At 68.1% G+C, this 53,163-nt stretch carries 54 protein-coding genes, 1 pseudogene and 1 riboswitch; of the genes and pseudogenes, 25 read left to right on the plus strand and 30 right to left on the minus strand.

What is annotated here, in order from left to right; all coding sequences use genetic code 11:
• A partial coding sequence (locus FHR04_RS16620; protein ID WP_249039171.1) for an ATP-dependent metallopeptidase FtsH/Yme1/Tma family protein occupies positions 1 to 752 on the plus strand: 752 nt, incomplete at its 5' end.
• A gap of 65 nt (positions 753 to 817) precedes the next feature.
• On the opposite strand, the gene FHR04_RS16625 is transcribed toward FHR04_RS16620, so the two are convergent.
• Positions 818 to 1,999 (minus strand): mechanosensitive ion channel family protein, encoded by a 1,182-nt coding sequence (locus tag FHR04_RS16625; RefSeq protein WP_139404380.1) that lies wholly within the window; start codon positions 1,997 to 1,999, stop codon positions 818 to 820.
• 137 nt (positions 2,000 to 2,136) lie between these two features.
• Between FHR04_RS16625 and FHR04_RS16630 the strand changes: the two genes are divergently transcribed.
• Positions 2,137 to 2,478: a hypothetical protein gene (locus FHR04_RS16630; RefSeq protein ID WP_139404381.1), complete on the plus strand. Its 342-nt coding sequence runs from the start codon at positions 2,137 to 2,139 to the stop codon at positions 2,476 to 2,478.
• A gap of 51 nt (positions 2,479 to 2,529) precedes the next feature.
• On the opposite strand, the gene FHR04_RS16635 is transcribed toward FHR04_RS16630, so the two are convergent.
• The gene (locus FHR04_RS16635) at positions 2,530 to 3,186 is read right to left on the minus strand and encodes a glycosyltransferase family 2 protein (protein WP_139404382.1); all 657 of its coding nucleotides are present in this window, start codon (positions 3,184 to 3,186) and stop codon (positions 2,530 to 2,532) included.
• Between the two features lie 84 nt (positions 3,187 to 3,270).
• Between FHR04_RS16635 and FHR04_RS16640 the strand changes: the two genes are divergently transcribed.
• The gene (locus FHR04_RS16640; protein ID WP_139404383.1) at positions 3,271 to 5,100 is read left to right on the plus strand and encodes an arginine--tRNA ligase; all 1,830 of its coding nucleotides are present in this window, start codon (positions 3,271 to 3,273) and stop codon (positions 5,098 to 5,100) included.
• 52 nt (positions 5,101 to 5,152) lie between these two features.
• Here the strand turns inward: FHR04_RS16640 and FHR04_RS16645 are convergent, their stop codons facing one another.
• The 3 genes from FHR04_RS16645 to FHR04_RS16655 all read right to left on the minus strand — a co-directional run bounded on the left by FHR04_RS16645 (position 5,153) and on the right by FHR04_RS16655 (position 8,519).
• Positions 5,153 to 6,016 carry an alpha/beta hydrolase family protein gene (locus FHR04_RS16645; protein ID WP_039682310.1) on the minus strand — a complete coding sequence of 288 codons (864 nt, stop codon included), beginning with the start codon at positions 6,014 to 6,016 and terminating at the stop codon, positions 5,153 to 5,155.
• Between the two features lie 94 nt (positions 6,017 to 6,110).
• Positions 6,111 to 7,280, minus strand: a complete 1,170-nt coding sequence (locus FHR04_RS16650; protein ID WP_081994856.1) for an acyltransferase — start codon at positions 7,278 to 7,280, stop codon at positions 6,111 to 6,113.
• Between the two features lie 120 nt (positions 7,281 to 7,400).
• The gene (locus tag FHR04_RS16655) at positions 7,401 to 8,519 is read right to left on the minus strand and encodes a prephenate dehydrogenase (protein WP_139404384.1); all 1,119 of its coding nucleotides are present in this window, start codon (positions 8,517 to 8,519) and stop codon (positions 7,401 to 7,403) included.
• Positions 8,520 to 9,065: 546 nt separating this feature from the next.
• On the opposite strand from FHR04_RS16655, the gene FHR04_RS16660 reads away from it, so the two are divergent.
• Positions 9,066 to 10,031, plus strand: a complete 966-nt coding sequence (locus FHR04_RS16660) for an ABC transporter ATP-binding protein (RefSeq protein WP_139404385.1) — start codon at positions 9,066 to 9,068, stop codon at positions 10,029 to 10,031.
• Positions 10,024 to 10,896, plus strand: coding sequence for an ABC transporter permease (locus FHR04_RS16665; RefSeq protein ID WP_039682316.1), 873 nt, complete (start codon positions 10,024 to 10,026; stop codon positions 10,894 to 10,896). Before FHR04_RS16660 ends, FHR04_RS16665 begins: the two co-directional genes overlap by 8 nt.
• Positions 10,897 to 11,002: 106 nt before the next feature.
• Here the strand turns inward: FHR04_RS16665 and FHR04_RS16670 are convergent, their stop codons facing one another.
• From FHR04_RS16670 to FHR04_RS16695, 6 genes are all read right to left on the minus strand, one after another.
• Positions 11,003 to 11,944, minus strand: a complete 942-nt coding sequence (locus FHR04_RS16670) for a metal ABC transporter permease (protein WP_139404386.1) — start codon at positions 11,942 to 11,944, stop codon at positions 11,003 to 11,005.
• Entirely contained in the window at positions 11,941 to 12,705 is a 765-nt protein-coding gene (locus FHR04_RS16675; protein ID WP_139404387.1) for a metal ABC transporter ATP-binding protein, read from the minus strand. Before FHR04_RS16675 ends, FHR04_RS16670 begins: the two co-directional genes overlap by 4 nt.
• A complete protein-coding gene (locus FHR04_RS16680; RefSeq protein WP_139404388.1) occupies positions 12,702 to 13,607 on the minus strand; it encodes a metal ABC transporter substrate-binding protein in 906 nt (301 codons plus the stop codon). Before FHR04_RS16680 ends, FHR04_RS16675 begins: the two co-directional genes overlap by 4 nt.
• 72 nt (positions 13,608 to 13,679) lie before the next feature.
• Complete coding sequence (locus FHR04_RS16685; protein ID WP_249039172.1) at positions 13,680 to 14,948, minus strand: vWA domain-containing protein; 1,269 nt, start codon at positions 14,946 to 14,948, stop codon at positions 13,680 to 13,682.
• Entirely contained in the window at positions 14,945 to 15,832 is an 888-nt protein-coding gene (locus FHR04_RS16690) for an AAA family ATPase (RefSeq protein ID WP_249039173.1), read from the minus strand. The genes FHR04_RS16685 and FHR04_RS16690 overlap by 4 nt, the downstream gene beginning before the upstream one ends.
• A 139-nt stretch (positions 15,833 to 15,971) precedes the next feature.
• Entirely contained in the window at positions 15,972 to 17,186 is a 1,215-nt protein-coding gene (locus tag FHR04_RS16695) for a saccharopine dehydrogenase family protein (RefSeq protein WP_139404389.1), read from the minus strand.
• A 58-nt stretch (positions 17,187 to 17,244) separates the two neighbouring features.
• On the opposite strand from FHR04_RS16695, the gene FHR04_RS16700 reads away from it, so the two are divergent.
• Positions 17,245 to 17,631 carry a hypothetical protein gene (locus FHR04_RS16700; RefSeq protein WP_052195226.1) on the plus strand — a complete coding sequence of 129 codons (387 nt, stop codon included), beginning with the start codon at positions 17,245 to 17,247 and terminating at the stop codon, positions 17,629 to 17,631.
• Positions 17,632 to 17,636: 5 nt separating this feature from the next.
• Here FHR04_RS16700 and FHR04_RS16705 read toward each other — a convergent pair whose 3' ends face one another.
• The 4 genes from FHR04_RS16705 to FHR04_RS16720 all read right to left on the minus strand — a co-directional run bounded on the left by FHR04_RS16705 (position 17,637) and on the right by FHR04_RS16720 (position 20,532).
• Entirely contained in the window at positions 17,637 to 18,407 is a 771-nt protein-coding gene (locus FHR04_RS16705; RefSeq protein WP_249039174.1) for a CDP-alcohol phosphatidyltransferase family protein, read from the minus strand.
• Positions 18,408 to 18,457: 50 nt separating this feature from the next.
• Positions 18,458 to 18,826 (minus strand): hypothetical protein, encoded by a 369-nt coding sequence (locus FHR04_RS16710; RefSeq protein ID WP_139404390.1) that lies wholly within the window; start codon positions 18,824 to 18,826, stop codon positions 18,458 to 18,460.
• Positions 18,823 to 19,704, minus strand: a complete 882-nt coding sequence (locus FHR04_RS16715) for a hypothetical protein (protein ID WP_139404391.1) — start codon at positions 19,702 to 19,704, stop codon at positions 18,823 to 18,825. The genes FHR04_RS16710 and FHR04_RS16715 overlap by 4 nt, the downstream gene beginning before the upstream one ends.
• Before the next feature lie 111 nt (positions 19,705 to 19,815).
• A complete protein-coding gene (locus FHR04_RS16720; protein ID WP_081994862.1) occupies positions 19,816 to 20,532 on the minus strand; it encodes a YqhA family protein in 717 nt (238 codons plus the stop codon).
• 55 nt (positions 20,533 to 20,587) lie between these two features.
• On the opposite strand from FHR04_RS16720, the gene FHR04_RS16725 reads away from it, so the two are divergent.
• The 7 genes from FHR04_RS16725 to FHR04_RS16755 all read left to right on the plus strand — a co-directional run bounded on the left by FHR04_RS16725 (position 20,588) and on the right by FHR04_RS16755 (position 27,158).
• Positions 20,588 to 21,379: an APH(3') family aminoglycoside O-phosphotransferase gene (locus tag FHR04_RS16725; RefSeq protein ID WP_139404392.1), complete on the plus strand. Its 792-nt coding sequence runs from the start codon at positions 20,588 to 20,590 to the stop codon at positions 21,377 to 21,379.
• Positions 21,380 to 21,601: 222 nt separating this feature from the next.
• Positions 21,602 to 23,065, plus strand: a complete 1,464-nt coding sequence (locus FHR04_RS16730; protein WP_139404393.1) for an MBL fold metallo-hydrolase RNA specificity domain-containing protein — start codon at positions 21,602 to 21,604, stop codon at positions 23,063 to 23,065.
• Positions 23,066 to 23,099: 34 nt separating this feature from the next.
• Entirely contained in the window at positions 23,100 to 23,600 is a 501-nt protein-coding gene (locus tag FHR04_RS16735; protein ID WP_039682332.1) for a DUF3105 domain-containing protein, read from the plus strand.
• Positions 23,601 to 23,967: 367 nt separating this feature from the next.
• Positions 23,968 to 24,828, plus strand: coding sequence for an ABC transporter substrate-binding protein (locus FHR04_RS16740; protein ID WP_139404394.1), 861 nt, complete (start codon positions 23,968 to 23,970; stop codon positions 24,826 to 24,828).
• 58 nt (positions 24,829 to 24,886) lie between these two features.
• Entirely contained in the window at positions 24,887 to 25,948 is a 1,062-nt protein-coding gene (locus FHR04_RS16745; protein WP_139404395.1) for a FecCD family ABC transporter permease, read from the plus strand.
• Between the two features lie 56 nt (positions 25,949 to 26,004).
• Positions 26,005 to 26,814 (plus strand): ABC transporter ATP-binding protein, encoded by an 810-nt coding sequence (locus FHR04_RS16750; protein ID WP_249039175.1) that lies wholly within the window; start codon positions 26,005 to 26,007, stop codon positions 26,812 to 26,814.
• A gap of 5 nt (positions 26,815 to 26,819) precedes the next feature.
• Complete coding sequence (locus tag FHR04_RS16755) at positions 26,820 to 27,158, plus strand: (2Fe-2S) ferredoxin domain-containing protein (protein ID WP_139404397.1); 339 nt, start codon at positions 26,820 to 26,822, stop codon at positions 27,156 to 27,158.
• Between the two features lie 57 nt (positions 27,159 to 27,215).
• On the opposite strand, the pseudogene FHR04_RS21700 reads toward FHR04_RS16755, so the two are convergent.
• Positions 27,216 to 27,485, minus strand: a pseudogene (locus tag FHR04_RS21700) (META domain-containing protein); the annotation flags it as partial.
• A 58-nt stretch (positions 27,486 to 27,543) separates the two neighbouring features.
• Positions 27,544 to 29,181 carry a peptide chain release factor 3 gene (locus tag FHR04_RS16765; protein WP_052195227.1) on the minus strand — a complete coding sequence of 546 codons (1,638 nt, stop codon included), beginning with the start codon at positions 29,179 to 29,181 and terminating at the stop codon, positions 27,544 to 27,546.
• Between the two features lie 351 nt (positions 29,182 to 29,532).
• Here FHR04_RS16765 and FHR04_RS16770 point away from each other — a divergent pair, with 351 nt between their 5' ends.
• Positions 29,533 to 30,450 carry a DUF4032 domain-containing protein gene (locus FHR04_RS16770; RefSeq protein WP_039682339.1) on the plus strand — a complete coding sequence of 306 codons (918 nt, stop codon included), beginning with the start codon at positions 29,533 to 29,535 and terminating at the stop codon, positions 30,448 to 30,450.
• A 13-nt stretch (positions 30,451 to 30,463) separates the two neighbouring features.
• Here the strand turns inward: FHR04_RS16770 and FHR04_RS16775 are convergent, their stop codons facing one another.
• Positions 30,464 to 31,246, minus strand: coding sequence for a GNAT family N-acetyltransferase (locus FHR04_RS16775; protein ID WP_139404398.1), 783 nt, complete (start codon positions 31,244 to 31,246; stop codon positions 30,464 to 30,466).
• Positions 31,247 to 31,286: 40 nt separating this feature from the next.
• On the minus strand, positions 31,287 to 32,630 hold the full coding sequence (locus tag FHR04_RS16780; RefSeq protein ID WP_139404399.1) for a M17 family metallopeptidase: 1,344 nt from the start codon (positions 32,628 to 32,630) through the stop codon (positions 31,287 to 31,289).
• A gap of 169 nt (positions 32,631 to 32,799) precedes the next feature.
• On the opposite strand from FHR04_RS16780, the gene FHR04_RS16785 reads away from it, so the two are divergent.
• The 5 genes from FHR04_RS16785 to FHR04_RS16800 all read left to right on the plus strand — a co-directional run bounded on the left by FHR04_RS16785 (position 32,800) and on the right by FHR04_RS16800 (position 36,235).
• The gene (locus tag FHR04_RS16785) at positions 32,800 to 33,237 is read left to right on the plus strand and encodes a CBS domain-containing protein (protein WP_039682345.1); all 438 of its coding nucleotides are present in this window, start codon (positions 32,800 to 32,802) and stop codon (positions 33,235 to 33,237) included.
• A complete protein-coding gene (locus tag FHR04_RS21035; RefSeq protein ID WP_156122987.1) occupies positions 33,234 to 33,410 on the plus strand; it encodes a hypothetical protein in 177 nt (58 codons plus the stop codon). Before FHR04_RS16785 ends, FHR04_RS21035 begins: the two co-directional genes overlap by 4 nt.
• On the plus strand, positions 33,411 to 33,956 hold the full coding sequence (locus tag FHR04_RS16790; protein WP_052195228.1) for a cytochrome c oxidase subunit II: 546 nt from the start codon (positions 33,411 to 33,413) through the stop codon (positions 33,954 to 33,956).
• Between the two features lie 62 nt (positions 33,957 to 34,018).
• Positions 34,019 to 35,752, plus strand: a complete 1,734-nt coding sequence (locus FHR04_RS16795; protein WP_139404400.1) for a b(o/a)3-type cytochrome-c oxidase subunit 1 — start codon at positions 34,019 to 34,021, stop codon at positions 35,750 to 35,752.
• Between the two features lie 48 nt (positions 35,753 to 35,800).
• Positions 35,801 to 36,235: a c-type cytochrome gene (locus tag FHR04_RS16800; protein WP_139404401.1), complete on the plus strand. Its 435-nt coding sequence runs from the start codon at positions 35,801 to 35,803 to the stop codon at positions 36,233 to 36,235.
• Positions 36,236 to 36,345: 110 nt separating this feature from the next.
• Here FHR04_RS16800 and FHR04_RS16805 read toward each other — a convergent pair whose 3' ends face one another.
• The 5 genes from FHR04_RS16805 to FHR04_RS16825 all read right to left on the minus strand — a co-directional run bounded on the left by FHR04_RS16805 (position 36,346) and on the right by FHR04_RS16825 (position 41,294).
• Positions 36,346 to 37,365: an alpha/beta fold hydrolase gene (locus tag FHR04_RS16805; protein ID WP_170213996.1), complete on the minus strand. Its 1,020-nt coding sequence runs from the start codon at positions 37,363 to 37,365 to the stop codon at positions 36,346 to 36,348.
• Positions 37,362 to 38,720: an O-acetylhomoserine aminocarboxypropyltransferase/cysteine synthase family protein gene (locus FHR04_RS16810; protein WP_139404402.1), complete on the minus strand. Its 1,359-nt coding sequence runs from the start codon at positions 38,718 to 38,720 to the stop codon at positions 37,362 to 37,364. Before FHR04_RS16810 ends, FHR04_RS16805 begins: the two co-directional genes overlap by 4 nt.
• Positions 38,721 to 38,850: 130 nt before the next feature.
• Positions 38,851 to 38,964: riboswitch (SAM riboswitch) on the minus strand.
• Positions 38,965 to 39,066: 102 nt separating this feature from the next.
• Positions 39,067 to 39,450 (minus strand): Fur family transcriptional regulator, encoded by a 384-nt coding sequence (locus FHR04_RS16815; RefSeq protein ID WP_139404403.1) that lies wholly within the window; start codon positions 39,448 to 39,450, stop codon positions 39,067 to 39,069.
• A gap of 111 nt (positions 39,451 to 39,561) precedes the next feature.
• The gene (locus FHR04_RS16820) at positions 39,562 to 40,308 is read right to left on the minus strand and encodes a hypothetical protein (RefSeq protein ID WP_139404404.1); all 747 of its coding nucleotides are present in this window, start codon (positions 40,306 to 40,308) and stop codon (positions 39,562 to 39,564) included.
• Complete coding sequence (locus tag FHR04_RS16825; RefSeq protein ID WP_139404405.1) at positions 40,308 to 41,294, minus strand: phage holin family protein; 987 nt, start codon at positions 41,292 to 41,294, stop codon at positions 40,308 to 40,310. Before FHR04_RS16825 ends, FHR04_RS16820 begins: the two co-directional genes overlap by 1 nt.
• A 70-nt stretch (positions 41,295 to 41,364) precedes the next feature.
• Between FHR04_RS16825 and FHR04_RS16830 the strand changes: the two genes are divergently transcribed.
• Complete coding sequence (locus tag FHR04_RS16830; protein WP_139404406.1) at positions 41,365 to 42,102, plus strand: class I SAM-dependent methyltransferase; 738 nt, start codon at positions 41,365 to 41,367, stop codon at positions 42,100 to 42,102.
• A gap of 114 nt (positions 42,103 to 42,216) precedes the next feature.
• Positions 42,217 to 43,116 (plus strand): phytoene/squalene synthase family protein, encoded by a 900-nt coding sequence (locus FHR04_RS16835; protein WP_039682363.1) that lies wholly within the window; start codon positions 42,217 to 42,219, stop codon positions 43,114 to 43,116.
• Between the two features lie 222 nt (positions 43,117 to 43,338).
• Here the strand turns inward: FHR04_RS16835 and FHR04_RS16840 are convergent, their stop codons facing one another.
• Both FHR04_RS16840 and FHR04_RS16845 read right to left on the minus strand, forming a co-directional pair.
• Positions 43,339 to 44,901 carry a bifunctional metallophosphatase/5'-nucleotidase gene (locus tag FHR04_RS16840; RefSeq protein WP_039682365.1) on the minus strand — a complete coding sequence of 521 codons (1,563 nt, stop codon included), beginning with the start codon at positions 44,899 to 44,901 and terminating at the stop codon, positions 43,339 to 43,341.
• Positions 44,902 to 45,038: 137 nt separating this feature from the next.
• The gene (locus tag FHR04_RS16845) at positions 45,039 to 45,443 is read right to left on the minus strand and encodes an Hsp20/alpha crystallin family protein (protein WP_039682367.1); all 405 of its coding nucleotides are present in this window, start codon (positions 45,441 to 45,443) and stop codon (positions 45,039 to 45,041) included.
• Positions 45,444 to 45,498: 55 nt separating this feature from the next.
• On the opposite strand from FHR04_RS16845, the gene miaA reads away from it, so the two are divergent.
• Positions 45,499 to 46,434 (plus strand): tRNA (adenosine(37)-N6)-dimethylallyltransferase MiaA, encoded by a 936-nt coding sequence (gene miaA, locus FHR04_RS16850; protein ID WP_139404407.1) that lies wholly within the window; start codon positions 45,499 to 45,501, stop codon positions 46,432 to 46,434.
• 133 nt (positions 46,435 to 46,567) lie between these two features.
• Positions 46,568 to 47,809: a glucose-1-phosphate adenylyltransferase gene (glgC, locus tag FHR04_RS16855; RefSeq protein WP_039682372.1), complete on the plus strand. Its 1,242-nt coding sequence runs from the start codon at positions 46,568 to 46,570 to the stop codon at positions 47,807 to 47,809.
• A gap of 232 nt (positions 47,810 to 48,041) precedes the next feature.
• On the opposite strand, the gene FHR04_RS16860 is transcribed toward glgC, so the two are convergent.
• The 3 genes from FHR04_RS16860 to FHR04_RS16870 all read right to left on the minus strand — a co-directional run bounded on the left by FHR04_RS16860 (position 48,042) and on the right by FHR04_RS16870 (position 50,539).
• Positions 48,042 to 48,716 (minus strand): thymidine kinase, encoded by a 675-nt coding sequence (locus tag FHR04_RS16860; protein WP_139404408.1) that lies wholly within the window; start codon positions 48,714 to 48,716, stop codon positions 48,042 to 48,044.
• A 91-nt stretch (positions 48,717 to 48,807) separates the two neighbouring features.
• The gene (rpmE, locus tag FHR04_RS16865; RefSeq protein WP_039682373.1) at positions 48,808 to 49,029 is read right to left on the minus strand and encodes a 50S ribosomal protein L31; all 222 of its coding nucleotides are present in this window, start codon (positions 49,027 to 49,029) and stop codon (positions 48,808 to 48,810) included.
• Positions 49,030 to 49,132: 103 nt separating this feature from the next.
• Positions 49,133 to 50,539: a TrkH family potassium uptake protein gene (locus tag FHR04_RS16870; protein ID WP_139404409.1), complete on the minus strand. Its 1,407-nt coding sequence runs from the start codon at positions 50,537 to 50,539 to the stop codon at positions 49,133 to 49,135.
• A gap of 103 nt (positions 50,540 to 50,642) precedes the next feature.
• Here FHR04_RS16870 and FHR04_RS16875 point away from each other — a divergent pair, with 103 nt between their 5' ends.
• Together FHR04_RS16875 and FHR04_RS16880 are read left to right on the plus strand one after the other, a co-directional pair.
• Positions 50,643 to 51,722, plus strand: coding sequence for a methyltransferase domain-containing protein (locus FHR04_RS16875; protein ID WP_139404410.1), 1,080 nt, complete (start codon positions 50,643 to 50,645; stop codon positions 51,720 to 51,722).
• Between the two features lie 46 nt (positions 51,723 to 51,768).
• Positions 51,769 to 52,770, plus strand: a complete 1,002-nt coding sequence (locus tag FHR04_RS16880; RefSeq protein ID WP_139404411.1) for a Gfo/Idh/MocA family protein — start codon at positions 51,769 to 51,771, stop codon at positions 52,768 to 52,770.
• Here the strand turns inward: FHR04_RS16880 and FHR04_RS16885 are convergent.
• Positions 52,767 to 53,051, minus strand: a complete 285-nt coding sequence (locus FHR04_RS16885) for a DUF5063 domain-containing protein (protein WP_139404412.1) — start codon at positions 53,049 to 53,051, stop codon at positions 52,767 to 52,769. The two genes, FHR04_RS16880 and FHR04_RS16885, sit on opposite strands and share 4 nt — an antisense overlap.
• Positions 53,052 to 53,163: the final 112 nt, after the last annotated feature.

Here is a 53,163-nt window from a genome sequence, read left to right on the forward strand (position 1 = left end):
AGAACCTGCTGAACGAGGCGGCGCTGCAGGCGGCGCGCGAGGGGCGCAACCGGATCACCGGGCGGGATGTGGACGAGGCCCGGGACCGGGTGCTGATGGGGCCTGAGCGGCGCAGCATGGTGGTGCGTGAGGCAGACCGCAAGGTCACGGCCTACCACGAGGTCGGCCACGCCCTGGCCGCCCAACTGCTGCCCCACGCCAACCGCGTCAACAAACTGACGGTGGTGCCGCGTGGCCGGGCGGCGGGCTTCATGATGCCGGACGCCGACGACCGCCTGCACGTCACCCGCCCCGCGCTGGAGGACATGATCGCCGTGGCGCTGGCGGGCCGCGCTGCCGAGGAGGTCATCTACGGCGAGGTCACCACAGGCGCGCAGAACGATTTCCAGCAGGCCACCAACATCGCCCGCCGCATGGTCACCGAGTGGGGCATGAGTGACCGCATCGGCAAGGTGGCGCTGGCCTCTGACCAGTCCGGCTTCCTGGGCGGCGGCTCGCAGATGCAGCCCATGTCCGAGGCCACCGCCCAGGAAATCGACGAGGAGGTGCGCGCTTTAATCGACGCCGCGTATGGCCGGGTGCTGACGCTGGTGCGCGAGCATCTGGCCGCCGTCCACGAGATCGTGCGCGTGTTGCTGACCCGCGAAACCCTGTACGGCGAGGAGTTCTCCACCCTGCTGGCCGGCGGTCAGCTGGCCGAGCCCGCGCCGGTCAGCTTGAGCAAGATGAGCAAGACCGCCAGCCTGGCCTGAACCCGGCAGACCGGAGGCGGGCTCTGTCGGTTCTCTGCATCCCGTCTCTGGCTGGCCCCACTGCGTCAATCCTCGTCCTCCGGGTCACGGGTCTCGCTGGGCTTGATGGGAGAGCGGGTGCGGTCCTGATCTGTTGGCCCTGACTCGCCGCCGTCGTCACGGGTCAGCCGGATCTCAATGGGTGCGCCGCCGAAATTCAGGCTGCGCTGTGGGAAGGGAATCTCGATGCCCGCCTGATCCATGGCGATCTTGATGCGGCGGTTGAACTCGCGGCCAATCGCGTACTGGCTCTTGGGCAGCACCTTGAACAGGGCGCGCAGCGTCACGCCGTCGGGGGCCAGCTGGGTCACGCCCTGAATCTCGGGCTCCTCCAGGAAGTAGCGCCGCCACTCGCCGTCCGCGTAGATCTCGTCGCTTACGGCCTTGAGCACGCGCAGGGCCTCGTTGATGTTGGCCTGATAGGTCACGTCGACGGTGGCCACCACCCGGCTCCAGTCCTTGCTGCTGACGCTGACCGTGTTGATCTGACCGTTGGGGACGATATGTACGGTGCCGTCCAGGGCGCGCAGGGCGGTCACGCGCAGGTTCAGGCGCTCCACGTTGCCGCTCAGCAGACCGCTGTTGACCGTGATCACGTCGCCCACGCCGTACTGGTCTTCGAGCAGGATAAAAAAGCCCGTGAACACGTCCTTGATCAGGCTCTGCGCGCCGAAGCCCACCGCCAGCCCCAGCACCGAGACCCCCGCCAGCAGGCTGGTGGCGTTCACGCCCAGCGCCTGCAGGCCCGCGATCAGGCTGATGATGATGATGATGACCTTGAGGGTGCTTTCGACCACGCCCTTGAGGGTCTGCACGCGCACGTTGCGGCGGTTGAATTCGTCGTTGCCTGGCACGATGCGCTCGCTGAAGGTGCCCACCATCCGCCACGCGATCAGTGCCAGCGCCACGATCACCACGGCCTGCCCGGCGGTGTTGCGGAAGCCCTCGGCGATGTTCTGGCCCAGCGCGAACAGCACCGGAATGTTGGGCAGGTAGATCTTGTAGGTGGCGTAGGCGACGTAGCCCACCACCACCACCAGCAACCACAGCCACCTCAAGGCTTTCAACATGCGGGGGTCGATCTGGCCCCTCAGGGCGCGCAGCAGCAGGCGGCCAAAACGGTGAACGGCGTAGGAGATGACCAGCGCAATGGCCAGCCACAGCCACACGCTGGGTTTAGACAGTTGAACGAGCAGGATTTCCAGCATAGCGGGCCAGTCTCTCACAAAGGCACTAACTCTGGAATGACAGCCGCATAAGAGAGCAGGGCCTGGGTGGCCTGTCAGTTCCGGCACATGGGCGGTCCACGGCGCCCACGTCTTCCAGGCCCACTAGACTGCCGGGCATGTCCCCCGAATCCAGCAAGCCCGCCAGCAAGGCAGACACCAGCAAGCCCATTGCCCCCGATGACCGCGCCCGGCTGGACCCGGTGTTCATGCAGGTGGTGCTGGACGTGCAGGCGCAGGTGCAGCAGACCCAGCCCACGCAAAGCGGCAATCTGGCCGCCATGTTTCACAAGGAGACGGTGGGCGACGCCCTGCAGGGGCTGGCCATGCTGATCGCGGGCTGGAACCAGAACCGTATCGACGGCGCGGGGCTGGGCCGCACGGTCAAGGCTCTGCGGGCGCTGGACCTGCCGGAACTGGCAGGGCGCATGGAAAAGCTGCGGCAGATCGACGAGGGCTGAGGCGCCTGTACTGGGCGCCGGGGGCTGAAAGCGGGCGTCTGGACGCCAGGGTCAGGGTTTCTTGCGCCGCGCCCGGAAGGTCAGCAGGTCGGCGTACATGCGGGTTCTGGCCCACGCGCCGTTCCAGAAGCCTCGTTTCTTTTCCTTCAATACCTGCCCCACCTGCGGCAGCTCGACATAATCCCAGCGTGCCCCGGTGCTTTTCAGGTGGCGGGTGATGGCCGGTTCGGGCCAGCGTTCCTCGCCCAGATGCGGCACCGAGCGCAGCCAGTCGCGGCGGCAGACCCGCTGCCCGCTCAGGTGCGGGGTCAGCTTGTTGCCCCAGTCGGTCACGAAGCCGCCGCCCTCGAAGACGCCGATGCTCATGTCCAGTTCGCCGCTGGTCACCGGGCGCAGCATCCGCCTCAGGTGGTCCAGGGTCAGCCCCGTGAGATCGGCGTCCAGCATCACGATGAACTCGGCGTCGGTGGCGTCCAGCGCTGCGGACAGGGCCGCCCCCTTGCCCCCGTTCTCGGCCAGTTCCACCACCCGCGCCCCGGCCGCGCGGGCCACCGCCGCCGTGTCGTCGTCGCTGCCGTCGGAGGCCACCACCACCTGCGGCGTCAGGCCCAGGCCCACGCGCACCACGTCCGCCACCGTGTCGGCCTCGTTGTAGGCCGGAATGACCACCGCCACCGACAGGGCCTGGGGAGAGTGCGGGTCCGGCATGGTCCGTATGCTACGGGAAGGCGGGTCTGCCCTGGCGCATCACGCCGGAGTGTGAAGGCCCCATCTGCCCTAAACTTCCATGTTATGGACCTCAAGACACAACTCAAGGCCGCCGTGGAAGACGCGGCCCAGCGGCTCGGCGCGCCCATCGACGCCGCCATCCAGGAAACCCCGGCGGGCAAGGCGGGCGACTACGGCACCCCCGCCGCCTTTCTGATCGCCAAGGCGGTGGGCGGCAACCCGGCGCAGATCGCCGCGCAGCTCGCGCAGACCGTGGACCTGCCGGCGGGCATCAAGCGGGTGGAGGCGGCGGGGCCGTTCCTGAACTTCTTCGTGGACGTGGCCGGTTTCGTGCGCGGCGTCGTGGAGCGCCCCTTCGAGATGCCCCGGCTGAGCGGCAAGGTGGTGATCGAGCACACCTCGGTCAACCCCAACAAGGAACTGCACGTGGGCCACCTGCGCAACGTGGTGCTGGGCGACAGCATGGCCCGCATCTTCCGCGCCGCCGGGCAGACCGTGGAAGTGCAGAACTACATCGACGACACCGGACGTCAGGCCGCCGAGTCCATCTTTGCCGTGAACCACTACGGCCTGACGTGGGACGGCGTGCAGAAGTACGACCACTGGCTGGGCGAGGGCTACGTGCGCCTGAACGCCGACCCGGCAAAAGGTGAGTTGGAACCCGGCATCCGCGCGATCATGCACCGCCTGGAAGCCGGGGAGCTGCGTTCAGAGGTGGAGAAGGTCGTGCATGCCCACCTGGACACCTGCTTTCGCCTGGGCGCCCGCTACGACCTGCTGGCCTGGGAGTCCGACGTGGTCGGCAGCGGGTTTCTGGGCCATGGCCTGAACATTCTGGAAGGCAGCCCCTACACCAGCCATCCCACTTCGGGCAAGTTTGCGGACGCCTTCGTGATGGACGTGTCGTCGTTCCTGCCGAACCTGGAAGAGCCCAACGTCGTGCTGCGCCGCAGCGACGGCACGGCCATGTACGTCGCCAAGGATGTGGGCTACCAGTTCTGGAAGTTCGGGCTGTTTGAGGGCATGCGCTTTAAGCCCTTTACTCAGGACCCTGAAGGCCACACCGTCTGGACGAGCGCGCCGGACGGCCAGCCGGACACCGAGAGGCGTTTCGGCCACGCCGACGAGGTGATCAACGTGATCGACTCGCGCCAGGAGCACCCGCAGAAGATTGTCAAAGCGGCCCTGGGCGTCGCTGAGCAGCCGGAAAAGGAGGCGCGCAGCATCCACCTGTCCTACGCCTTCGTGACGCTGGAAGGACAGACCATCAGCGGACGCAAGGGCGTGACGGTCAGCGCGGACGCGGCGATGGACGAGGCGCAGAAACGGGCGCTGGACGAACTCGCGAAGGTCAACCCCGAACTCGCGGGGCGGGAGGACGCCGGGGAAATCGCCCGCCGCATCGGCCTGGGTGCGATCCGCTTTGCTATGCTCAAGGCCGAGCCGACGCGCAAGATCGACTTCCGCTGGGAGCAGGCGCTGGCGCTGAACGGCGACACCGCGCCGTATGTCCAGTACGCCGCCGTCCGCGCCGCCAACATTCTGCGTAAGGGGCAGGAGGCGGGCTTTGCCACCGACGGCAGCGGGGCCGACTGGGACGCCCTGCCGGACATCGACCTGACCCTCGCCAAACAGGTGGCCAGGCTGCCCGAGGTCGTCGCCCAGAGCGTGCGCGTCCACTCGCCGCATGTGGTGGCGCAGTACGCGCTGGATCTCGCCACGTCGTTCAACGCCTGGTACAACGCCAAGGACAAACGGGGCAAGCCGGCCACCAACGTCCTGCAATCTGAAGAGGGCCTGCGCGAGGCGCGGCTGGCGCTGGTCGCCCGCTTGCGTCAGGCTTTCGAGGAGACGCTGGACCTGATTGGCATCGAGGTTCCGGCGGCGATGTGAGATCGGTGGGGAAGGCCGGCAGACTGGCCTTCCCCATCTTCTCTGCCGCGCGCTACTTCACCGCCTTGACCGGATCCCGCCCTTCGAGCCGCTTGTAAAAGCCCACGAGGCGCTGCGCCATGTCCGGCGTGAAGCGGTTGCCGCCCAGGTGGGGACCGCTCAGGGACACGAATTCGCTGCTTCCCAGGGCGGCGTGCGGGTACAGACGCTCGCCGTTGGTCAGCGCCGGCACCGTGCCGTCGCTCACGCTGGCGGCCACGAACAGCGGCAGGTACGGGGCCTTGAAGGTCTGCATCAGGGGGTCCACGCTCGGCGGCGGCTCGTTCTGCGTGCCGTAGGCGGCGCTGATCTCCTTGCGGCGGGCCGGGGAAGCGTTCCAGGCCACCCGCAGGTCCGTCCAGGCGTCGATCAGCGCCACGCCGCCCACCCGGTAGGGGCTGCCGGGCAGCGCACTTCTCAGGGCCATCAGGCCGCCCATGCTCAGGCCCAGGGCGTAGGTGTGGCCGTTCCAGGCAAAGCGTTTGAGGGCCGCGGCGTGCACCTGCCCCACCTCCTTCATGGCGCGCGGGCTGCCCCAGGTGGCGGGACCACCGTCGCCGCTGAGCAGCACGGCAAAGTGCGACTCCAGCAGGGCGCCGATCAGCACCTGAAAGGTGGCGCTGTCGCGCAGGCGGGCCGCACTCTGGTTGCGCGGGTGCGACACGACGACCAGCGGGCAGGGCAGGTAGGTGCAACTGTCGGGAATCCGCAGCAGCGATTCGCGCCCCGGCTGTCCCAGCGGCAGCCAGTCCACCGGCTGGGCCAGCGCGCCGGTCTCGGAGGTGCCGGGTGCAGGGGCGCGCGGCGGGGCGGCGGCCCCCGCAACGGGGGGAACGGTCAGGGCCAGCACCGCGATCAGGGAAAGGAACCGGTTCACAACGTTCCAGACTGTAGCGCGCCCGGCCTCACGCCGGGCTGACATCCTGGGGCCGTCCCGGCTGGGCCGCCGCTTCCGGCGTGCGCGCCCATCCTCAGCGGCCGAAGATGAATTTGCTCAGGCGGGTGTCCACCAGCAGCAGTGCCAGCATGGCCGGCAGCAGCAGGGCCAGCAGGAAGTACCCCAAGGTGGTAAGCGCGAAGACCAGCGGATCCCCCCCTGGCGAGTGCAGACGTTCCAGCGTTTGCAAGATGGCCGGGTGGATCAGGTAGATCTGCAGACTGAACATCCCGATGGTGCCCAGGCCCACCCGCCAGCGCCGGCTCAGGCGCTGCAGGCTGTAGGCCACGCCCAGCACGGTCAGCGCCATCAGCGTGGTGTAGGCCCAGCTCAGGCCGGAATACACCATCGGGTTCAGCGGCTCGCCGCGCACGTAGGCCAGCGCCTGCGGCAGGTACAGCGCGTAAGCTGTCGCCGCCGCCGCGATCAGGACGAGGCGATACTTGCGCCACCATGCCGGGAAGTCGTCGAGCCGTGCGCCCACCGCCATGCCCACCGTGATCGGCAGCATGTACCACAAGACGGTGCTGGCCGGGTACGGCACCCGCAGGACCGAGCGGTTCAGCAGGTAGATGCCCAGTTGCAGCGCCGCGCCGAGCAGCAGCGCCAGCACAATCGGGGGCCGGCGCCGGGCCAGCGGCAGCAGCAGCGGAATGACTAGGTAGACCTCCAGCGCCACCAGCAGGAAATACAGGTGGTAGCTGGCCTTGCCGTACTGCAGATAGAACAACCACTTGTCGGGATCGGTCAGGGTGCTGGCCGGACGCTGGCCGGTCCACACGTACCAGCCCATGTACAGCGCGCTCCACAGCAGGTACGGCCACGCCCCGCGCGTCAGCCGCCGCCAGAAGTAGCGTCCGGGGCGGAAATTCTTGAGCAGGCTGCGGGTCAGCACCACCGCCGACAGGAACACGAAGGCGGGCACGGCGAAGTGCAGCGTGCGGTTGATTAATTGCAGCAGCATGAAGCTCAGGGTGTCGGGCACCGCGTAGCGCAGCGCCAGGCCCGAGGTGTGGTGGGCCACCACCTCCAGAATGGTGATGCCCCGGAACAGGTCGATGGCCGTCAACTTGTGGGGCACGCCCCCGGTCGAGGCCGGTTCGGCCTCCGACGGAGGAATCAGACCCTCGGCATCGGCGCTGAAGTCGGGGTCCTCCGGCAGGCGCGGCTGCTCGGCAGGGGGGGGAAAACGGGTCTGGGTCATGGGAAATCACGCGTGCGCTGCGGGCAGTCTAGTGGATTTGCCGGAAGCGGCGGCGTTTGCGGATGTCTCTCCACGGCGTCGGCGCCCAGCAACCCTCGCTGGGCCGTGACGAACTGGCGCTCAGCCCCGCCCGCGGACCTCAAAACCCGCGCCGCGCAGAATGCCGGTCGCCTGAACCACAGCGTCGGCGGATTCCAGGCCCAGTCGCAGCGCCCCGCCTTCCTCGCGGATCGCCAGCACCTCGATGTCCTTGATGTTGACCCCCGCCGCCCCCAGTGTCTGGGTCACGACGCCGATCTGGTTGGGTTTGTCCGGCACCGCCACCACCAGATCGTACTTCTGCGGCAGCAGGCTGCGGCGCACCACCGGCAGGCTGTCGCGGGTGCGCTTGCCCTCGTGGGCGGCGGCCAGCAGTTCCTCGGGTTCCTCCAGGTCGGCCTCCAGACGGTCCAACTGGTACCGGAAGCGCCGGAGCGCCTCACGCAGCGCCGTTTTGTTCTCCACCACCATGTCGCGGCTCATGCGCGGGTCGCCGCTGGCCACGCGGGTCAGGTCGCGGAAGCCCCCGGCGGCCAGCAGGCTCAGGCGCTCGTCGCGGGCCACCATATGGGTCAGCGCCAGACTCGCCAGGTACGGCAGGTGGCTGACCGTCGCCACCAGCGCATCGTGGGCGTCGGGCGGCATCACCACTGGGGCGGCCCCCAGCCCTTCCACCAGCGTGCGGGCGCGGCTCAGGGCGGTCAGCGGCGTCTGATCGGTGGGGGTCAGCACCCACACGGCGTTTTCCAGCAGCGCGGCGTTGGCGTGCGTGACCCCGCCGCGCTCGCTGCCCGCCATCGGGTGCCCGGCCACGAAGTTGCGGACCCCCAGCCGTTCCATCTCGGCGGCGATGCCGCCCTTGACGCTGCCCACGTCGCTGACCAGCGCCGCCGGATTCAGGAAGGGGGCCAGCTCATTGGCCAGCGGGATCAGGGCGCGCATGGGGGCGGCCAGAATCACCAGATCGGCCCCGCGCAGCCATTCGCCCGCCGTGGGGCGGACCTCGTCCACCAACCCCAGCGCCTCGGCCTCGCGCAGCACATCCATGCTGGCGTCCATCCCGATCACGCGCTGGGCCAGAAAGCGCTGGCGCAGGCCCATCGCCACGCTGCCGCCGATCAGCCCCACCCCGGCCACCACCGCCGTCCCGAACAGCGGCGCGGGGGTTACGGGCGTGGCAGAAGGGTCTGGCTCAGACATGAACGGGAGGCTAGCACGGGGGTGGTGGGGTGGTTTTGGACCTGTTCAGGCGCTGCCTGGAGTGGCCCTCCGCTGCGGGGTTGCGCCCGTCCCAATCGTTCCCGCCCCCACTCGCCCTGACGAACGGAATGGGAAGCGGGCAACAGGATTTTTGCTGTCTGGCAGGCGGGAGGGCAGGCTTCGCCTGCCACCCCCACCCAGCCTCTCGCGGGGCGAGCTGTACCAGTCCCCCGCCGGGGAGGAGGAGCCGAAAGCCAGGGCATCTTGCTTTACCTCATGCATAGAATCGCCAACGGAGAAGCAACCGAAGGCCGTCGGGCGCGCAGCGCACGGGCCGCATTGGGCGTCACGGAGCAGGGCATCAGACCCGGATGCCGCCGCCCTCTTCCACTCACAACGCCCACTCCTCCTGCCTAGCGCAGCGCCGCTCCCCCTGCCCCTCTGGGGGAGGGGGCTGGGGGGTGGGGCTGCCCGAACGACACCTCAACCCAGCAACTGCAACCTTCGGCGCACGCCGCACGCCCCCCCGGCCCCTATGCTGACCCCATGAGCGCTTCCCCCCCTCCCATTATCGAAACGCAGGAGCTGCGCAAGGTCTACAAAGACCGCGCGGTGGTGGACGGCCTGAGCCTGCGCGTGCTGCCCGGCGAGGTCTTCGGCTTCCTGGGGCCGAACGGCGCGGGCAAAAGCACCACCGTCAAGATGCTGCTGGGGCTGGTGCTGCCCACCGGCGGCCAGATGCGCGTGCTGGGCGGCTCCCCCGCCGATCCCGCCGTGCGCGCCCGCCTGGGCTTCCTGCCCGAGCAGTTCCGCTTTCAAACGTGGATGACCGCCGAGGAATTCCTGCACTTTCACGGGCGGCTGGCCGGAATGCGGGCCGCCGAACTGCGCGCCCGCGTCCCGCAGGTGCTCAAAACCGTGGGCCTGGGGGGGCGCGGCCAGGAGTCGCTGGGCGGCTACAGCAAGGGCATGTTGCAACGCTGCGGGCTGGCCGGGGCGATCCTGGCGCGGCCCGAACTGGTGTTTCTGGACGAGCCGACGAGCGCCCTCGATCCCATCGGCCGGGTGGAGGTGCGCGAGATCATCGAGGGCCTGCGCGCCGACGGCGTGGCGGTGTTCCTCAACTCGCACCTGCTGTCGGAGGTGGAACAGGTGTGTGACCGGGTGGCCTTCGTCAAGGAGGGCCGGGTCTTGCAGCAGGGCAGCATGCAGGAGCTGATGGGCGGCGTGATCCCGCTGGGCATCCGGGTGGACGCCGTGAAGCCCGGCCTGCTGGACGCGCTGGCCCGGCTGGGCGAGGTGCGCCACACCGATACCCAGACCCCTGGCCGCGCCGAGATCGAGCTGTGGCTGCCGGACGCAGACCGGGTGCCTGCGGTGGCCGACGCCATCCACGCATCTGGCGCTCGTCTGCACGCCCTGATCCCGCGCCGCCCCGATCTGGAAACGATGTTCCTGGAGCTGATCGAGGATCGCCCGGCCCCCACCACCCCGGAGGCCGTCCGTGCGTAATGCCCTTCTCATTGCCGAACTGTCCCTGCGCGAGGCCGTCCGCAAGCGGCTGGTCAGCGTGCTGCTTATTCTCAGCGTGCTGTTTATCGGCTTCTACCTGTACGGCATCTACCGCCTGGAACTGAATCTGAACGAGCGGGCGGTGGACGCTGGCCTGGACGGGCGCAGCACCACGGGGCTGTCGAACCTGCCGGTGATGTACGCGGCCATGTTCGGCATGTACCTGGTGTATTTCCTGGGGGCGCTGATGTCGGTGCTGTCCACCGTGGGCGCGGTCAGCGGCGACATCGAGAACGGCGTGATGCAAAGCGTGATCGCCCGCCCGATCAGCCGCGCGCAGCTGGTACTGGGGCGCTGGATCGGCTTCACAGTGGTGAACGTGGTGTACGTGGCGCTGCTGGGCATCGCCCTGCTCGTCGGCGTGTACGCCATCACCGGCTACCTGCCGCCCGCTCCCGCCCCCGCGCTGGGCCTGATCCTGCTGTCCGTGACGCTGCTGACCGCCCTGACGGTGCTGGGCAGCACGCTGTTCACCACCCTCGCCAACGGCATCGGCGTCTTTGTGCTGTATGGGGCAGGCTTTACCGGCGGCATCCTGAGCGCCATCGGCACCCTGTCGGACACCCAGATCCTGACCACGCTGGGGCGCGTCGCCAACGTGGTCATGCCCACCAACGCGCTGTGGCTGGGGGCCAGTTACCTGCTGCAACCGGACAGCCTGCTGGAGATCAGCCGGCGCACCGGGGGGGCCAATCCCTTCTTCGGCGCTGACCCGATTGCGCCCACGCTGGTCTTATGGGCGGCCGCGCTGGCGGCGCTGGCCGTGATGGCGGCGATGTGGCGCTTCAGCCGGCGCGATCTGTAGCGGCGGGCGATCGTCCAGGCCAGGGGACGGCCCCTCTCCACTGTGAAGAGGGGCCGTCCCTTGTGGCGATATTTCGAGTCGGAATGACCCTCCGCAGGAGAGATGCTCAGTCGGTGGCCTGCTCCTTGCTGGCGTTGCGCACCCGAGTCAGAATCGGGCGGGGCGTGGAGGCGAGGCCACCCTCGCCCAGCTCATCGGCCCGTTCGGCCAGCTGCTGGCGGCGGCGGGCCAGCTGACCGTGCTTGGGCGCGAAGACAAAGGCCAGCAGGAAGAAGAGGCTCTGCACCAGCACGATGCACGCGCCCGTCGCGCCGTCCAGAAAGTAGCTGCCGTAGGTGCCGATCACGGCGGACAGGATGCCGCAGGCCACGGCGATCCACAGCATCTTCGAGAACCTGTCGGTCAGCAGGTAGGCGGTGGCCCCCGGCGTGATCAGCATCGCCACCACCAGAATCACGCCCACGGTTTGCAGCGCGGTCACGATGGTCAGTGCCAGCACGGTGAGCAGCACGTAGTTCAGCACGCCGGTGTTCAGGCCAATCGAGCGGGCGTGGGTGGGGTCAAACACGTACAGCAGCAGGTCTTTTCTGAGCAGCAGGGTCACGGTCAGCGCGATGGCCCCGGCAATCACCGTCTGCCACAGCTCTGAGTCGCCGATGCCCAGCACGTCCCCGAACAGGATGTGGCTCAGGTGGACGTCGCTGGAAATCTTGGAGATCATCACCAGCCCCAGCGCGAACAGCGCCGTGAAGACCACCCCGATCACGGTGTCCTCCTTGACCCGCGAGCGCGACTGGATAAAGCCGATGGCGCTCACGCTGAGCAGCCCGAAGGCGAAGGCCCCGATCACGAAGGGCAGCCCCAGCAGGTACGAGATCACCACGCCGGGCAACACGGCGTGTGAAACGGCGTCGCCCATTAAAGACCAGCCCTTGAGGATCACGAAGCACGACAGCACCGCGCACACGGCGCCCACCAGCGCGCTGACCAGCAGGGCGCGGGTCATGAAGTCGTAGTGCAGGGGGGCCAGCAGCAGTTCCAAATTCATGGGCGGGCCTCCAGTTTGGCCGTGGAAGGAGCGTGCAGCGGCGAGCGGCCCCCGAAGGTGTGGGCCAGATGCTCGGCGGTCAGCACCTCATCGGTGGGGCCGTACAGTAAGACGGTGCGGTCTGCGATCAGGGCCACCTCGTCACAGAAGGTTTCCAGCGTGCCCAGATCGTGGGTGCTGACCAGCATCGAGCGGCCCTCGCGGCGCAGCTCGCCCATCAGCGCAATGATCGCCTCGCTGGTGCCCACGTCCACGCCGCCGAAGGGTTCGTCCAGCAGCAGCAGGCGGCCCTCCTGGGCCAGCGCGCGGGCCAGGAAAGCGCGTTTGCGCTGCCCGCCGCTCAGTTCGCCGATCTGGCGCCCGGCAAAGGCGCTCATCCCCACGCGCTCCAGGCTTTCCTCCACCAGTTGGTGATCGGCAGCCCCCGGACGGCGCAGCCAGCCCATCTGGCCCTGGCGGCCCATCATGACCACCTCGCGCACGCTGACCGGGAAGTTCCAGTCCACGTCCTCGCTCTGCGGCACGTAGGCGATCAGTCCGGCCTTCTGGGCGCGGATGACGGGTTGCTCGAAGACTTGCACGCTGCCGCGCAGCGGAGGCAGGAATCCCATTACGGTCTTGAACAGCGTGCTTTTGCCCGAGCCGTTCATGCCCACCAGCCCGCAGACGCTGCCGCCCCCCACCTGCAAGGTGGCCTGCCGCAGGGCGAGTCGTCCGCCGCCGTAGGCCACGCTCACGTTTTGAACGTCCAGCGCGATCATTTCTGGCCTCCCAGGCCCCTGAGGATGGTGTCGGCGTCCTTTTGCAGCAGGGTCAGGTAGGTGGGCACCGGCCCTCCCGCGTCGGTCAGCGAGTCCACGTACAGCACGCCGCCGAATCTGGCTCCGGCCTCCCGCGCCACCTGCTGCATGCCGCGCGTGGGCACGGTGCTTTCGCAGAACACGGCGGGAATCTTCCCGGCGCGCACGGCGTCGATCACGCCCTTGATCTGCCGGGGCGTGCCCTGCCCTTCCTCGGCGTTGACCGGCCACAGGTAATGCTCGGACAGGCCATAGTCGCGCGTCAGGTAGGAAAAGGCCCCCTCGCAGGTCACCAGCGCCCGCTGATTTTTCGGCAGGCTGGCGAGTTGGGTCTTCAGGCGGGCGTCCACCGCGCGAATCTTGGCGCTGTAGGCCTTCGCGTTGGCGTTGAAGGTCTTTGCCCCGGCGGGATCGAGCTTCACGAACGCCTTGCGGATGTTTTCGACATAGACCAGCGCGTTCTTGGGCGACATCCAGGCGTGCGGGTTGGGCTTGCCCTTGTAAGCATCGGCGCTGATGTTCACCGGCTTGATGCCGTCGGTCAGCGTGACGCTGGGCACCTGGCCCAGTTGCCGCGTGAATTTCTCGAACCACAGCTCCAGGCCCAGCCCGTTGTTCAGGATCAGGCTGGCCCCGCGCGCGTTTACCAGATCGCTGGGCGTGAACTGGTAGCCATGAATCTCGGCGCCGGGCTTGGTGATGGACACGACATTCAGGCGGTCTCCGGCGACGTTCTGTGCCATGTCGGCCAGGATGGTAAAGGTGGTCAGGACGGTCTTTTTTTCGGAGGATGGGGCGGCCTGAGCCACACCCGATGCCGCCATCGCAGCGCAGAGCAACAGGGTTTGAGGCTTCCTGATCATAATTTTAGGTTAGACTAAACACAGACCGAAGTCAATTGCGATTCAGTTTTCGGCCCGCGAATTATCGGGGGTTCAGGGTGGTGGAAGGAGTGCCCGGCCGCCCCGCCGAAGCCGCTGTCCCAGCCGCTGCAAATCTTCCATCCCCCCAGCAGGCAGCAAGGCGTCCAGGTAGGGCAGGGCCGCCTTGATGGCGCGTTGCACCGGCTGGTAGCCCGGCAGCGCGGCCAGCGGCGAGAGCCAGATCAGCCGACCGGCCCGCGCCTTCAGGTCACGCAGGGCGCGTTCCAGCACCTCCGGTTCCCCGGTGTCCAGTCCGTCGCTCAGGATTAAAACCAGCGTGTCGCGGCCCACCCGTTCGCGTTCCTGGCGGGCCAGTTGCAGCAGGTTCTCGCCGATGCGGGTGCCGCCGCCCCAGGCCTCGCCCAGGTCCGGCAGGCTCAGCGGCTGGCCCGGCAGCGCCTGATGCAGATACGGGGTCAGGCGGCGCAGCCCGGTGGAAAAGGCGTAGACCTCCACCCGGCGGGTGCGCAGCGACAGGGCCTGGGCGAATCTGAGCAGCAGCGTGGCGTCGCGGCCCATACTGCGGCTGCCGTCCAGCACCAGCAGGAAGCGCGGCGAGCGGCGCGGGCGGCCCAGCCAGCGCAGCACTGCCGGGTCGCCTGCGGTGCGGGCGGCGGCGCGCAGGGTGCGGCGGGCGTCCAGCTTCGGCCCGCGCAGCAGCGGCTTCAGGCGTCTGGACCGCCCCAGTTCCACGGCCTGAATCAGTGCGGCGGCGGCGCGCAACAGCTCCCGCAACTCTCCCTCTTCGGCGCGCACCTCGCCCCCGGCCCCGGCATTCGGGCTGAGACGGGTCTGAATGGTTTGAACGTCGCCGCCGGAGTCGTCGGGGTTATCCTTCGATTCACTCTGGGGTTGGGCCTGCACGGTGGTCAGTTCAGGTGCCTCGCCCGGTTCGGGTGGAGCCGGGGCGGGGGCCTGCCCCTCACCGTCCTGCTGTTTTTTAGGCGTCGTCTCGGTGTCCTGTTCGGTGCCGGGGGCCTGGGTTTCGGGCAGCAGCGGGGGCAGTTCGGGCGGGGTGGGGCTGCCCCCCGCGCGGAAGAAGGTGTTGAACTCGTGATCGAAGACGCGGGCCTGTTCCGGGCGGGCGATCAGCACGGCGCGCAGGGCGTCGCGCAGTTGCCGCTTGCTCAGCACGTCCACCACCCCGGCGGCCCGCAGGGCGTCGCCCGCCTCCCCCGGACCCACCAGAAAGCCGTGCCTCACGCGCAGCCGGATCACGAAAGAGGTGATTTTTGCGGACAGTTCTGCCGGCAGCGAGGTCTCGGGGAAAGGGGCCGTCACCCCGCCTCCGCCCGGCCCGCCACCCCCCGCAGCGTCGGCGCGGCCAGCAGCTGGTCCTCGCGCAGCTTCAGCACCGCGCCCAGCGTGGCCTCGATGCTCCCGGCGTCCAGATGGTCCTGGTGCAACGCGAGCAGCGCCGCTGCCCAGTCCAGCGTTTCGGCCACCCCTGGCGGTTTGCCCAGAGGGAGTTGACGCAGGGCATGCACGGCGTCGGTGACCTGACGGGCCAGCGCCGCGTCGATGCCCGGCAGCCGCGCCTGCACGATCTCCAGTTCCTGCCGCGCGGTGGGGTATTCCACCCAGTGGTACAGGCAGCGGCGGCGCAGCGCGTCGCTCAGCTCGCGCGAACGGTTGCTGGTCAGAATGGTGTGCGGGCGCGTGCGGGCCTTCAGGGTCCCCAGTTCCGGCACCGTGATCTGCCACTCGGCCAGCAACTCCAGCAAAAAGGCCTCGAAGGCGTCGTCGGCGCGGTCGATCTCGTCGATCAGCAGCACCGGGGCCACGTCCTGCTGAATGGCCTGCAGCAGCGGGCGGGCCATCAGGAAGCGTTCGCCGTACAGTTCGTCGTCGTCCACCCGGCCCCCGCTGATCTCGGCCGAGCGCAGATACAGCAGCTGGCGGGCGTAGTTCCACTCGTACAGCGCGGCCTGCGCGTCCAGCCCCTCGTAGCACTGCAGGCGGATCAACCGGGTGCCCAGCGCCGCGGCCAGCGTCTTGGCCGCCTCGGTCTTGCCCACCCCGGCCGGGCCTTCCAGCAGCAGCGGCTTTTGCAGCGCCGGCACCAGCCGCAGCGCCGTGGCCAGCGCGTCCCCGGCCACGTAGCCCTGTGCCCGGAACGCGGCTTGCAGGGCCGCCGGGTCGGTCAGATCGGCGGCCGAGGTCACGCGCCGCCGCCGGAGACGAGGAATGCAGACGGAACAGGAGGCAGCATGACCCAGTATCGCCCATGCCGGCCGCCGCGTTCTGTCTCAAAAAGAGGATCTTCAGGCGGCGCGTTCAGTGCGGTGGCTCTGGTCTGTCTCTCTACTTCACCAGTTCGATGCCCGCCAGTTCGTCCACCGGCAGGCCCCACTCGTTCATCGCGGCGATGAAGGGATCGGGGTCAAATTCCTCCACGTTGTACACGCCCGCCCGCTTCCACACGCCGGTCAGCATCAGCATCGCGCCGATCATGGCCGGGACGCCGGTGGTGTAGCTCACGCCCTGCGCCTGCACCTCTTTGTAGGTCTTGGCGTGATCGCTGACGTTGTAGACGAAGTGCACCTTGTCCTCGCCGTCCTTGCCCAGCCCCTTGGCCTGCACGCCGATGCAGGTCTGACCGGTGTAGTTGGCTGCCAGCGATTCGGGCGCGGGCAGCACGGCCTTCAGGAACTCGATGGGAGCAATCTGCTGGCCCTTGAAGTCAATCGGCTCAATGCTGGTCATGCCGATGCCTTCCAGCACATTCAGGTGCTTGATGTACGCCTCGCCGAAGGTCATCCAGAACCGCGCACGCTTGATGGTGGGGAAGTTGATGACCAGCGATTCGAGTTCCTCGTGGTACAGCACGAAGCTCTTGCGGGTGGCGACCTTGGGGTAATAGATGTCCTGGCTGATCTCCAGCGGCGCGGTTTCCACCCACTGGCCGTTTTCCCAGTAGCGCCCGTTGGCGGTGATCTCGCGGATGTTGATCTCGGGGTTGAAGTTGGTGGCGAAGGCCTTGCCGTGGTCGCCGTTGTTGCAGTCCACGATGTCCAGATAGTGGATTTCTTTGAAGTGGTGCTTGGCGTGGTACGCCGTGAACACCTGAGTCGCGCCGGGATCGAAGCCGCAGCCCAGCAGGGCCATCAACCCGGCTTTCTCGAAGCGTTCGCGGTAGGCCCACTGCCAGGAGTACTCGAACTTCGCCACGTCCTTCGGCTCGTAGTTGGCGGTGTCCAGGTAATGCACGCCGGTTTCCAGGCAGGCGTCCATGATGGTCAGGTCCTGGTACGGCAGTGCCACGTTGATCACCATCTCGGGGCCGAACTCCCGGATCACTTTCACCAGTTCCGGCACGTTGTCGGCGTCCACCGTCGTGGTGCTGAATTTCGTCTGGCTGTTCGGCAGGTGCTCGTGAATCTCGGCCACGATGGCGTCGGCCTTGCGGACCGTGCGGGTGGCGATCAGGACTTCCGTGAACACGCTGTCGTTCTGCGCGCACTTCTTGGCAACGACGTTGGCCACGCCGCCCGCTCCGATAATGATGACCTTGCTCATGGCCCGGAGTGTAGCGCGGGACTGCTGGCTGGGCTGAGCGGGATAGGCTGGAGGCCAGATGAGCAAGCGCGCCCGCCCTGCCCCACAGCCCGCCCGGAAGTCCATGGTCAAGACGGCCGAACTGCGCGACATCACCCCCGCCGAGCGCGGCAGGGCCATGCGGACCTTCTTCTGGATTCTGCTGGCCTTCGTGGCGGGCATCGGCGTGATTGTCGCCACGCTGGCGGTGCAGGGCAAGGCGGCCCGCGATTACGGCCAGCGCGTGGTGCAGGCGGTGCAGGCCACCAAACCGTCCGAAAATGTCTCGTATGCCCAGAAATGCACGGAGGCGCTGCCGGGACCGCTGCCGCGCGGCATCCTGGGCTGCGACGTGACGGTGGACCGGGGAAAGGTCAGCGTGGTGCTGCAGGCGGAGGGTGACAAACAGTACCGGCTGGGCGAGTAGGAATTTCAGGTGCGGGAAACCGTCTCGCGTTTGACCTGTCCCTCCCGCCAGCGCTGGACGCCCAGCAACAGCGCCGCCTGGACCGGCAGCGAGCGGGTATAGAGCTGGGGCCAGTTGCCCAGCAGGCACAGGCCCAGAAACGCCAGCTGGGTGGTCAGCCCCAGATTGGCCGCTATGGCGGTGACTGGAAGCGGTGTGTAGGCGCGGCGTTCCTCGGGGGAAGGGGAGTCGCCCACCACCTCCCTCAGCCGCACCTCAAACCAACGGCCCAATATCCGCTCCTGCGGCAGAAAGTAAGCGGCGTACACGGCTTTCAGACCGGCCAGCACATGCGGGTTGTCCCCCGCCTGCGCCGCTGCCTCGCGGAAGACCTCACCCCTCGCCGCGCGGTGCTCGCGTTCCCACAGAAAATCGGTGGTCAGGATCAGGCTTTGCAGCACGGTCAGGGGCAGTCCGGCCCGGCCGGCAATCGCCACGTTCAGGGCCAGATCGACCACCAGATCCATCTCGGTGTCCAGGTACCGGCCCGTCTCGGTGGTTTGTCCGGTGGCGCGGGCCAGCTGGCCGTCCAGATTGTCCAGCACGGTCTTGACCTGCAGCAGCAGCGCAGGGGCGAGGCGTGAGCGCCACCACGGGCCGCCGCGCCGGATCAGCCACGCTGCAGCCACGCCCAGCGCCGTATGAACCAGCACCACGTGGGCCGGATTCACGTCGAGGCGGGCCAGCGGGTCCACCAGCCGTTGCGCCAGCGGGCGGTAGATTCGCTCGTTCAGCACCTCGTCGGCTGGCCGCTTCTTGCGCGTCTGCTCCAGGGTGGACCGTTCTGCTATCGCCGTCCCCCGTACTTGGGCGGCCCCTTCTTGACCCCGGCGTAGCGGTTGCGCTCTTTGCGGCGCTGGGCGCTGCTCAGGCCGCTGCCGCCCTTGCTGCCCGGCGTGGCCGCACTGGCCCCCCGGCGCGGCACGAAGGAGTCCACCAGCAGGAAGCGGGCCATCGGCACGTACAGAATCAGGATAAAGATCAGGCTGCCCCACCACGTGTTCAGGTACGGGCGCAGCGGCGTCAGCGCCAGCAGGCTGCTGATCAGCGTGGCCACGGTGGCGAACAGCACCACGCGGATCGCCAGCTTGAGCATCTTGGTCCAGTTGAAACCGGGATCGGGATCGGGGGTGACCAGCCAGCGCCAGAGGTTCATGGGGTCTCCTGAAGAGGCAGTGCACCTGGATTCACGCGGGCCGCGAACGCCTCCAGGCCGTCAAACTGGGTGTGTCCAGCTTGCAGGTCCAGCCGCAGCGTGGGCAGGTGCATCCGCGCGGCAATGCGGTCCAATGCCGCCGCCGTCGCGCCGTCACCGGCAGGGGCGGCCAGCACCACGCCGCGCACCGCGCTCTTGCCCGACAGCAGCGAGGCCGCGCCGAACAGCTCGCGCTCGCCCGCCGGCACCCGCGCGGCATTCTCCATGCGCTCGGCCCGGCGCAGCACGTCGCCCTGGGGCAATTCGGGCGAGAAGACGGGGTACAGGCCCGCCGCTTCCAGCGCGGGGCGCAGGCCGCCCGCCAGCGCGTCCTCGGCCAGCAGCACGCGCGGGCCGATCACGGCCACCGTTGCCAGTCCGGCGCGGCCCAGCGGCGGCATGCTCACGCGGGGTTCGGCGGCCAGCGGGCGCACCTTGGCCAGCGCGCCGCGCACCGCGCCCCCGTTGTGCGAAACGCGCAGGCCCACCTCGGCCGCGTGGCCCTCCAGCTCGGGGCTGCCGCTGTCGGCAACGGCGATCAGCGTGGGCAGTCCGCTGATGCGCCGGGGCAGCAGTTCGGTCAGCGCCTCGCTCCAGGCGTCGCCGGAGACGGCGGACCACTGCGGCACCAGCACGGCGTCCACGGCGTCCAGCGCCAGAATACGGCCCAGCGCCAGCTGCACCGTCGTCGGCTCGCCGGGCAGGCTCTGCTGGCCCAGGGCCAGCGCCTCGGCGTCGCTCAGCGCAGGCGTCACGGTCTGCACGTCCAGTTCTTTCAGGTACGCCGCCCAGTACGCCCGGAGGCGTGAGGCGGGTGAATTCAGCAGGCCAACTCTCATTGCCCGCAGTCTACGCGGCGCGGGCGGTGGGGGCGTCGCGCGCCTCGCTATTGCCCCCCTCTGTTGACGCTGTTGGGCGGGCGCAGGGCGGCGCGGCTCCCGGCCTGCGCGTCAGGCTTCGGCTCCCGCGTCTTCCTCAACCTTGCCCTCCGCCTTGGCTCCAGTGACCTCCTCGGCGCGCTTGATGTCCTCTTCCTCGATGTGCCGCTGCTCGTCGTCGTGCTCGAACAGTTCGCGGCGGGCGCGCAGCTTCGCCTCGGGCTGCTGCAGGTCGCTGCCCTGGCCGTGGTGCACCCGCTGGAAGAAGACCAACGCCCCGCCCGCCAGCGCGAAGGATCCGGCGAAGTACAGCGTTTCCACCGGTTCCTCCCAGCGCACGAAATGCTCCAGGAAGGTGACGCCCAGGATCACCACAATCACCGAGATGATCTTCTGTTCCAGATCCGCCAGGCTTTCCACGCCCAGCGCGCTGGTCAGGTTCAGCGGCGAGATGAACAGCGAGTACAGCCCCACCCCGATCAGGTAGAACACCACCGCCTTGAGCATGGTGGACACGATTTCCAGAAACTCGATGGCCAGGCTGCCGCGCTGGCTCTGGATGCCGTTGGTGAAGGTGTCGTGCCACGAGCCGTACAGCGTGGACAGCGCCAGCACCGTGCCCTGCAGGAACAGGCTGAACGACACCAGCAGCACCGCCACGACGGCGATCAGCACCACGAAACGCGTGCGTCCGATGGCGGCAGAAAACCAGTCGGCGTGGCGCTGCGAGCGCAGCTGTCTGGCACTGGGCGCGGCGTCCTGGCGCCCCTTCCGTCGGGTGGTGGTCACAGATTCATGATGCCCCCTGTGGCACGCCGCAACTGCATGATCTATCCTGCGCCCCGTGTCCGCTGACGCTCACGAAACCTTGATCCTGCCGCCCCCGCTGCGCCGCGTGCTGCCCGCTGCCCGCTGGGAGCGCGTGAACGTAGGAGAGAGCGGCGCGGGCGTGTGGCGGTCACAGCGCTTCGTGGTGAAGGTCCAGGCGCGGGACGGCTTGCAGTTTCCCAGCACCCTGCAACAGGAACGCGAACGCCTGCGCTGGCTGGCCGGGCGCGTCCCGGTGCCGCGCGTGGTGGGCTATGAGCTGGAGGCAGGTCTGGAATACCTCGCCCTGACCCGCGTGCCGGGCCTGGACGCCTCGCACCCCGACGTGCTGTTTCACCCGGAGCGGCTGGTGAACCTGCTGGCCCGTGCGCTGCGCGAACTGCACGCCCTGCCGCTGCGCGAATGTCCCTTCAACATGTCGCTGCCGGTGGCCCTGGCCCGCGCCCGCGAGCGGGTGGCGGCGGGCGTGGTGGACGAGTCGGATTTCGACGATGAGCGCCAGGGCCGCACGGCGGTCAGCGTCTTCAACGAACTGGCCCGCACCCGCCCCGCGCACGAGGATCTGGTGGTCACGCACGGCGACGCCTGCCTGCCCAACTTCATCGTGAACGGCGAATTCATCGACGGCCTGATCGACGTGGGCCGCGCTGGCATCGCGGACCGGCACGCCGATCTGGCCCTGACCCACCGCAGCCTGGGGCGCAACCTCAGCCCCGACTCTGCCGAGGGGTTTCTGGACCTGTACGGGCGCGAATACGTCGATCCGGACAGGCTGGCGTACTACCGGCTGCTGGACGAGCTTTTTTAGGGCAGTTGTCCGAATGACAGCATCAGAAAAGGAGACTTCTGATGCCTCCATGCTCTCCTGCGGAGCTGTATCAGTCCCAACTGCTCGTTGAAACTCACTCCCTCTCTGCGAGCTGTGCCAGTCCGTTCGGTCAAAAGCAAACAGCTCTTTTGACAACTGCTCTAAGACGAGAACGGCGGCATCTGCCCGCCTTCTGCCCTCGGCTCCACGTTAAACTTCCCCATGCGACTCCAGAGTTTCGGCGCGGCCTGCACGGTCACAGGCAGCATGCATCTGCTGACGCTGGACGGCGGACGGCGCATTCTGATCGACTGCGGGCTGTTTCAGGGCAGTGGGGCGCTGGAAGCCCGCAACCACGAGCCCTATCCCTTTGACCCGGCGGACCTGGACGCGGTAATCCTGACCCACGCGCACCTGGACCACGTGGGACGGCTGCCGCTGCTGGTGAACCGCGGCTACCGGGGACCGGTGTACTGCACGCCGCCCACCGCCGCGCTGGCCGAAACGGTGCTGCTGGACTCGGCCCGCCTGCAGCTGGAGGGCTACCGTCAGCACCTGCGCCACGCCCGCCGGCAGGCCCGCGAAGACGAGGTGTTGCCCCCGCTGTACGACGAGGAGGACGTCCACCGCGCCCTGGACCTGCTGCGCCCGGTGCTGGAGTTCGGACAGGCGTCCACCGTGGCGGGCCTGCGCGTGACCCCGTACCGCGCCGGACACATCCTGGGCAGTGCGTACCTGCTGCTGGAAGACGCGGGCGGACGGCTGATCATGAGCGGCGATCTGGGGCACCGTGCGGGGGGGCTGCAGCTCGATTTCACGCCGCCGCCGCAGGCCGACGCCGTGGTGCTGGAAACCACCTACGCCAACCAACGCCACCGCGCGTGGCCTGAAACCCTGGTCGAATTCCGCGACGTTCTGTGCGGGGCGGTGCGCGCCGGCGGCAAGATCCTGGTTCCCAGCTTTGCCATCGAGCGTTCGCAGACGCTCCTGCACACCCTCAAGGCCCTGATGGACTCCGGCGAGGTGCCGCGCATTCCGGTGTTTCTGGACTCTCCGATGGCGGCCCGCGCCACCCGCGCCTACTTCCAATTCGGGGACGAACTGGTTCCGGAGGTGCGGGACGCCCTGCGCTCCGGCGAGGATCCGTTCGCGCCCAGCACGCTGCACGAGGTCCTGACCGGCGACGAGTCGCAGCGCCTCAACCGCTATGACGGCCCGGCGATCATTCTGGCCGGCAACGGCATGATGACCGGCGGGCGCATCCAGCACCACCTGCGCCACCACCTGTGGAAGCCGGGCACCAGGGTGGTGATCGTGTCGTACCAGTCGCCGCTGAGTCTGGGCGGCCAGCTCGTCGCCGGGGCGCAGACCGTGGAGGTCATGGGGGAGGAGGTGGCCGTGCGGGCGCAGATCCAGACCATCGGGGGCTTTTCGGCCCATGCCGATCACGACGATCTGCTGGCGTTTCTGGAGACCGCCGGCTGCCCCCACGTCTGGCTGGTCCACGGCGAGGTGCCGGTGATGCAAGCCTTCCTGCCGGAACTCGCGGCGCGCGGCCTGAAAGGGGACATCGTGCCGGACCGTCAGGACGTGGACCTGCTGGGCAGCGGCTTCAGCGGGGGGCGGCCTCCGGGTCTCGGGCTGGAGCCTGGACCAGAGGGGGTGAAGGTGGCGGCGGACGAGTGAGCACGTTCATCTGGCCCCGCTATGCTGGACGGCAATGACGCGTGCGCTCCTTTCCCTGGTCCTCCTGACCCTGACTGCCTGTGGCGGCAAGAGCAACGATCTGGAGGGCCTCCAGACCTTTACCTACGCGGGCGGCGATCACCGCAGCGGCTCGCTGGTCTACGCTGAGAACCCGCCCGCCGGGGGGCCGCACAATCCGTTGTGGCAGAACTGCGGCGTCTACGATCAGCCGCTGTACAACGAATACGCCGTGCATAGCCTGGAACACGGCGCGGTGTGGCTCACGTACCGTCCCGATCTGGACGCGGCGGCGGTGACGCAGCTCAAAACGCTGGTCGAGGGCCGCCCCTACACGCTGCTCAGTCCCTACCCTGGCCTGGACACCCCCATCGCCGCGAGTGCCTGGGGCGCGCAGCTCAAGGTGGACACACCCGACGACACCCGCCTGAAGACCTTTCTGGACACCTACGAGCAGGGCCCCACCGCCCCCGAACGCGGCGCGGCCTGTACCGGCGGCTACAGCGGCGTGAGGTGAACAGAGCGGCCCATCAGTCTGGGCACGCTTGACTCTCTTGCCCTTTGTCACGGCAGCCTGGCCTATACTGCGGTCGACGGGCGTGGGGAAAGCCGGTGACGGCCTGCGGAGACGAGTCTTCCAGGCCCCCATTCCGGCACTGTCGCGCAACGGTAATCCGCCCCTGCCGGGTCTGGGCGGCGGAAAGTCCGAACACCTGCCCTGTCCGCGTTCCCGCCACCGGGGGCGCGCGGCTGACCTCTCGCGGAAAGGAGGGAACGCCCGTGCGGGGTCTGCTCTGAGTGGCCCGACGTGACGGACGATTCTCATTTCCGCCCCAGCTATCGGGGCGGATTTTCTGTGCGCGGGGCGAGGCCAAGGAGCCTCCATGAAATCAATCCTGACCCTGAGTCTTGCCCTGGCCAGCGTGGCCGGCGCCACCACCTACCCGCTGACCGTGACCGACGACCTGAACCGCAAGGTGACCCTGAAGGCCGAGCCGCAGCGCATCGTGAGCATGCTGCCCAGCGACAGTGAAACGCTGTGCGCGATTGGGGCCTGCGACAAGCTGGTGGGCGTCGACGACTACAGCGACTACCCGCAGAAGGTCACCACCTTGCCGAAAATGGGCGGCCTGTACGATCCCAAGATCGAGTCGATCGTGGCCCTCAAGCCTGATCTGGTGCTGGTCAGCAAGTACGGCAAGATCGTCGAGGCGCTGGCGCAGGCCGGCATCACGGTGGTCGCCGTGAACCCCGAGACCTACGAGGAAGTGTTTTCCAAGACGCTGGTGCTGGGCCGACTCGTCAATCGCGAGCAGGGGGCCAAATTCCTGATCACCAACATGCGCCGCAACATCGCCCGCACCGAGATCCTGACCAAGAACGCGGTGAAGAAGCCCACCGTCTACGTCGAGGTGGACCCCACGCCGTACAGCATCGGCCCCAACTCGTTCATGGGCGTGCTGCTCAGCAAGGCGGGCGCGCGCAACATCATTCCGGCCAGCATGGGCGATTTTCCCAAGGTGGACCCCGAGTTCATCGTGAAGGCCAACCCGCAGCTCATCCTGGGCGTGGACGCGAAGGCGGCGGCGGCCCGGCCCGGCTGGGGCAGCATGACGGCGGTCAAGACCGGCAAGGCGATGGCGCTGCCCAAGGAACTGGACACCATCTTCTCGCGCCCTGGCCCGCGCATGCCGCAGGCGCTGGCGCAGCTGGCCAAGCTGATTCACCCGGAACTGTTCAAGTAGGCCGGGTGCGGTGGAGCGTGGGTCCTGCCCAACCGGGACCAGGGGGAGGGGGGACTAGATGAGCCGTAATCTGCCGCGGGAAGCGCTGACCTCTGGGGAGCGGCGCTCGTCCGGACCCGTTCCCGGACCACGCTGGGTGTGGCCGCGCACCGTGCTGCTGCTCGCCCTGTTGCTGTCGGCCATCGTGTTCGGCACCGGTCTGGGCAGCGTGACCATTGCGCCGGGCGAGGTGCTGGGGGCGCTGTGGCGCGGTCTTGCCAGCCAGTTCAGCGGGGCAGAACTGGTCAGCAACGACGTGATCGTGTGGCAGATCCGCCTGCCGCGCGTGATGATGGGCGTGCTGGTGGGGGCCAGCCTGTCGGTGTGCGGCGGCGCGTTTCAGGGCGTCTTCCGCAACCCGCTGGCCGATCCATATCTGCTGGGGGTGGCCAGCGGCTCGGCGCTGGGGGCCACCCTGGCGATCGTGCTGGACTGGCCGCGCGCCCTGATTCCGGTATCGGCGCTGGTGCTGGCGCTGCTGGCGGTGGCCGCCACGCTGTCGCTGGCGCGTGAGGGCCGCCGCTTTCCGCCCACCCGCCTGATTCTGGCCGGGGTGGTGGTGGGCAGCGTCCTGAGTGCGGCCACCACCGCCCTGATCCTGCGCGGCGAGGACCGCGCCCGGCAGGTGCTGGCCTACACGCTGGGCGACCTGGGCTTCAGCGGCTGGCGCGACGTACTGACGGTGCTGCCCTATGCCGCGCTGGGCTGCGGCGCATTGCTGCTGCTGGCCCGCGCGTTGGACACCCTGCAACTGGGCGACCTGACTGCCCGCTCGCTGGGCGTGCCGGTAGAACGCCTGCGCCTGATCGTGGTGGTCGCCGCCAGCGTCGCCACGGCGGGGGCGGTGGCCTACGTGGGCGTGATCGGCTTCGTGGGCTTGATCGTGCCGCACATGGTCCGGCTTGCTTTCGGGGCCAGTCACCGTATTCTGCTGCCGCTCTCGGCGCTGCTGGGTGGGGCGCTGCTGGTGTACGCCGATCTGCTGGCCCGCACCTCGCCGCTGTCGCAGGTGGGCATCGTGACCACGCTGCTGGGCGGTCCTTTCTTCCTGTGGCTGCTGCGCCGGGAGAAGGAGATATGAAGGGCGGTCAAAGGGTCAAAGGGTCTAAGGGTCTGGGGGCTTCAAGCTCAGCTCTTTTGTCGCCAGCAACCAGCAACCATCAACCATCTACGGCGCTGCAAGCCCACAACCTTCACGTCCACGCCGGCACCTTCCCCGCCGTACGTAATGTCAGCGCCACCTTTGAGACGGGCCGCTTCTCCGCCGTCATCGGCCCCAACGGCGCGGGCAAGTCCACGCTGCTGCGGGCGCTGCTGGGCCTGAACGCCCCCGAATCCGGCGAGGTCTGCCTGTTCGGGCGTTCACTGGGAAGCTGGAGCCGCCCCGAGCGTTCGCGGGCGCTGGCGTATCTGGCGCAGAGCGAGGGCCTGCCGGACTCGGCCACCGTCAGGGACGTGGTGGCGCTGGGGCGCGGGGCGGGCGAGTGGCGTTTTGGCCTGCTGCCCACCCGCCCCTGGACCGATGCCGACGACGCGGCGGTGGACAGCGCCCTGGACCGCACCGACACCCGCCGTTTCGAGGCCCGCAAAGTGGCCGAACTCTCGGGCGGCGAGCGGCAGCGGGTGGCGCTGGCCCGCGCGCTGGCCGGGCAGCCGCGCTTCCTGCTGCTGGACGAACCCACCAACCATTTGGACCTCGCCTACGCCCTGGAGGTGATTCGCTACCTGCGCTGCGAGGTGGCGGGCGGTCTGGGCGTGGTGGCCGTGCTGCACGACCTGAATCTGGCCGCGCGGGCCGACTGGCTGCTGCTGCTGCATCAGGGGGAGGTGCTGGCTTCTGGACCGCCTGAGACGGTGCTGACGCCGGGGAACCTGCTGGCCGCCTACGGCGTGCGCGCAAGAGTGGTGAGGGATGCAGATCGCCTGCTGGTCATCCCGGAGGATTAAGAGTTATGGCCCCCAAGTATTTCAAAACCTCCGGTCACCTCCTGGTCTGTCAGGGGCCGAACTGTCAGGCGCGCGGCTCGGCGCTGCTGTACAAGGCGCTGTGGAACCACCTGGAACGCGCCGCACTGGCGTACTACAAAACGGGCGGCAGCATCCGCCTGACCGAGAGCGGTTGCCTGGGCTCGTGCAGCTACGGCCCCAGCCTGTGCGTGTACCGCCAGACGCCAGTTGGGCTGGAGGAGGGGTGGTACGCGGCGGTGGACTTTCCACAGGCGGCGCGGATTGCCCAGGCCGTGCATGACGGTGCGGCGCTCCCTACGGAGCATCAGTACGGCCCGGCGTAAGACTCGGGTGGGCAGCTCTTGCGCCCTGAACTTCAGTCTGCCCCACCCGGCGTAGATCGTGAGTTGACCGTTCCGCACGCTATAGCGCGTGGCGCGGGCCAGCAGCGTGGTGAAGTCCTCGCGCAGGCCCAGGGCATGGTCAGGGCAGAAGTCAGCCGAGCCGGCGTCGATGTTGCGCAGCAGCAGCGCCTGACCACGCGCCCGCACGCTGGCTTTCAGTGGACTGCAGCCGGTGTGGCCCGTGACCGCGCCGAAGCTCAGGCTGGTCAGCGTCCAGGTGGTGTGGTCCAGGGTGGGCTGGGCCAGAGGGGCGAGAAGAGACAGCATCCCCTGGTTCTAGCCGCTCCGTCTGATCTCCCCTTGACCCTCAAACGAGGGTGCCGAATTACACCCGCGTCAGGTCTTTCGGTAGCGGCAGGAACTCGATCTCGGGGTGCTGCTCGGCGGTGTATTCCAGATCGTACTTGCTGCGGAACAGCATCACCGGGCGGCCCTGATCGTCCTCGACGTGGCGGGCAAAGCGGGCCACCGATCCGGCGTCGCCGGCCAGCCAGCGCACCAGCTGGTAACCCGTGATGTTCAGCTCCACGTCCACGCCGTATTCCTCCTGCAAGCGGGCCTGGAAGACCTCGAATTGCAGCGGCCCGACGGCGCCCAGGTACGGATCGCGCGCCCCGTCGGTGGGGAAGAAGACCTGCACCACGCCTTCCTCGGCCAGCTGGGTCAGGCCCTTCATGAACGCCTTGCGCTTGCCCACGTCCTTGAGGGCCAGGGTGGCAAACGTTTCCGGAGTAAAACGCGGGAAGCCCGGCAGCGCCACCTTGGCGTCCAGGCTGATCACGTCGCCGATCTGGAACACGCCGGGGTTCACCAGCCCCACGATGTCGCCGGGGTAGGCTTCCTCCACCTTCTCGCGGTCCTGGGCGAACAGGGTGTGCGCCTGACTGAGCCGCAGCTTGCGCCCGGTGCGGGTGTGCGTCACGTCCATGCCGCGCGTGAAATGGCCGCTCATCACGCGCATAAACGCCGTCCGGTCGCGGTGGTGCTTGCTCATGTTGGCCTGGAGCTTGAAGATGAAGCCGGCAAAGGGCGCGTCCGGCTCGCGCTCGCCCAGCGTCGTCTCGGTGGGGCCGGGCGGGGGAGCCAGTTCCACAAAGTTGCTCAGGAAATGCTCGACGCCGAAGTTGTTCATGGCACTGCCAAAAAACACCGGGGTCAGCTCGCCTGACAGGAAGCCCGCCGCGTCGAATTCGGGCATGGCCGCCTCGATCAGCTCCACGTCCTCCTTGAGCTTGGCGGCCAGGTCGGCGCCCACCAGCCCGATCAGGCGCGGATCGTCCAGGCCCGCCGTCTGCATCGGGGCGCGGTGCTTGCCGCCGGAGGTGCGCTCGAAGGCCAGCACCTGCCCGGTTTGCAGGTCGTACACGCCCTTGAAATCCGGACCGTCGCCGATGGGCCACGTCAGCGGCACCGCCGTGATCTGCAACACGTTTTCCAGCTGCTGAAGCAGGTCAAAGGGATCGAGGGCCGGGCGATCCATCTTGTTGATAAAGGTCAGGATCGGGGTCTGCCGGTTGCGGCACACCGCGAACAGCTTCTCGGTCTGGGTCTGCACGCCCCTGGCGGCGTCCAGCACCATCAGCGCGCTGTCGGCGGCGGTCAGGGTGCGGTAGGTGTCCTCACTGAAGTCCTGGTGACCGGGGGTGTCCAGCAGGTTGATGTGCCGCCCGCCATATTCGAAGGTCAGCGCCGAGCTGGAAATGGAAATCCCGCGCTGCTGCTCGATGCTCATCCAGTCGGATTTGGTGTGGGCGCGGCCTTCCTTGGCGGTCACGGACCCGGCTTCCAGAATGGCGCCGCCGTAAAGGAGCAGCTTTTCGGTAATCGTGGTTTTCCCGGCGTCCGGGTGGGAGATGATGGCAAAGGTGCGGCGGCGGGCGATCTCGGTGTCCAGCGCGGCGGCGTGGCCTGCGGCCGGGGACGCGGCCGTGTGGGTCTGGGACGGGGTGGGTTCGGTGGTCATGGGTGGCTCCTGCGGCGGCTGGTGGCACAGCGCCGCTCGTCTGAGAGTGGGGAGGTGGGAATGGGCGTCCTCGACTCTCGCTAGGTGGGCGCAAGGAGAACGGTCATCTCTGTATTCTAGCGCGTCTTCAATCACCCGTCTGGAGGCTGGTGCCGGATCCGTCTCGTCGCGCGGCGGGTTCCAGCGCTGCCTGTATCGCTCCTGTCCACCGCTGCTGTAGTCTTGGACCACGTTTCCGGGGTTCCTCATTTCCCCCAGACGGTTCAAGACCCCGGCCACTCGCGCCTCACGCGCCAGGAGAGTGCCCGCCCCATGTGTCCCCCAGAATCCGCTTCACCGCAGTCCACGTCCATGACCCGCAGCACCGCACGCGGCGAGGTGGAACGCGCCCGATTGATGAGCGACGTGCGCGATCTGCTGGCGATCCTGCGCGGTCAGCCCAACGAACTGCTGCCCTTCGAGTGGGTCCGGCATCTGGGGCCGCTGGGCGAACACAGCCTGGGGGTGCAGGCCATTCCGGTGGCCCACATCATCGGTTCAGTGGACCGCTACCGCGAATTTGACCGTCATTACCTGCCCAAGGAAAAACACTTGGACGAGCGCTGGATCGGCGTCCGCAGCGCGCAGCTGCAGGGCAAGGAGTTGCCGCCCATCCAGGTGTACAAGGTGGGCGAGCTGTACTTCGTCAAGGACGGCAATCACCGCGTCTCGGTGGCCCGCCGCCAGGGGCAGATGTACATCGACGCCCACGTCATCGAGCTGAACGTGACCGTGCCGCCGGAGGAAAGCGACACCCTGACGGACCTGATCATCAAGGGCGAGTACGCGCAGTTTCTGCGGGCCACGGGGCTGGACCTGCTGGTGCCGGGCCACCGCGAAATTCTGTTCACCACGCCGGGGCGCTACGACAAGCTGCTGGAGCACATCCGCACCCGGCAGTATTTTCTGGACCGCAAGCCGGGACGAGCGGGCCTGCCGCCCGTGACCTGGGAGGAGGCGGTGGTGAGCTGGTACACCCGCCTGTACCTGCGGATCGTGGAGAATCTGGAGTTGCACCACGTCATGTTCCGCTTTCCGGGCCGCACCGAGGCGGACCTGTACCTGTGGATCATGGACCACCGCTACTTTCTGACCCAGAAGGGCGGCCATGACGTGGGCAGCGAGGCCGCCACCCGCGACTTCCGCCAGCACTACGCCCCGCCCGCCTACAAGCGCCTGGGCCAGCGCATGAAGTTGCTGCTGCGGGGCAAGCTGGACCCGGCGACGTAACGCAGCCTCGCGCCTACGGTTGCTCCCCGACGCTGCTCCACGCGGCCCACAACGTTTTGAGCTGCGCCACCCGCAGGCCCTGCCGTTCCAGATTGCGCTGGCTGGCCGAGGCGAAGGCGGTGGTCACCGTGACCAGCTCGCAGGTCCGGGCCGCGTCGTTCAGGCGACGGTGAATCAGCGCCGCCTGCGCGCCCCGCTGCCGGAACTCGGGCCGTGTGGCCGCCCCGGCGAGAAATGCCACGCCGTCATGCGCGCTCAGGGTGGCGGCTGCGGCGGGCTGCCCGTCCACACGGGCCAGGTAGCGGCGCACGCCCGGCCCCTCATGCTCAAGAACCGCCAGCGCCCGTTGGGCCGGATTCGTAAACCCGTAGCCCTCCAGCAGAACAGCCCTGAAAGTCGCCCTGTCCTCGCCCGCGTCCAGTTCACGCACATCCACCCCCGCAAACGTGCCGGGCGTGGGAGCCGCCGCCGCGTAGAGCGTTGCGCCCACCCCAACCGGCGTGAAGCCCCGGTCATACAGCGCCGCGCCCAGCGTCGGGGTCAGATGCGTGGCCCAGACGCCCAGGCGAGGAGCAATCCCCTCCATCTGGTACATGGACAGCGCCCCGTCCAGCTCGGTCAGCGTGTCCTGGGTCAGGCCAGACACCGTGTTAAACCAGGGCAGTTTCGGCAGGGCACGCACCAACGAGGCCCGCAACCCTTCCTTCTCGTACAGGGTGACGCCGTAAGGATTGCCCTCCAATTCGCAGGCCCGGCGTAGGGCGTCCCAGCTCTTGAGGCGAATCGCCGCTTCCAACCGCTCGATCAGGTCCGGCGTGATGGGCGGCGCAGCCGTTTTACGCCTCGCCCGCCAGCACGTATTCCACCAGTGTCCCCACGCCCCAGCCCGTCGCCACGTCCTCTTTCGCCGCGTTGCCGGCGATGTCCAGGTGTGCCCACGGACGGGTCACGAACTGCTGGAGGAACAGGGCCGCCTTGATGCTGCCCCCGGCCGGCACCATGTCGCTGTTCTTCAGGTCCGCGATGGTGTTCTTGCGGTAGGACTTCAGGTACGCCCCGTGCAGCGGCAGTTCCCACACCAGTTCCCCGGCGGCCTCCGCGCCCGCCTTGAGCTGCGCGGCCAGGGTGGCGTCGGAGCAGAACAGGGCGGCGATGTCGTTGCCCAGCGCCGCCACCTTCACGCCGGTCAGCGTCGCCAGATCGACCAGTTCGGTGGCGCCCTCGTCGCAGGCCACGGCCAGGGCGTCGGCCAGCACCAGCCGGCCCTCGGCGTCGGTGTTGGTGACCTCCACGGTCTTGCCGTTGGCGGCGCGGTACACGTCGCCAGGGCGCATGGCGTGCGGCCCCACCATGTTCTCGGCGGCGGCCACGTAGGCGCGAACCTCGGTGCCTTTGGGAATGCGGCCGCGCAGTTCGGCCAGGGCGCGCATGGCCCCCAGCACCGCGCCCGCGCCGCCCATGTCGTTCTTCATGCCGTACATGCCCGCCCCGGTCTTGAGGCTGTAGCCCCCGGTGTCGAAGGTGATGCCCTTGCCCACCAGCGCGATGATTCGCGTGGCCGCGCCCTGTGCGGGCAGCGTCAGGCGAATCAGGCGTGGTCCCGCCGCGCTGCCCGCCGCCACCGCCGCCAGCAGGCCCATGCCGCGCGCCTCGATGGTGGGGCCGTCCCAGACCTCGACCTCCACGCCGTGAGAGGACAGCGTCTGCGCCTCGCGCGCCATCGTGGCCGGGTTGAGGTGATTGGCTGGGGCGCTGACCAGTTCACGGGCAAACGTCACGCCCGCCGCCACGCCCCGCAGGTGTGCGGCGGCGGCGGCGTCCAGCCCGTCCACCTGAAGCTGCAGTGCCGCTGGCTGTTCGCCTCCACCCTTGTAGCGGCGGTCCTGCCAGCCGGCGGCCAATGCGGCGGAGGCCAGCGCGGCGGCGTGGTTCGTGGCGGCCACCTTCACGGTCTCGGCCTTCAATTCACGCGCCAGCTTTGCCAGGGCTGCGCCCAGTTCGCGGGCGTCCTGCGCGGTGTCGGGCGTCAGCGCCAGCGCCGTGTCACCGTCCTCACCGCGCGAGATCAGCCGCACCTCGCCCGCTTCCAGACCACGGGTGAGCCGTTCGGGATGGCCCGCGCTCGTCCCGGCAAAGGTCAGCGAGAGGTCGGCGCGCTCCAGCGAATCCACAAGTTGCATCCTGGGAGTAAAGCACGGGTCAGGGGGGGATGGCCTGGACTGGGATGCGTGGTCTGAAGTTTTCCCGAGTTGCGCCCCCAGGGTCCGTCTGACCGTTGCCGACGTCCTGGCCGTGCCGTAATGCCTCCGTAACGGACCTCTTGCACCCTCTTCGGCATGGAGGAATATTATGCTGGTCCATGAGTTGATGAGTGCCCCAGCCGTCGTCGCGCCGCCCTCATTGTCGCTGCCCGACGCGGCCCACCTGATGAAATCGCGCGGCATTCGCCGCCTGCCGGTGGTGGACGGGTCCCGGCTGGTGGGCATCGTCACCGACCGCGACATCCGTGAGGCGCTGCCCAGCAAGGTCAGCAGCCTCTCGCCGTGGGAGGCCACCACCCGGCTGGCCGCCGTGAGCGTGCAGGACGTGATGCGCCGCAGCGTGCTGACCACCACCGCCGACGCCGACGCGCGTGACGCGGCCCACACCCTGCTGCACCACCGCGTGGGCGCCCTGCCGGTGATCGACGACGCCGGCACCGTGATCGGCCTGCTGACGGTCAGCGATGTGCTGCGCGACTACGCCCGCCCGGCGGCGGCGCCGGGTGCCCCCGAGGCCCGGCCATGACCCGCCCCCCGCCTGAGGTCGTGAAAGTCCAGGTCCGTGAAGAGGCCCTGCCCCCCGAGCCGACAGTGCGCGGCCCAGCCCCCATCGGCACGCTGGTCGTGGTGGGGATCGTGGTGCTGTCGATCATCTGGCTGTGGATGCTGGTGCTGGGCATTCAGCAGGGGAGAGGCTAAGTGGCGGCGCCACGCTCCGCAGGCCAGCGCCTGGACCATCACACGCTTGAAAAGTACGAGAACATCTGGTTCGGCATCGCCACCGTGATGATTCTGCTGCTGTTCGTGACCGTGCTGGCCAGCTTTTTCAGCGGCACCTATCCCTCGCTCAACGGGGAAGGGGGCCACCACATTACCGGCGTGAAAAACGGGCGGCTCAATCCCAAGAACTTCGCGGCCACGCCGTTTGCCACCCCCGGCCTGCGGCAGAACGCCGACGGCAGCTACGAGGCCTTCGTGATCGCCAGGGCCTTCCAGTTTGAACCCGCCGTGCTGAAGGTGCCGGTGGGCCAGCCGGTGACGATTCATGTGACCTCGGCAGACGTGCTGCACGGCTATTTCATTGAGGGCACCAACATCAACGCCACGGCCATTCCGGGACAGGTGTCGAGCTTTACCACCACCTTTCGCCGCCCCGGCACCCTCAACCTGATCTGCAACGAGTACTGCGGCACCGGGCACCACAACATGATCAACAGCGTGAAGGTGGAAGTTCAGGAGCCGTAGGGGACCTCAACGCTGCGCGTCCGCCCGCCTTCTCGTCTCTTCCTCCAAAGGAGTCTCAACTTGTGACCACCTCACCCGTCTTCTCTCCCAACGCCGCGCGCGAGACGCCCGTCATCTCGGACGCGGCGTACCTGGGGAGCCTCAAGAAAGTCACCCAGTACTACATCGTCACGGCGCTGCTGGCGCTGCTGGTCGGCACCCTGATGGGGCCGCTGCAGGCGCTGAATTACGGCGGCATCAACGTGTACGATACGCCGATCCTCAAGGCGCTGCTCAAATCGTACTATCAGGGCCTGAGCCTGCACGGCGTGCTGAACGCGCTGGTGTTCACGCAGTTCTTTATCAGCGGCTGGATGCTGTACCTGCCTGCCCGTGACCTGGGCATGCGGATCAACATGAAGTTCGCGTGGTTCACGTACATCTTGATGACCGCCGGGCTGCTGGTGGCCGCCGTGCCGCTGCTGACCAACAACGCCACGCTGCTCTACACCTTCTACCCGCCCATGGAAGGCAGCCCGGTGTTCTACATCGGCGCGGCGGTCATGGTGGGGTCCAGCCTGCTGGTGGTGGGGCAGGTCGTGAACATGTGGCTGCGCTGGAAGCGCGCCAATCCGGGCCGCGTGACCCCGCTGGTGGCCTTCATGTGCGTCGCCACCTGGATGATGTGGTTCGTCGCCGCGCTGGGCATCGTGACCGAGGTGGTCTTTCTGCTGATCCCGTGGTCGCTGGGCTGGGTGGCCGGTGTGGACCCCCTGATCTCCAAGACGCTGTTCTGGTGGACCGGCCACGCCATCGTGTATTTCTGGGTGCTGCCCGCGTACATCTCGTGGTACGCCTTCTTGCCCAAACACGCGGGCGGACGCATCGTCTCCGAGCCGCTGGCCCGCCTCACCTTCGTGCTGTTCCTGCTGAACTCGACGCCTGTCGGGCTGCACCACCAGTACGCGGACCCCAACATCTCGAACGCCTGGAAGACCGTGCACATGTTCCTGACCTTCCTGGTGGTGATTCCCAGCCTGCTGACCGCGTTCAGCGTGGCCGCCTCGCTGGAGGACGCAGCGCGGGCGCGTGGGGGCAAGGGCCTGTTCGGCTGGATGACCCGGCTGCCCTGGGGCAAGCCCATGTTCGCCGCCCCGGTGCTGGCGCTGATCTCGTTCATCCTGGGCGGGGCGGGCGGCGTGGTGAATGCCAGTTCCACCTTTGCGCCGGTGGTGCACAACACCGCCTGGATTCCCGGCCATTTCCACATCACGGTGGGCACAGCCACCACCCTGACCTTTATGGGCATTTCCTTCTGGCTGATTCCCCACCTGACCGGCAAGCGGCTTCCCAGTGTCCGCCTCGCCTCGGCGGCGGTCTGGACGTGGTTCGTGGGCATGATGGTCTTTGCGCTGGGGATGCACTGGCAGGGTCTGGTGGGCGTGCCGCGCCGCGCGCTGGTCAGCGGCGCCGCCCAGAACGTGTACAAGGAGATGCCCATTCAGATTCCCCAGATGCTGACCGCCATCAGCGGCATGATCCTGCTGGTCAGCATGCTGCTGTACTTCTACGTGTTGTTCCGCATGCTGCTGTCCAGGCGGGTGGATGACGGCGAGGTCAGTTCCCCGATTCCCTACAGCGAGGTCATCAGCCCCGCTTCCCCGAACCTGGCCGGCGCCAGCGCCCTGGTGCGCTACACCGAGCCGCTGATGGCGCTGTGGGGCGTGGCGCTGCTGCTGGTGCTGCTGATGTACGGCCCGGTGCTGGCCCGCCTGTTCGCCAACGCCGAACTGGTGCCCGGCTGGAGGCTGTACTGATGCGGTGGATTCTGATGCGGTGGGTGCCTGAAAAGGGAGGTGGCACGGATGAGTGAAATCAGCAACAGCAACGAGCGTGGATTTTCAGGCCGCGAGATTGCCGCCGCCGTGATCTTCGTGGTGCTGGCCGCCGTGATCGCCTACACGTCGTACTACACCGGCATCGGCATGTCCGGCGGCGCGGGCGCGGGCGACATGACGGCGGCCGTGGCCCAGGCGCCGGTCAACGGCGAGTCGCTGTACGCCAGCAACTGCGCGGGCTGCCACGGCGCCGGGGCGGTGGGCGGCATCGGCCCGGCCCTGCTGGAGACCGCCGCGTGGAGCCCCGCCGAGTTTGGTCAGGCTGTGCTGCACGGTCAGGCGCCAGGGGGGCGCACCCTGGCCCCGGTGATGCCGCGCTTTGCCGAATCGGGCTTTGGCGGCGAGACGGCCACCGACGAGCAGGTGGAGGCCATCCATAGCTACGTGAAAAGCCTGCAATAGGGCTGCTCGGGGCAGAGGAGGGGCGGAGTCGCAAACAGACTCCGCCCCCTCCCATTGCCGCGTTCAGGTTCGCACCCACAGAGGCAGGTGGGGCTGTGGGAGGCGTCCTTCTAGCCCCCGTGCAGGAACGCCCCCACCCGCCCCGGCAACTCGCCCGCGTCCATCAGAAAGGCGTCGTGGCCGTGGACGCTGTCCAGTTCCCAGTAGGTGGCGTTCGGGAGCGCGGCGGCCCCGGCCCGGACCTCGGCGGCCGGGTACAGCACGTCGCTGGAGATGCCCACCGCCAGCACCGGCACGCGGATGGCGGCCAGTTCGGCGTCGCCCGGCTGGAAGGCGTCCATCGCGGCGGTCAGGGTCAGGTAGCTGCGCTCGCAGAAGCGGGCCAGCAGTTTCTCGCCCTGGTATTCCAGGTAGCTGGTGACCGCGTGCACACCCGGCCGACGTTGCCCCGCCTGCGTCTGGGCCAGACTCTCGGGGCTGCGGTACGACAGCATGGCGACCATGCGCGCCACCTTGAGGCCCTCGCCGCCCGGGGCCGCGCGGATGGCGGCGCGGGCGGCGCTGTTCAGGCCCACCGCCCACGGCGAGTGGCGCACCGGCGCCCCGATCACCACGGCCCGCGACACCAGATCGGGGCATTCCAGCAGCCACGCGTAGGCCAGCAGCCCGCCCATGCTCGCGCCGATCACGCGCACCCGGCGCACGCCCAGATGTTCCAGCAGCGCCCGGCCCACGCGGGCCATGTCGCGCAGGGAGACGGGGAGGTCCCCCAGTCCGTCCGCCTGCCACTGGGCCGGGCCGTCCGTGCCTGCGCAGCCGCCCAGCACGTTGGCGCAGACGATAAACTCCCGCGCGGGATCGAGGGGCCGGCCCGCGCCCAGAAAGTCCGGCCACCACTCGTGCACGGCGCTGTGGCCGGTCAGGGCGTGCAACACCAGCGTGGCCTCCTCCTGCGCCTCGCCGTAAGTGTGGTAGGCCACCCGCACGTCACTCAGGGGCCGCCCACAGTCCAGCAGCAGCGGCGAGGTGCGGAACAGCGTGACCGTCTTGACCGTCCGGTCATCGGCGGAACATCGCCCGTCTTCGGGGGGCAGCGGCAGGGGAGCCAGGGTGCGGGACAGGGCCGTCACGCCTCCTCCTTCTCCGCGCCCTCCTGTGGCAGATCCACCAGGGCGGCGGCCAACGCCTGCGCGAAGTCCTCGGTGATGTCGTCGATGTGCTCGATGCCCAGCGACACGCGCACCAGCCCCGGCGTGACCCCTGCGGCCGTCTGCGCCCCCTCATCCAGCTGGCTGTGGGTGGTGCTGGCCGGGTGGATGACCAGCGTGCGGGTGTCGCCCACGTTGGCGACGTGCTGCGCGAGCCCCACGCTGCGGATAAAGGCCTCGCCCGCCGCGCGCCCCCCGGCCAGCTCGAAGGTCAGGACGCCGCCCGCGCCGCGCGGCAGGTAGTGCTGGGCACGGTCAAAGTGCTTGTGGTTGCTCAGGCCGGGGTAGGTCACGCGGGTCACGTCGGGGTGGCCCGAGAGCCACTGCGCCAGCGCCAGCGTGTTCTGCGCCTGCCGCTCGGCCCGCAGGGACAGCGTTTCCAGGCCCTGAATGAACTGCCACGCCTGCTGCGGGGCCAGCGTGGTGCCCAGATCGCGAAGGCCCTCGGTGCGGGCGCGGGTGATGAAGGCGACGTTGGGCAGCCCCAGCGCGTTGCCCTCGCCGAAGGTGTCCCAGAAGTTCAGGCCGTGGTAGCTGGGGCTGGGGTCGGTCATCAGCGGGTAGCGTCCGTTGCCCCAGTCGAAATTGCCCCCGTCCACGATCACCCCGCCGATGCCGTTGCCGTGGCCGCCGATCCACTTGCTGGCCGATTCGACCACCACGTTCGCGCCGTGCTTCAGGGGCTGGCAGTAGTATCCGCCCGCGCCGAAAGTGTTGTCCACGAACACCGCCACCCCCTGCGCGTGGGCAGCGGCGGCAATCGCCTCGAAGTCGGGGATGTTCAGCGCCGGGTTGCCGATGGTCTCGAAGTACACGGCGCGGGTCTTGCCGTCGATTAAAGCGGCGAACTCCTCGGGGCGCTCGTCCTTGCCGGTAAACCTGACCTCGATGCCCAGGCGTTTCAGGGTCACGCGGAACTGGTTGACCGTGCCGCCGTACAGGTTGGGCGAGGCCACGATGTTGTCGCCGGCCTGCGCCACGTTCAGCAGCGCCACCAGCTGCGCGGCGTGCCCGCTGGAGACCGACAGCGCCCCCACGCCGCCTTCCAGCGCCGCAATCCGCTCCTCGAACACCGCGTTGGTGGGGTTCATGATCCGGCTGTAGATGTTGCCGAAGGCCCGCAGCCCGAACAGGTCGGCGGCGTGCTGCGGCGACTCGAAGACGTAGCTGTTGGTGGGGTAGATCGGCACCGCCTGCGAACCCGTGGTGGGATCGGGCTTCTGACCGGCGTGGACTTGCAGGGTTTCAAAGTGTTGGGTTGCAGGGTGCTGGGGCATACGGGGTGGCCTCCCATCGGGGCTGGGTGGGGGCCACTGTAAAAACAGCGGCGCCCCCTCTCGTGTGGTGAAGAGAAGGGGCGAATATCGTCATCCGCGTCGGCCTTCCCGCTTGATCCCGCCCTTGCCGCGCTCATCGTTAAGCCGCGAATCTCAGGGGGGCTGGCCTTGGCACCGTGACGCGATGGGGTCCGGTTGCCGCGCCGTCAACGAGCCAGGTCTCTCGGGCGCTCTGAAGTGGGTGGTGCTTGGTGAAACAGACTCCACGCGGGAGCTGAAAAGAGGTTAGCGGGCCGCATCGGCCAGAGTCAAGGTGGGGTGCGTAGACAGGGCGGCAGATTCTGGCTCAGCCTGCCGCGCACTCCGGGCACTGGCCGTACAGCGTGACCTCATGCGCCTCCACCACGAAGCCGCCAGGGTAGACCGTGCCGCTGGGCAGCGTGACGGGGCAGGTGTGCAGCGTGAACACGCGTCCGCACTGATTGCAGGAAAAGTGATGGTGATGGCCCTTGCCCGCCGCCTCATAAAGGGTCTCGCCGTCCAGGGTGACTGGGTGGATCCGGCCCTGCTCGGTCAGCAATTTCAGCGTGCGGTACACGGTGGCGATGCCCAGCCCCGGCAGATCATCCTGCGCCCGCTCGAAGACCTCGGCCACCGCCAGCGGTCCCGGCGCGCGGCCCAGCACCTGGGCGATCACGTCGCGCTGGCGGGTGCTGCGGGTGCCGGTCATGGCACGGAGGCTAGCAGACCGGGTCAGGCCAGATCAAAAAACAGCCCACCATTGCGCGGTGGGCTGTGGTCAGTGCTGAGTCGGGTTTGACGGCATCAATGCGGGAGAGTATCAGCGCAGGTTGGGATTGCTCTTCTCGTCCGGGGCGATGGCGCTGCCCTGGGCCTTGGCCTCCACCACACTTTTAGGAGTGGGCACCACGCCAGGATGGTCATGACTGGCGGCCACGGGCGGCACGCTGCCTTCAGCGCTGGCCTGATCGTTGTAACTCTCTGCCTGTCCGGTGGGGGCGGGCTTCAGGAACGAGGCGGCGGCGCTGGACCCCGTGGACGCGGTGCCCATCGGCCTGGGTCCGCTGCCGGACGAGGTGACTGGAGCCTCACTTTTGCTCAGCGACGGCCCAGCCGAGGGTGCCGCACGCTCCATCGCCCGCGGCTGAGTGGCCCTGGTTTTGGGCTCCTCGCCGGCTTTTTCCAGCATGTTGTTGGCGATCTCTTCCAGCTTGGGAGCCAGCACCCGGTCCGACAGGGTCTTGACCGCCAGGGTGCCCAGGGTGGCGAGCAACGCGCCGCCCACCCCGCCGCCCTTCTGGGATTTCTGGGCCTTGACCAGTTCCTTCTGGTACTTGACGGGACTTCCGGCGTCCACGTAGATTTTTTTCGTGCGCTTAAACTGCGTGCCGATCAGCAGGCCCAGCACGGCGCCCACCGCAGACGCGCCGCCCAGCATCTTGACCGGCTCCTTCTGCATCTGCACCTGCAGGTTGGCGCGTTCGGCCAGCACGTCCAGGCTTTCTTTCAGGCGCTCGCGGGCCGCCTCACGCTCGGTCAGGTTGGACTTGAACTCGTGGTCGGCCATCAGACGTCACCCCCGCCTTTCTTGATGTCGTCCTGGTACGTGGGCGTGGTGCTCACGCTGATGCCAGGGGCGTCATCCAGCACCACGGGGTCTTGCAGCAGCGGATCTCGGTGGTGGCCGGCCGCCCTGTGGCCCGGCTCGGCGTGGTTGGCGCTGGGCACCTCGCCCTTGTCGAGCTTCTCGTTCAGCGAGCCGCCGTACATCCTGGCCGAGCCGTCCGGTTCACTCTCGTAGACCGGCACGGTGGAGGTGCCGCCTTCCACGCGCACGGTGGCCTGCTGGCCGTCGTCGCCGACGTAGCGGTTCTCGCCGCTGGCGTACAGGCCCGGATCGCGGGGCACCTCCACCGAGGTCCGGCTGGCCGGCTGCCGCGAATCCTGATCGGTGGCGCGGTCCGGGGCGCCCAGGCCAGGGCTGACGGTCCCGCCCGCCGGGCCACGCGGCGCATTGGTGGGCGAGACGACGACGGTGCGGGTGGGAGTGCCGGTGGGCACGCTGCCCTGCACAGGCGTGGTGTGCATCCCACTGGCCGGTGTGCCGGCAGTCTGGGCCTGGGCAGCGCGGCGTTCGCGGGCCGCCTTCTCGGCCTGTTCAGCCTGATACTGGGCTTCCAGGCGCTCGTCCTCGGTCATGGCATCAAAGCTCTTGGCGCGCGGCTCGTCGGTGTCCACTTCTGCCCCCAGTTTGCGGATGCCCAGCAGGATCATCACGCCGGTCACGACGAAGCTGAAGATGGCGATCAAGAGCGCGGCGGCCCAGGCGCCCAGCCCCAAACGCATCAGGCCGTAGAACACGAATAGGATCAGGAAGACCAGCGCCAGCACCAGCGGCCCGGTGGCGGCCAGCAGCAGGACCACGCCGACGCCCTTGGCCTTGGCAATGTCGCTGACTTTCCTGACCAGCGCGTTGATCTCGGATTTGACGAGGGTCACGCCCGCATCGAACACGTCGACGATGGCCCCTCCCATACTCTTGCGTTCTTCCATGCATTCCCTCCGGGGAGCGGCCCCACGCCCGAAGCAGCGTGAACGGACAGGCCAGATACTGCCCAGCATAATGACTTCTGTGACACAAAAGCCCCAGATGCAAGAAAACCTGAACCCTGTCCCGTCCGGACAGCCCGCGCTGAGCGTGGCCCAGCGCAGCAATACGCTGGAGCTGACGGCGCGCGGCTACGCCCTGTGGCGGGCCCGGTCCCTGGGGCTGCTCAGCGGCCGGCCTTTCAGCCTGGCGCGTGAGGCCCGGCTGTTCCGGGCGCTGTGCCGGCCGCACGCTGGCGAGCGCTGGCTGGACGCCGGCACCAGCGCGGGCTTCTACGCGGGCGTGCTGGCGAGCGCGGGCTGCCGGGTGCTGGCCGCCGATCTGAGCGCCGCCATGCTGCGCGAGGGCCAGCGGCGCGAGCCGAGTGCTCAGATCGACTGGGCGCTGCTGAACCTGGAAGACAGCGGCCTGCCGGACGGCAGTTTCGACGGTGTCACGGTGGGCGCCACCCTGAACGAGACCCATGATCCGGCGCGCTTTCTGCGTGAACTGGCCCGCGTGCTGCGCCCCGGCGGCCAGTTGTGGCTGATGTACGTGCCGCGCACCGGCGGACCCCTGCAAAGCCTGCTCTCGACAGCGGCGCTGGGCGGCCTGAACTTTCCCGATCCGGCCTGGGTGGCGCGGCAACTGCCCGAGCTGTCCCTGACCGACGGTCTGGGCGTCGGCGCGGTGCGGTTCGGGCGCTATGTCAAGGCAGACGCGGTCAAGACAGGGGCTGAGGGGGCGGGGGCGGCGCAACAGGGCCATCTGTAAAGGATTGATCTCGCCTTTGATGCCTCCCGGTCCACCCCACCGTCAGGAGTCTGTAAGAATGTGGGAGGTCTGGCCCGGCCGGACCCCCTAGACTCGGCCCCAAGGATTTTCCCCATGATCAACACGTCCCTGCCTCCCTCCCCGACTTCCGCTGCCCCGGTGCAGGCGGTGGCCCATTGCCGGGACGTGACGCGGGACCACAGCAAGACCTTCTTTCTGGGCTCGCGGCTGTTTCCGCTGCGGCAGCGGCAGGCGGTCTGGGCGGTGTACGCGGCCTGCCGCACCGGGGACGATATTGCCGACGAGTCCACCGCCGACAGCGTCGAGGCCGAACTCGACGTGTGGTGGACCCGGATTCAGGGGGCTTTTGCCGGGCGCCCCGGCCCCGATCCCGTGGACACGGCGCTGGCCTGGGCTGCCCGCACCTACCCGATTCCGCTGTCGGCCTTTGCCGAATTGCACGAGGGCCTGCGGATGGACCTGAACGGCCACGTCTACCACGACATGGAGGATCTGGCGCTGTACTGCCGCCGGGTGGCCGGCGTGATCGGATTCATGATCGCGCCGGTCAGCGGGTACAGCGGCGGCGAGCGCACCCTGCACCACGCCCTGATGCTGGGGCAGGCCATGCAACTGACCAACATCCTGCGCGACGTGGGCGAGGACCTGACGCGTGGGCGGGTCTACCTGCCCCAGACCCTGCTGGGGGAGTACGGCGTGAGCCGCGCCGACCTGGAGCGCGGCGTGGTTACGCCCGAGTACCGCGCCCTGATGGTTCACCTGTGTGCCCTGGCCCGCGACTGGTACGCCGAGGGCCGCGCCGGGATTCCCTGCCTGCACGGCAGCGCCCGGCTGGCCGTCGCCACCGCCGCCCGCGCCTACGAGGGCATTCTGGACGATCTGGAACGCGCCGACTACGACAACTTCAACCGCCGCGCCTATGTCAGCGGCACCCGCAAACTGCTGATGCTGCCCCGCGCGTGGTGGGAACTGCGCGGCGCGGTCAGTGGGTAAAACAAGCCCGACTTTGCACTGAAAATCCCCCTCCACCACGCCGGGCAGAGGGGGATTCTCATGGTTCGGGCTTTCAGGTCAGGCCTTATACGGATTCCGTTTGTTTCGTGTAGAAATCGGGACAGCTCCGATTTCCACACTCCACGTCCGGAACCCGTTTTTCTCCTGCTCGCTTCGCTCGGATTTCTAGGTGTTTTCAACACCTTTCAATCGGAGTCCGTATTACTTCGGCTCGTTTTCCACCACGATGCGGCCTTCCGGTTCAGCGGTCAGATCGGGGTGGGCCTTGAGGTAGTCCACCAGAATGTCCACGTCCAGCTTGCCGGTGTCCAGGCGCGGCGCCCCCTTGAACATGGTGAAGCCGTCGCCGCCGCCCGCCGTGAAGTTGTTGGTGGCGACCTTGTAGGTCTTGGCATCGTCCAGCGGCTGCCCGTTCAGGGTCACGGCGGTCACGCGGCTGCCGGCAGGTTTGCTCAGGTCGAAGGTGTAGCTCATGCCCTTGGAGACGTGCAGGAACTGGCCCTTGTTCTCGCTCCAGGTGGCGACGCCGTGTTCCAGGGCAGCGCGAATCTGGGCGCCGGTCAGGTCCAGCAGGCTCAGTGAGTTGCCGAAGGGCTGCACGGTGATGGCCTCGTCGAAGGTGATCGGGCCGGCGTCGATGCTGGCGCGCACGCCCCCGCCGTTGACCAGCGCCAGCTGTGCGCCTGCGGTCTGACCAGCGGCCAGCGCCGCGTCGGCCAGCACGTTCGCCATACCGCTCTCCCGCTTGCGCACCACTTCACGGCTGCCATTCAGGCCCTTGGGCGCGTTGCCCACGACCTGCTGACGCAGGCTGGCAATCGGCACCGTCAGGGTGGCGACCATGCGCTTGGCGGTGTCGTCCTCGGGGACATCGGCGGACACCGGAATGGGGTTGCCCTCCCACGACTGCACGGCCCCGGCGTCGTCGAACTTGACCTGAATGCGCCCTAGCACCTTGCCCCATTCCCAGGCCGCGACCAGCAGGGTTTTGTTGCCGTCGGGGTTGTTGACCACCGTGGGGTACGGCCCCTCGCTGGCGGGGAAGTCCTTGTTGTCGAAGGTGCCCAGCAGCGTGTGCGAGTGCCCGCCGACGATCACGTCGAGGCCGGACACGGTCTTGGCCACTTCCTGTTCCAGCGTGTAACCCAGGTGCGAAACCAGGAAGACCTTATTGATGCCCTGGGCCTTGATGGCGTCGGCGCTGGCCTGGATGCTCTTCATCACGTCCAGCATCTTGACGTTGTCGCCAGGGCTGCTGATCAGCGGCAGGTCCGGGGTCACCGCGCCGATCACGCCGACCTTCTCGCCGCCCACGTTCAGGATGGCGTAGGGCTTGATGCGGTCCTTGAGCAGCGGTTCGGCGCTGACATCGATGTTCGTCGCCAGCACCGGGAAGGTGGCCTTGTCCACGAACTTGGCCAGCGCCGCCGGGCCGTCGTCGAACTCGTGGTTGCCCACGGCCATCGCCTGATAGCCCTGGTAGTTCATGAACAGCACGTCGGCCAGCCCCTTGTAGACGTTGTAGAACAGCGTGCCCTGGAAGGTGTCGCCGCCCGACAGGATCAGCGGGTTGGTGTCCTCGGCGGCGTACTTCTTCATCAGCGTGGTCTGGCGGGCGTAGCCGCCGTACATGCCCTCGCCGATCTTGGTGGGCTCCAGGTGGCCGTGCAGGTCGTCGGTGTGCAGCACGGTGATGGTGATGGGTGCGGCGGACGCTGTGCCCAGCAGGGCAGCGCTCAGAAGGAGGGACCATGTGAATTTCATAAGGCGTCTATTTTAGCCTGAAAGCCCGCTGGGGGGGGCACGTTCTGGAGGTGTGGTTTTCAGCAGCGGGGTGGTGCCGGACCCCAGACCGGAAGCCAGGCTGACAGGGGTGTCGGTGGGCCTGCCGCCGGACCCGCCTAGTCGGGGCGGTGGGGCAGGTCCTGGACATCGGCGTGGACGTCGATGGTGGGGTGCTTCTTCTGGAAACGCACGGTCAGCACGCCGCCGGCCAGGTGGGCCTCGCCGGACTGCGGCAGCACCTCGCGCGGGAAGGCCAGCACGCGGCGGAAGACCCCCGCAGCGCGTTCGGCGCTCAGCAGACCCTCCGGCGCGCTGCGTTCGCCGGCCACGGTCAGCATGCCGCCTTCCTCGTGCATCTCCAGACGGTCAGGATTGATGCCCGGCACGTCCAGGTACAGGGTCAGGTGGGCGTCGCCGTCGGCCCAGTCGGCGGCGGGAACCCACGGCCCGGCAGAGAGGGTCTCCACCTCCTCGCGCAGGGTCATCAGGTGTTGCAGGCGGGCCAGGACCGGCTCATTCATGCGGCCCACGCTAGCACCCGCACCGCCGGCAAGACCAGCGCCTAAAGTGGGAGGGATGCCCCCGCTGCGCCCGCTCCGGATTCCCCTGCTGACCGCTCCCACCGCTGCCGGAAAATCGGCCCTGGCGCTGCAGGTGGCCCTGGACTCCGGCCTGGAGGTGGTCTCGGCGGACGCCTTCACGGTGTACCGGGGGCTGGACATCGGCACGGCCAAATCCACGCCCGCCGAACAGGAGGCCGTGCCCCACCACCTGCTGGACGTGGCCGAGGTGACCGAGCGCTACGACGTGGCCCGCTACGTGCAGGAGGGCGAGGCGGCCATCGCGGCCGTGCTCAGGCGCGGGCGCGTGCCGCTGGTGGTGGGCGGCACCACCTTCTACCTTTCGGCCCTGTTGCGCGGCCTGCCGCTGACCCCGCCCGCCGACCCGCAGGTGCGCGCCGCCGTGGAGACCGAACTGGCCGAGCGCGGGCTGGACGCCCTGCTGGCCGACATCGCCGCCCACGATCCGGCCGAGGCCGCCCGCATGGAGCGCAACCCCCGCCGGGTGGTGCGCGCCACCGAGGTTTTCCGCCGCACTGGGCAGTATCCCGGCTCGTTTGGCAGCCGTCCGCCTCGCTTCCAGTACGCCGTGACCGCCTTTACCCGTCCGGGTCCGGAACTGGAAGCGCGAATGAGGGGGCGCGTGGAGGCCATGTTCACTGCGGGCTGGGCGGAGGAGGCCGCGTGGCTGGCCGCCCGCCTGGACCCGGACACCCTGCCCCGGCCCACCGCGTGGCAGGCGCTGGGCTACCGCGAGGCGTGGGCGGTGTCAACTGGAAGCCTGGACGAGGCGGAGGCGACGGCGCGCATCGTGCTGGCCTCGCGGCAGTACGCCAAGCGGCAGCTCACGGCCATGCGGGGCCAGCTGGGTGCGCCGGTCCTCACGCCACCGGAGGCCACGCGGCAGCTGCGTGAGGCTGTCGGCGCCGCCCATAAGCTGAATGTTAATTAGATCAGGGCAGAAGCGTCCTGCCTGTCCCGCGTAGAGTGGGAGGCGAGATCAACGGCAGCTCAATCCCGTTCGGGAAGTTTTGGGGAAGGACCAGCCTTCTCGTCCCATCACGCATCTTGACAGGGGGTAAGACATGAAACCACGCGTACTAGGCATGATTCTGGCAGGCGGGCAAGGCTCGCGGCTGGCGCCGCTGACCCAGAAGCGGTCCAAGCCGGCCGTGCCGTTCGGCAGCAAGTACCGCATCATCGACTTTGCGATCAACAACTTCATCAACTCGGGGCTGTTCAGCATCTACGTGCTGACCCAGTACAAGGCCCAAAGCCTGACCGAGCACATCCAGCGCGGCTGGCGCTTCGGCACCTTCCTCAGCGACTACTTCATCACGCTGGTGCCAGCGCAGATGTACCGCATCGAGGAACTGGGGCCGGTGTGGTACCGCGGCACGGCGGACGCGGTCTACCAGAACCTGCACCTGCTGGACAACAACAAGGCCGACTACGTGGCGATCTTCTCGGGCGATCACATCTACAAGATGAACGTCGAGCACATGATCCAGACCCACATCGACACCCGCGCCGACATCACCATCGCCGCGTACCCGATGCCGCAGGAACAGGCCCACCAGTTCGGGATCATGCACGTCGACGAGAAGTGGAAGGTCACGGATTTCCTGGAAAAGCCCGCCAACCCGCCCAGCATTCCGGGGCAGCCCGGCACCAGCCTGACCAGTATGGGCAACTACATCTTCTCGCGCCGCGCCCTCGAAGAGCTGCTGGTGACCAGCATGGGCGACGGCGAGGACGGCTTCGACTTCGGCGGCGACGTGATCCCGCGCGCCCTGTCCGACGGCTACAACGTGATGGCCTACGACTTCCACAAGAACCCGATTCCCGGACAGACCGGCGCCAACCTGTACTGGCGGGACGTGGGTACGCTGGACGCCTATTTCGACGCCAACATGGATCTGGTCAGTGTGAATCCAGAATTCGGGCTGTACAACGCCGACTGGCCGCTGCGCACCAGCAGCGAGTTCTCGCCGCCCGCCAAGTTCGTCCACGAGAGCGAGGGCCGGAAGGGGCAGGCCTTCAACACCATCATGGCCGGGGGCACCATCATCAGCGGCGGCACCGTGCGCGACAGCGTGCTGGGGCGCGGCATCCACACCCACTCGTACTCGGTGGTCGAGAGCTGCGTGCTGTTCGACGAGGTGGAGGTGGGGCGCCACTCGCATCTGCGCCGGGCCATCGTGGACAAGGAGGTGGTGATTCCCCCCGGCACCAAGATCGGGCTGGACCCGGAAGAGGACCGCGCCCGCGGCTTTACCGTCACCGAGAGCGGCGTGGTGGTGGTGCCGAAGGGCTACACCTTCTAGAGCATTTGTCCGAATGGAAGCATCAGAAGTCTTTTTTCTGATGCTTCCATTCTCTCCTTCGGAGCTGAATCAGTCCCAACTGCTCGTTGAAATTCACTCCCTCTCTGCGAGCTGTGCCAGTTCGTTCGGTCAAAAGCAAACAGCACTTTTGACAAATGCTCTCGGACGTCAAAACCACGGCGCTCAAGAAGGGGAGAGGCGTCCATTCGGCCTCTCCCTTTCACGTCTGTGATTAAACCCCGGCGGCCCGCTCTTCACGCCATGACGGAGGCTCTGAGATGGGCTGTCCCAGCACCATGTGGTGCACCCGGCAGCGGGCCTCGTAGCTTTCCTGCGCGCCCACCAGCACCACCGGATCGTCGTAGCGGGCGGGCTGGCCGCCGATCAGGCGCTGCGAGCGGGTGGCCGGGGCGCCGCACACGGTGCAGATGGCCGTCAGCTTCTCCACGCTCTCGGCGCGGGCCAGCAGCTGGGGCATGGGGCCGAACGGCTCGGCGCGGAAATCCAGGTCCAGTCCGGCCATGATCACCCGCACGCCCGCGTCGGCCAGTTCCAGGGCCAGGGTGACCACCTCCGCGCCGAAGAACTGCACCTCGTCAATGCCTACCACGTCGGGCAGCGGCGGCCTCTGTGTGCCTGCTTCCGCCCCCAGCAGGCGGTCCTCGCCGGACAGGTGGGCGCGGATGTCGGCCACGCTCCGCACCGCCAGCGCCTGCACGCTGCGCCCCGCGTGGCTGGCGACGGCGGACGCGTGGTAGCGGTCATCCAGTGCGGGCTTGAAGACCAGCACGTTCTGTCTGGCGATCAGCGAGCGGGTGATGCGGCGGATCAGCTCCTCGCTCTTGCCGCTGAACATGGGACCGACGATCACTTCGAGGTGGCCGCCGTGGAAAGGAGATCTAAGCACGCCCGGAGTATGTCAAACCCCGGCGTGCTGCGGCGTGGGCCAAAGAAACGCGCCCCACCACAGGGGCAGGGCGCGTTGCGAAGCGTCGGGCTTACTTCTTCTTGGCGGTGCGGTAGCTGTCGCCGAAGCGCTTGTTGAACTTGTCCACGCGGCCTTCGGTGTCCAGGAAGCGTTCCTCGCCGGTCCAGAAGGGGTGAACGCCGCTCCAGACATCGACGTGGATCTCGGGGCGGGTGCTCATGGTCTCCATGATGACCTTGCCCTGGTAAATGATCTTGGTGGGAACCGCTTTGGGATGGATGTCTTTTTTCATGTGCGTGCCTCCTCCGCCACGTCACTTGTGCGTAGCGGGCAACCGCAACACTATACACCTGTCTGGGCCAGATTGGGAAGGTGGGTCAGGCTGATGCGCCGGCTCAGCCGATCAGGATGTCGTGTTCCTGCGGGTAGCGCACCAGCGTTCTGGAATCCGGACGGCTGAAGGCCACCGCGAAGGTCAGCGGCCCGATGCGGCCCAGGAACATCAGGAAGATCAGCACGACTTCCTGATCCGCGTTCAGCAGCGGCGTGGCGTTCATGCTCAGGCCCACGGTGGCGAAGGCGCTGACCGTCTCGAAGAACAGCTGCACGAACTTCACCTCCGGGTTGGTGTTCAGCAGCAGCATCAGCAGGAAGCCCAGGTTGACCAGCCCCAGGCTCAGCAGGCCCACGGTCATGGCCCGCAGGATCGTGGTGGTGCCGATGCGCCGCCGGAACAGCGTGGTGTCGTGTCGCCCGCGCACCATGCCCCACGCGGAGGCCATCATCACGTAGAAGGTGGTGGTCTTGATGCCGCCCCCCGTGGAGCCGGGATTGGCCCCGATGAACATCAGCAGGATGGTCACGAAGATGGTGCCGTAGTGCATGGTGCTGTAGTCCAGCGTGTTGAAGCCGGCGGTGCGCGGCGTGACGCCCTGGAACCACGCGGCCAGCAGCTTGTCGCCGAGTGGCAGCGTGCCCAGCGTGGCCGGATTGGTCCATTCCAGCAGCGCGAAACTGAGGGTGCCGATCAGCAGCAGCGCCGCCATCATGACGAGGGACAGCTTGCTGTTGGCGTTCAGGCGGTTGCGGCGGCGGTGCCTGAGGTAGGCCAGCACGTTCAGCTGCACCAGAAAGCCCATGCCGCCCAGCACGATCAGCAGCGGAATCACCAGATTGATCACCGGGTTGGTGACGAAGCCGGTCAGGCCGGTGGCGTACAGGCTGAAGCCCGCGTTGTTGAAGGCGCTGACCGCGTGGAACAGCGAGAAGTACAGGCCCCGCCCCAGGCCTTCTTCCGGCACGAACACGCTGGAGAGCAGCACGGTGCCGGCCAGTTCCACCAGCACCGAACTCAGCACGATGGTCCGCACCAGCTTGACCACCCCGCCCAGTTCCAGGGTGTTGAGCTGCTGCGCCACCTGAATGCGGTCCGAGATGCCCACCCGCCGCCGCACGGCGATGGCAAACAGCGTGCCCAGCGTAATCAGGCCCAGTCCGCCGATCTGAATCAGCAGCAGCATGACCACCTCGCCGAAGGTGCTGAAGGTGCTGCCCACGTCCACCACCCCCAGCCCGGTCACGCACACTGCGCTGGTCGCCATGAACAGCGCCTGAATGGGCCGCAGGCTCTGCCCCGGCTCCAGGCTGATCGGCAGCAGCAGCAGCCCGGCCCCCACCACGATGGCGAGGGCAAAGGTCAGGGCGATCAGTTGTGGCGGGCGCAGCCGTGAAAGCCACGGCTTGCGCCGCGGCCCGGTGGGCGGATTCGGAAAACGCGGGTCAGGGGCGGGGGGCCGGGTCATAAACGCGGCCCGGATTGTACGCCTGTTGATTGGGGGTGTGGGGCGGCTGGGCTGGGCGGCCTGCCCCTCCTGCCACCCCGCCTGGGGGCTATACTGCCCTGCTATGCCTCGCCCCCCACGTCCAGACCGTTTTCAACCCGCCGGGAAGAGGAAAAGTCGCCCGAAGGTCGACCACCGCGCCCGACAGCCCGCCCACGAGTACGAGCTGGAGGTGCTGCCGGGCCTGGAACACGTCGCGGCCACCGAGCTGGGAACCGTGCCGCTGGCCCGCGACATCCGCGGCCTGCGCTTCTGGTTTCCCGGCGATCCCGAACGCCTGACCCGCCTGCGCTCGGCGCTGGCGGTGTACCGCGTCCGCACCTGGGACGTGCCGCGCCCGCGCGGGCTGCTGGGCCACCAGCAACTGGGCGAGCTGACCGAGTTTCTGCGCGGCGTGCTGGCGGTGGGCGGGCAGACCTCGTTCCGGCTGGGCGCGGCCGGCAAGGAATCGGCGGTGATGCAGCGGCTGGCCGAGGAACTGGAGACCGCGCTGGGGCTGTCCCACCGCCCCGAGGACGGTCAGTTGCTGATCCGCCTGCGACCCGAAGCTGACGGCCCCGGCTGGGAGGTGCTGGCCCGCACCACGCCCAGGCCGCTGAGCGCGCGGCCCTGGCGAGTGTGCAACATGCACGGCGGCCTGAACGCCACGCTGGCCTACGCCACCCACAAGCTGGCCGGGCAGCGCGACGTGGACCGCATCTTCAACCCGATGTGCGGCAGCGGCACTTTGCTGATCGAGCGCGACCTGCTGGGGCCGAGCGACGCGCTGGTGGGCGTGGACATCGAGCAATCATCAGTGGACTGCGCCAGGACGAATATTCAGGCCGCCGGGCGCGACATCGAGGTGGCCCGCATCGACGCGCTGCACACCGACCTGCCGGCCCGCTCCTTCGATCTGATTGTGGCGGACCTGCCCTGGGGCGACGCTATCGGCACGCACGGCGGGAACTCTGCGCTGTATCCGGCCTTCTTGCAGGAGATGCACCGGCTGCTGAGCCGTCAGGGCCGCATGGCCGTGATCACCCACGAGATCCGGCTGTTCGAGGGCCTGCTGACCGGTTCGGCCCAGTGGAACGCCCGCGAACTGCTGCAGGTGGCGAGCGGTGGGCATAACCCCAAGGTCTACCTGCTGAACCGACGCTGACGCCTCTTCCCGGCCTGCGCCGTCCGCCAACGCTGTACCCTGCCCCATGTCAACTTCTGAAGGGTCATCGGTGGGTCTGCGCTGGGGGCTGCTGGGCGCGGCACGCATCGCGCGGGCGCTGATTCCGGCCATCCGGGCCGCCGGGGGCGAGGTGGTGGCGCTGGGCGTGCGCGACGCGGCGTCCGAACGAGCGCGGGCCTTCTCCGACGAGTGGGGGGTGCCGCTGGTGGGGGGCTATCAGGACGTGCTGGACGCCGAGCTGGACGCGGTGTACAACCCGCTGCCCAACGATCTGCACCGGCCGTGGTCCCTGGCAGCCCTGCGTGCGGGCAAGCACGTGCTGACCGAGAAGCCGCTGGTGCTGAACGCTGCCGAAGCGCGCGAACTGGCCGACGTGGCGCAGGCGACGGGCCGGGTGTTATTGGAGGCCTTCGCGTACCGCTTTCACCCCCACATTGCACGGTTGCGTGAGCTGGTGCAGGCCGGCGAACTGGGCGAACTGCGGGCGGTGCGCGCGGCCTTCGGCTTCACCCTGGACAATCCCGACGACTTCCGCTGGGAGGCCGACAAGGGGGGCGGCGCGCTGTTTGACGTGGGCACGTACCCCGTGAACCTGATTCGCCTGCTGCTGGGCGAACCCACCGCCGCCGTCGCCCGCGCCCGCTGGACGCCGGGGGGCGTGGATCTGGGCCTCAGCGGGGTGCTGGAGTACCCTGCAGCGCTGGCGAGCGTGGACTGTGCCTTCGACTGGGGCGATCAGCCCAGCCAGCGCCTGACCCTGCTGGGCACGCGCGGCACGCTGGACATGAACGGCGTGTACAACAGCAACACCCAGTCGCCCGTTTCGTTCACCGTCACCACCGCCGCAGGGGTCCGCGAGGAGGAATTCCCGCCCTTCAACGCCTACGCGGCGATGGTGGACCACTTTCAGCGGGCCGCGCTGGGCGAGGAAGCCGCCCTGTACCCGCCCGAGGACAGCGTGAGGCACGCGCGGGTGCTGGACGCACTGTTCGCGGCGGCGCTGACGGGGGAGCGGGTGGAGGTTTAGTTCTGTCCGGTGTCCGGATCAGCGGGAACCATGAAATCAAGATGGCGGATCAGATCGTCAACGTGATAGCCCCAGTGTGTATCTGCGGTAAATCGCAGCCATGACAGGCTTTCAGCCTTATCTATCTGGGCAAGGTGAATCGCTGCACTCAAGTCCCTGACAAGATCGGTGAGGTCATCTAGATCATCGCCCACGTCTGTGGTGTCCTCGTGTATCTCCATCAAGAGACTTGTGGCATCGTAGAAACCCAATTCAGGCCACTGAGGCTCTGTACCGGACATCTTAGCTTCAAGCCGCTCCTGATGCGTGAAACGGCGTGCTCAGTAGCCTGACCAACTCAGGTAACTCGGGCAGGTTCCACCGCAGCGCATGGCACAGCTGTTCCGCGCCATA

It is taken from the genome of Deinococcus radiopugnans ATCC 19172 (assembly GCF_006335125.1).
In the GTDB taxonomy this organism is placed as follows: Bacteria; Deinococcota; Deinococci; order Deinococcales; family Deinococcaceae; genus Deinococcus; species Deinococcus radiopugnans.

Bases quoted from the DNA above. Each gene is read 5' to 3' on its own strand.
- FHR04_RS16650 (WP_081994856.1), bottom strand. From the start codon at position 7,280: ATGACCCAGACCCGTTTTCCCCCCCCTGCCGAGCAGCCGCGCCTGCCG.
- FHR04_RS16830 (WP_139404406.1), top strand. From the start codon at position 41,365: ATGACTTCTGTGACACAAAAGCCCCAGATGCAAGAAAACCTGAACCCT.
- FHR04_RS16770 (WP_039682339.1), top strand. From the start codon at position 29,533: ATGACCCGCAGCACCGCACGCGGCGAGGTGGAACGCGCCCGATTGATG.
- FHR04_RS16840 (WP_039682365.1), bottom strand. From the start codon at position 44,901: ATGAAATTCACATGGTCCCTCCTTCTGAGCGCTGCCCTGCTGGGCACA.
- FHR04_RS16625 (WP_139404380.1), bottom strand. From the start codon at position 1,999: ATGCTGGAAATCCTGCTCGTTCAACTGTCTAAACCCAGCGTGTGGCTG.
- FHR04_RS16740 (WP_139404394.1), top strand. From the start codon at position 23,968: ATGAAATCAATCCTGACCCTGAGTCTTGCCCTGGCCAGCGTGGCCGGC.
- FHR04_RS16660 (WP_139404385.1), top strand. From the start codon at position 9,066: ATGAGCGCTTCCCCCCCTCCCATTATCGAAACGCAGGAGCTGCGCAAG.
- FHR04_RS16715 (WP_139404391.1), bottom strand. From the start codon at position 19,704: ATGAGAGTTGGCCTGCTGAATTCACCCGCCTCACGCCTCCGGGCGTAC.
- FHR04_RS16655 (WP_139404384.1), bottom strand. From the start codon at position 8,519: ATGTCTGAGCCAGACCCTTCTGCCACGCCCGTAACCCCCGCGCCGCTG.
- FHR04_RS16755 (WP_139404397.1), top strand. From the start codon at position 26,820: ATGGCCCCCAAGTATTTCAAAACCTCCGGTCACCTCCTGGTCTGTCAG.
- FHR04_RS16875 (WP_139404410.1), top strand. From the start codon at position 50,643: ATGCCTCGCCCCCCACGTCCAGACCGTTTTCAACCCGCCGGGAAGAGG.
- FHR04_RS16810 (WP_139404402.1), bottom strand. From the start codon at position 38,720: ATGCCCCAGCACCCTGCAACCCAACACTTTGAAACCCTGCAAGTCCAC.
- FHR04_RS16695 (WP_139404389.1), bottom strand. From the start codon at position 17,186: ATGAGCAAGGTCATCATTATCGGAGCGGGCGGCGTGGCCAACGTCGTT.
- FHR04_RS16675 (WP_139404387.1), bottom strand. From the start codon at position 12,705: ATGATCGCGCTGGACGTTCAAAACGTGAGCGTGGCCTACGGCGGCGGA.
- FHR04_RS16780 (WP_139404399.1), bottom strand. From the start codon at position 32,630: ATGCAACTTGTGGATTCGCTGGAGCGCGCCGACCTCTCGCTGACCTTT.
- FHR04_RS16845 (WP_039682367.1), bottom strand. From the start codon at position 45,443: ATGAATGAGCCGGTCCTGGCCCGCCTGCAACACCTGATGACCCTGCGC.
- FHR04_RS16630 (WP_139404381.1), top strand. From the start codon at position 2,137: ATGTCCCCCGAATCCAGCAAGCCCGCCAGCAAGGCAGACACCAGCAAG.
- miaA (WP_139404407.1), top strand. From the start codon at position 45,499: ATGCCCCCGCTGCGCCCGCTCCGGATTCCCCTGCTGACCGCTCCCACC.
- FHR04_RS16670 (WP_139404386.1), bottom strand. From the start codon at position 11,944: ATGAATTTGGAACTGCTGCTGGCCCCCCTGCACTACGACTTCATGACC.
- FHR04_RS16870 (WP_139404409.1), bottom strand. From the start codon at position 50,539: ATGACCCGGCCCCCCGCCCCTGACCCGCGTTTTCCGAATCCGCCCACC.
- glgC (WP_039682372.1), top strand. From the start codon at position 46,568: ATGAAACCACGCGTACTAGGCATGATTCTGGCAGGCGGGCAAGGCTCG.
- FHR04_RS16635 (WP_139404382.1), bottom strand. From the start codon at position 3,186: ATGCCGGACCCGCACTCTCCCCAGGCCCTGTCGGTGGCGGTGGTCATT.
- FHR04_RS16735 (WP_039682332.1), top strand. From the start codon at position 23,100: ATGACGCGTGCGCTCCTTTCCCTGGTCCTCCTGACCCTGACTGCCTGT.
- FHR04_RS16680 (WP_139404388.1), bottom strand. From the start codon at position 13,607: ATGATCAGGAAGCCTCAAACCCTGTTGCTCTGCGCTGCGATGGCGGCA.
- FHR04_RS16765 (WP_052195227.1), bottom strand. From the start codon at position 29,181: ATGACCACCGAACCCACCCCGTCCCAGACCCACACGGCCGCGTCCCCG.
- FHR04_RS16880 (WP_139404411.1), top strand. From the start codon at position 51,769: ATGTCAACTTCTGAAGGGTCATCGGTGGGTCTGCGCTGGGGGCTGCTG.
- FHR04_RS16820 (WP_139404404.1), bottom strand. From the start codon at position 40,308: ATGGCCGACCACGAGTTCAAGTCCAACCTGACCGAGCGTGAGGCGGCC.
- FHR04_RS16700 (WP_052195226.1), top strand. From the start codon at position 17,245: ATGAGCAAGCGCGCCCGCCCTGCCCCACAGCCCGCCCGGAAGTCCATG.
- FHR04_RS16785 (WP_039682345.1), top strand. From the start codon at position 32,800: ATGCTGGTCCATGAGTTGATGAGTGCCCCAGCCGTCGTCGCGCCGCCC.
- FHR04_RS16815 (WP_139404403.1), bottom strand. From the start codon at position 39,450: ATGACCGGCACCCGCAGCACCCGCCAGCGCGACGTGATCGCCCAGGTG.
- FHR04_RS16885 (WP_139404412.1), bottom strand. From the start codon at position 53,051: ATGTCCGGTACAGAGCCTCAGTGGCCTGAATTGGGTTTCTACGATGCC.
- rpmE (WP_039682373.1), bottom strand. From the start codon at position 49,029: ATGAAAAAAGACATCCATCCCAAAGCGGTTCCCACCAAGATCATTTAC.
- FHR04_RS16745 (WP_139404395.1), top strand. From the start codon at position 24,887: ATGAGCCGTAATCTGCCGCGGGAAGCGCTGACCTCTGGGGAGCGGCGC.
- FHR04_RS16825 (WP_139404405.1), bottom strand. From the start codon at position 41,294: ATGGAAGAACGCAAGAGTATGGGAGGGGCCATCGTCGACGTGTTCGAT.
- FHR04_RS16835 (WP_039682363.1), top strand. From the start codon at position 42,217: ATGATCAACACGTCCCTGCCTCCCTCCCCGACTTCCGCTGCCCCGGTG.
- FHR04_RS16800 (WP_139404401.1), top strand. From the start codon at position 35,801: ATGAGTGAAATCAGCAACAGCAACGAGCGTGGATTTTCAGGCCGCGAG.
- FHR04_RS21035 (WP_156122987.1), top strand. From the start codon at position 33,234: ATGACCCGCCCCCCGCCTGAGGTCGTGAAAGTCCAGGTCCGTGAAGAG.
- FHR04_RS16710 (WP_139404390.1), bottom strand. From the start codon at position 18,826: ATGAACCTCTGGCGCTGGCTGGTCACCCCCGATCCCGATCCCGGTTTC.
- FHR04_RS16640 (WP_139404383.1), top strand. From the start codon at position 3,271: ATGGACCTCAAGACACAACTCAAGGCCGCCGTGGAAGACGCGGCCCAG.
- FHR04_RS16730 (WP_139404393.1), top strand. From the start codon at position 21,602: ATGCGACTCCAGAGTTTCGGCGCGGCCTGCACGGTCACAGGCAGCATG.